This is a genomic window from Micromonospora humi, assembly GCF_900090105.1.
GTDB classification, from domain to species: Bacteria; Actinomycetota; Actinomycetes; order Mycobacteriales; family Micromonosporaceae; genus Micromonospora; species Micromonospora humi.
The window spans coordinates 1-57,289 of the sequence record NZ_FMDM01000019.1; the positions used below are offsets into that span (position 1 = coordinate 1).

Sequence of the window (57,289 nt, forward strand, 5' to 3'; positions counted from 1 at the left end):
GGTGTCGCGCCGGGGGCCGTGGGGGCGTCAGGGCCGGAGGTGTCGCGCCGGGGGCCGTGGGGCGTCAGGTCGTCAGTGGAGGGGGGCGGGATCGCGGCGGGCGGCCGCGGCGGGGTGGGAGGTGGCGAGTTGACGGGCGGTGCGGTCGACCACGCGCTGCGCGTCGGCGAGGGAGCGAACCGGCAGCCGGGCGTCGCGGCTCTCCCGGCGCAGGACGAAGTAGTGCACCGCGGCGCGGACCAACGCCCGGTCGGCGGCGCTGGAGCGCGCGGTGGCGACGACCAGCTCGCGCAGGCGCCGGGCCAGTTCCTCGGCCAACTCCAGCTCCGTGCCGTGCAGACCGGTGCGGAGCGTGGCGAGCCGGCTGTCGACCTTGCGGATGAGCACGTCGGTGCCGAGCCTGAAGCCTCGCTCCTCAACGGTCATCCACGCCTCCAGCCGCGCCGCGTTGCGGGTGAAGTTACTTTATGTTGCACGGTACAAGCAAGCAGTTAAGTAAGACTTAACGGATTAAAGCCTCTATTCGCCATGTCAATTGCTCGGGCAGGACGGAACCGCCACGGCGCCGGGCCGGATGTCACACCGGCGCGGCAGGATTGGTGACGTGGCGGACGAGGTGACCCCGGCGAGCGGGGGGCAGGCGGAATTCGGCGCGGCGACCCGGGAGTGGTTCACCGCGGCGTTCGCCGCGCCCACACCCGCCCAGGAGGGCGCGTGGCGCTCGGTCGTCGCCGGCCGCAACGCCCTGGTGGTCGCCCCGACCGGCTCCGGCAAGACGCTCGCGGCGTTCCTCTGGTCACTCGACCGGCTGGGCAAGGAGGCACCGCCGGCCGACCCCCGACGGCGCTGCCGGGTGCTCTACGTCAGCCCGCTCAAGGCCCTCGCCGTCGACGTGGAGCGCAACCTGCGCACCCCGCTCATCGGCATCCGCCAGGCCGCCACCCGGCTCGGTCTCGTCCCGCCCGACATCACCGTCGGCATGCGCACCGGCGACACCCCGGCCGACGAGCGGCGAGCCTTCGCCCGCACCCCGCCGGACGTCCTCATCACCACGCCCGAGTCGCTGTTCCTGCTGCTCACCTCCGCCGCCCGCGACTCCCTGCGCGGGGTGGACACGGTGATCGTCGACGAGGTGCACGCGGTGGCCGGCACCAAACGCGGCGCGCACCTGGCGCTCTCCCTGGAACGCCTCGACGCGCTGCTCGACCGGCCCGCCCAGCGGATCGGGCTCTCCGCCACGGTGCGCCCGATCGACGTCTGCGCCCGCTTCCTGGGCGGCGCGCGCCCGGTCGACGTGGTGCAGCCCGCGGCCGACAAGACCATCGAGGTCAGCGTCCAGGTCCCGGTGGAGGACATGACCCGCCTCGACGAGCAGGAGCCCCCGGAGGACGAGCTGGGCGGGCTCGGTCCGCGCCGGCCGTCGATCTGGCCGGCCGTCGAGGAACGGGTGCTCGCGCTGATCCGTGCGCACCGGTCCACCATCGTCTTCACCAACTCCCGACGCGGCGCCGAACGCCTCTGCGCGCGCCTCAACGAGCTGGCCGCCGAGGAGGCCGAGGCGACGGCCGCCACGGAGGCCGCCCGCATGGCCCGGGGCGGGGACCCGGTGCGCGTATCCGATCTCCTGCCCGGCCGCGACGGCCCGCCGGCCGGCGACGACGGCCCGGCGACCGACGACGACCCGGCGAACCACGACGGCCCGGCGACCGGCGCCGGCACGACTGACGGCACCAGGTCGGCGACCCGCGACGCGGCGGGCCCGGGCGGGCGGCGCGGCGCGGACGCGTTCGGTGGGCCGGTGGGGCCGGTGCGCGCGCCCCGGCAGCCGGCCGAGGTGATGGCGCAGTCCGGCGCGGCGGCCGGCGCGCCGACGGTGATCGCCCGGGCGCATCACGGCAGCGTCTCCCGGGAGGAGCGCAAGCACATCGAGGAGGCGCTGAAGTCCGGGCAGCTGCCCGCCGTGGTCGCCACCTCCAGCCTGGAGCTGGGCATCGACATGGGCGCGGTCGACCTGGTGGTGCAGATCGAGGCGCCGCCGAGTGTCGCGGCCGGGCTGCAACGGGTGGGCCGGGCCGGGCACCAGGTGGGCGCCGTCTCCCGAGGGGTGGTCTTCCCCAAGCACCGCGGCGACCTGCTCTCCTGCACCGTGGTCGCCGAGCGGATGGGGGTGGGCGCGATCGAGGAGCTGCACTACCCGCGCAACCCGCTCGACGTGCTGGCCCAGCAGATCGTCGCCATGGTGGCGCTGGAGCCGTGGCCGCTCGGCGACCTGGCCGTGCTGGTCCGCCGGGCGGCGCCCTTCGCCGAGCTGCCCGACTCGGCGCTGCACGCGGTGCTCGACATGCTCTCCGGCCGCTACCCGTCCACCGCCTTCGCCGAGCTGCGCCCCCGGCTGGTCTGGGACCGGGCGACCGACGTGCTGACCGGCCGGCCCGGCGCCCAGCGACTCGCCGTCACCAGCGGCGGCACCATCCCCGACCGGGGCCTCTTCGGGGTCTTCCTGGCCGGCGCCGAGCGGGCCGCCCGGGTCGGCGAGCTGGACGAGGAGATGGTCTACGAGTCCCGGGTCGGCGACGTGTTCCTGCTCGGCTCGTCGTCCTGGCGGATCGAGGAGATCACCCCCGACCGGGTGCTGGTCTCCCCCGCTCCCGGCCAGGCCGCGCGGATGCCGTTCTGGAAGGGCGACCAGCTCGGCCGACCGGTCGAACTGGGTCGGGCGATCGGCGCAAGGGTCCGGGCGCTGCTGCGGCAGTCCGACGCCGACGCGGTGGCGGCGTTGCGCGCCGGCGGGCTGGACGACTGGGCGGCCGGCAACCTGATGAACTACCTGCGCGAGCAGAAGGCGGCCACCCGTTCGCTGCCCGACGACCGCACGGTGGTGGTCGAACGGTTCCGCGACGAGCTGGGCGACTGGCGGCTCGCCGTGCACTCGGTGCTCGGCGCGCGGGTCAACGGGCCGTGGGCGCTCGCCATCGGCCGCCGGCTGGCCGAACGCTACGGCGTGGACGCCCAGGTCATGCCCTCCGACGACGGCATCGTGGTCCGGCTGCCGGACACCGCCGACTCCCCACCCGGCGCCGACGTGGTGGTCTTCGAGCCGGACGAGATCGCCCAGCTGGTCGAGGAGTCGGTCGGCACGTCGGCGCTGTTCGCCTCCCGGTTCCGCGAGTGCGCGGCCCGGTCGCTGCTGCTGCCCCGCCGCGACCCGCGCCGCCGGCAGCCGCTGTGGCAGCAGCGCCAGCGCGCCGCGCAACTGCTCGACGTGGCCCGCGAGTACGCCGACTTCCCGGTCACCCTGGAGGCCGCCCGGGAGTGCCTGCAGGACGTCTTCGACCAGCCGGCCCTGGCCGAGCTGATGCGCGACCTCGCCGCCCGCAAGGTGCGCCTGGTCGAGGTCGAGTCGGAACGCCCGTCGCCGTTCGCCCGGTCGCTGCTCTTCGGCTATGTCGGCGCGTTCCTCTACGAGGGCGACGCGCCCCTGGCCGAACGGCGGGCCGCCGCGCTGGCGCTCGACTCCGGGCTGCTCGGCGAGTTGCTCGGCCGGGTCGACCTGCGGGAGCTGCTCGACCCGGCGGTGCTCGCCGAGACCGAACGCCAACTGCGCTGGCGCACCGAGCAGCGGCGGCCCCGCGACGCCGAGGACGTGGTCGAGCTGCTCCGGGTGGTCGGTGACCTGAGCACCGCCGAGCTGGCCGAGCGGGGGGTGCCGGAGGCCTGGACCGAGGAGCTGGCGGCGACCCGCCGCGTGCTGCGGCTCCGGATCGCCGGCGAGGAGCGCTGGGTGATCGTCGAGGACGCGGCCCGGCTGCGTGACGCGCTCGGGGTGGCGCTGCCGGTCGGGGTGGCCGAGGCCTACCTGGCGCCGGTGGCCGATCCGCTCGGCGACCTGGTCGCCCGCTACGCGCGCACCCACGGCCCGTTCGCGGCGGCGACCTGCGCGGCCCGGTTCGGGCTCGGGGTGTTCGTGGTCGAGCAGGCGCTGCGCCGGCTCGCGGCGAACGGGCGGGTGGTCTCCGGCGAGTTCGCGCCGGACAGCGTGGGCACGCAGTGGTGCGACGCCGAGGTGCTGCGCCTGCTGCGCCGCCGTTCCCTGGCGGCGCTGCGCCGGGAGATCGAGCCGGTGCCGCCCCGGGCGCTGGCCGCGTTCCTGCCCCGCTGGCAGCAGGTCGGCTCGTCGGCCCGGGGCGTCGAGGCGGTCGCCGCCACCGTCGAGCAGGTGCAGGGCGTGACCGTGCCGGCGTCCGCGCTGGAGCGGCTGGTGCTGCCGGCCCGGGTCGCCGACTACTCGCCCGCCCAGCTCGACGAGCTGTGCGCGAGCGGCGAGCTGGTCTGGGCCGGCGCGGGGGCGATCTCCGGCGGCGACGGGTGGGTGACGCTGGCGTACGCCGACGTGGCGCCGCTGCTGCTGCCGCCGCCGGACGAGGCGCTGACGCTCACCCCGCCGCACGAGGCGGTGCTCGACGCGCTCGCCGGCGGGCAGGCGCTCTTCTTCCGCGCGCTCTCCGACCGGGTCGGCGCCACCGACGACGCCGCCCTGTCGGCCGTGGTGTGGGATCTGGTCTGGGCCGGGCACCTGACGAACGACACGCTGGCGCCGCTGCGCGCCGCGTTGGGCGCCGGCGGGGCGCACCGGTCCCGGCCGTCGGCCCCGCGGACCCGCTACCGCCGCCCCGGCCGGGTGGCGCTGCCCAGCCGCGGTGGCCCGCCGACGATGGCCGGCCGCTGGTCCCGGTTGCCCGAGCGTGACCTCGACCCGACCCGCCGGGCCGCCGCCCTGGCCGACCTGCTGCTGGAGCGGCACGGCGTGGTGACCCGGGGCGCGGTGATGGCCGAGCAGGTGACCGGCGGTTTCGCCGCGGTCTACCCGGTGCTGTCCGCGCTGGAGGAGCGCGGGGCGGCCCGGCGCGGCTACTTCGTCGAGGGCCTGGGCGCGGCCCAGTTCGCGGTGCCCGGTGCGGTCGACCGGATCCGCGCCCTGGCCGACCCGGCCGACGGGGGCCGCGGCGGCGGCGGGCCGACCGTGGTGCTGGCCGCCACCGACCCGGCGAACCCGTACGGCGCCGCGCTGCCCTGGCCGGAGCGGGTGGTCGACTCGGGTGACGGCGCGGCCCCGGCCACCGGTCACCGGGCCGGGCGGAAGGCGGGTGCGTTGGTGGTTCTCGTCGGCGGCGACCTGGTGCTCTACGTCGAGCGGGGCGGGCGGACGATCCTGTCGTTCACCGACGACGTGGACGCGCTGGGCGCGGCGGGCAAGGCGCTGGCCGACGCGGTGCACTCCGGCGCGTTGGGCGCGATCTCGGTGGAGCGCGCCGACGGCGAGGCGGTGCACTCCTCGCCGCTGCGCGACGCGCTCACCGCCGCCGGCTTCCGGCCCACCCCTCGCGGCCTGCGCCTACGCGGCTGACTCACCTCGACCGGCTCGACCGTGAGATCTTGGTCGGTGATGGCCGTTCATACCTGGATCTCGCACCCTGTGGAGGACGGATGGTCGGGATGCACGCACCGCCCTGCGTCTCGCTGACCACGGACTACGGGCTCGCCGACGGGTTCGTGGCGGCCTGTCACGGGGTGCTCGCCCGGCTCGCGCCCGCCGCCCGGGTGATCGACGTGACGCACCTGGTGCCGCCCGCCGACGTCCGCCGGGGCGCGGCGGTGCTGGCGCAGACCGTGGCGTACCTGCCGGTCGGGGTGCACGTCGCGGTGGTCGACCCGGGGGTCGGCACCGAGCGGCGCGGGATCGCGCTGGCCACGCCCGGCGGGCTGCTGGTCGGGCCGGACAACGGGCTGCTCCTGCCGGCCGCCGAGGCGCTCGGCGGGGTGACCCACGCGGTGGCGCTGACCGACCCGGAGTGGTGGCTGGCGCCGACCGTCTCCCGCACCTTCCACGGGCGGGACGTGTTCGCGCCGGTGGCGGCCCGGTTGGCGCTCGGCGCGCCGCTGGCCGGGGCGGGGCCGGTGGTCGACCCGGCGACTCTGGTCCGGCTGCCGGAGCCGGTGGTCCGCGCCGACGCCGCCGGCTTCACCGCCGAGGTGTTGACCGTCGACCACTTCGGCAACGTCCAGCTCGCCGCGCCCGGCGCCCTGCTCGACGGGCTGCCCGCCCGGGTACGGGTGGCTGGCCGCGACGCCGTGCACGGCCACACGTTCGGCGACGCCGCCCCGGGCGGCCTGGTGGTCTACGTCGACTCGGCCGGCCTGGTGGCCGTGGCGGTGCCCACCGGCCGCGCCGTCGACGTCCTCACCGTCTCCCCCGGCGACCTGGTCACCGTCACATCCCCCTGACCCCCCCGATCTTGCAGTTCCTGCCCCGGCGAAAGCCACGAAAGCCGCAACGGACGGGCACGAACTGCAAGATCAACGGAAGGGGTGGAGGGTCAGCAGCGGGGGAGGGTGTCGGCGGAGATCGTGGACAGGTACGCGTGGCTGACGTAGAAGCCGCCCGTCAGCCGGTACCACCGGGTGGTGGTGCGGTACGGGCCGGCGATCCGCTGCCCGGTCACGTGGCACTCGATCGGCACCTGCGCGTACGTGGCGGCCAGGCCCCGGCTCGGGTAGGACGTGCCGGCCCCGCTGCGCAGGTTCAGCGGCCCGGAGCCGACGACCCCGCGCGGCCCGCCGGCCGTCCAGAGCAGCGTCACGGTGACCCACGCGTTGTCGGTGAGCCGCAGCCCGTCCCAGAACGTGCCGTCGGCCAGGTCGAGGCCGGCCGGGTTGCGCACGGTCCGACCGAACTGGTCCCGCCCGCCGTTGTAGCCGCTCTGGTAGGCGGCCTGCGCCTCGGGCAGCCCCTGCGGCAGGTCCCGCCAGTTCTCCCGGACCGTCGGCGGGTTCCACCAGTCGTCCCGGGTGTTCCACGGGCCGACGTCCCAGACCGGCGCGTACTCGCAGCGACTGCCGCTGGTGGTGCAGACCTTGACCGTGTAGTCGCCGGTCCCGCGCGGGGAGAGGCCACGCCGGGTGGGCAGCGCCGCGAAGTGGTCGCGGACGCCGACGGTGTGCCCGTTGGCGGTGACGCCGCCGACCAGGCCGATCCGGGTCGCGTACACCCGGTAGGTGCGTGCGACGGCCGGCGGGGCCGCGGTGGGGGCGGCCCGGTCGGCGGCGAGGGTCAGCCCGGTCACGGTCGCCTCGGCGGCGGCGTCCGGTGTGGTCAGCACGACCCGGGCCTGCACCCGGGTGACCGGTTGGTCGAAGACCGCCTCGGCGGCGTCGCGCCACTCGGTCCAGCGGCCGGACCGCCAGCCGCGCACCTGCGCCGTCGCCGTGCCGCCGTCGCGGGCACGGGCGGCGAGCCGGGCGCGTACCCGGGTGGCGGGTCGGTCCAGCAGGCGCGGCGCGGTGAGCAGGATGCCCTCGGCGACCGGGCCGGCCGCGGCGGCCGGGCGGGTACGGGCGGTGGGGCGGGTGTCGGCCAGCCGCAGGCGACCGGATCGCCAGGTGACGTTGACGTCGTCGCCGCCGGCGACGGCGAGGGCGGCGGACCAGCGCTCGGCGTCGGGCGCGGCGGCGCCCGACGGTGCGCCGGCGGCCGGTGGCGCGGCCGACGCGGGGGTGCCGGGCACGCCGGCGGTCAGGGTGAGCAGGGCGGTCAGAGCGATCAGGGTACGGCGGACACGGGCCATGGGATTCTCCTCAGAACCCCCTGATCCTTGCGGTCAACCGGATGAATGGGAACATAGGTCCAAATAGCGAAACATGCGAATTTCGTTCGGTCGGGGAGAATGGTGGCGTGCCCGAAGGTGACACCGTCTGGAACACCGCCCGCGTCCTGCACCGCGCGCTGGCCGGCGCCCGGCTCACCGGGTCGGACTTCCGCGTGCCGCAGCTCGCCACCACCGACCTGACCGGCTGGACCGTCCGCGAGTCGGCCAGCCGGGGCAAACACCTGCTGCTGCGCCTCGACGGCCCGGCCGGCGAGGAGCGGACGCTGCACTCGCATCTGCGGATGGACGGCGCCTGGCGGGCGTACGCGCCGGGCGAACGGTGGACGGCCCGGCCGGCCCACCTGATCCGGGTGGTGCTCCGCTCGGCCGGCGCGGTGGCGGTCGGCTACCACCTGCACGAGTTGGCGCTGATCCCGACCGCCGAGGAGAGTTCACTGGTCGGGCACCTCGGCCCGGACCTGCTCGGCCCGGACTGGGATCCGGACGAGGCGGTCCGCCGGCTGGCCGCGCACCCGGAGCAGAGCATCGGCGAGGCGCTGCTCGACCAACGCAACCTGGCCGGGGTGGGCAACCTGTACAAGTGCGAGGTGCTCTTCCTGCGCGGGGTGTCGCCGTGGACGCCGGTGCGGGCGGTGCCCGACCTGGCCGGCACCGTCACGCTGGCCCAGCGGCTGCTGGCGGCCAACCGGGGCCGCTGGACGCAGAGCACCACCGGGGTGTTGCGCCGGGGCGGGACGAGCTACGTCTACGGCCGGCGGGCGCAGCCGTGCCGGCGCTGCGGGACCGCGATCCGCAAGGAGGAGCTGGGCGAGCGGGTCACCTACTGGTGCCCGGTCTGCCAGCCGGAACGCGACTGACGTGGAACTTCCACGAACCATCTAAGATCACCTGAGATACGGACGATTGGGTAATTCCCTCCCACGCCCTCGGTGTCGCATGCTGCGGTGGACCGCTCACCGATCGTCAGCAGCGCGTACGCCCGCCACGCCGGGGTGACGGCCGCCGCGCCCCGATCCCGGGGAGAGCCATGGTGCTGTTCCGCAGACTCCGGCCGGGCCGGCCGGACCGGGCCGCCACGGTCGCCGAGGAGACCGCGCCCACCGTTCCCACCGCCCGCGCCGCCGACCAGGAGCCGACGACGCCCGCCGCGCCGGTGATGCCGGCCGAGTCGGGCGGGCCCGCGGCGCCGGCCGAGCCGGCCAGCCTGGACCCGGCCGCCGTACCGCGCCTGTTCGGGCCGGTGCCGAACACCGCCGGGAGTCCGCTGCCCACGCTCGACCCGGACGGCCGGCCGGTGCCCGGCACCGGCATCCGCAAGTTCGTCGACCCGCTGCCGCTGCCCGGCCGGCCGCCCACCGCCGGGCTCGGCGCCCGGCTGCCGGTCGCGGTGCCGGACACCATCACCTGGCCGGGCTGCGACTACTACGAGATCGGCCTCCAGGAGTACGCGCAGCGCCTGCACCGGGACCTGCCGGCCACCCGCCTGCGCGGCTACCGCCAGCTCAACCTCGGCACCGACGCGGCCGGCCACAACACGGTGAGCCCGCCCGACCGGCCCTGGCACCTCGGCCCGATGATCGTGGCCAGGCGGGGTCGACCGGTGCGGGTCAAGTTCATCAACCAGCTCCCCACCGGCCGGGCCGGCGAGCTGTTCCTGCCGGTCGACGAGACGGTCGACGGGGCCGGCGCCGGACCGCTGGACGGGCCGGCACCGTACCCCCAGAACCGGGCGGTGCCACACCTGGCCGGCGCGCGGACCGGATGGATCAGCGCCGGCAACCCGTGGCAGTGGGTGACCCCGGCCGGCGAGATCACCCCGTACCCGATCGGGGTGGGCGTGACGCCGGTGCCGGACATGCCGGCCCCCGGCGCGGGCGCCACCACGCTCTACTTCCCGAACGACCAGAGCGGCCGGCTGATGTGGCTGCACGACAACACGCTCGGCCTGTCCCGGCTCACCGTCTATTCCGGACAACTCGCCCTCTACCTGCTCACCGACCCGGCCGAGGAGCGGCTCGTCGACGACGGCGTGCTGCCCGCCGACCAGCTCCCGCTGGTGATCGAGGACAAGACGTTCGTACCCGACGACGCCCAACTCGCCGCCCAGGACCCGACCTGGGACCGGGAGCGCTGGGGCGCCAAGGGCAGCCTCTGGCACCCGCACGTCTACCAGCCCCGGCAGAACCCGTACCGGCTCAGCGGCACCAACCCGACCGGTCGCTGGGACTACGGGCCGTGGGCGCACGACCCGGACGGCGGGGCGAGCCCCTGGGTGGCCCCGGTGCCCAACCCGCACCACGACCCGGTCACCGACCCGGACGAGCCGCCGCTGGTGCCGGGCGTGCCGCACCCGTCGGCGGTCCCCGAGGCGTACGGGGACACCCCGCTGGTCAACGGCGTGGCCTACCCCTACCTGGAGGTCGCCCCGCGGGCGTACCGGTTCCGGATCCTGAACGCCTGCCCGGACCGGGCGCTCAACCTCCAGCTCTACCGGGCCGCCTCGGACGCGCCGATGTGGGCGCCGGACGGCGGCCCGGGTGACCCGCGCGCCGGTGAGGTGCCGATGGTCGAGGCGGTCCGGACGGCCGGACGGCCGGCGTACTGGCCGGTCGACGGGCGCGACGGCGGCGTGCCCGACCCGGCCGCGGCCGGGCCGGAGCTGATCCAGATCGGCAACGAGGGCGGCCTGCTGCCGGCCCCGGTGGTGCTGGCCAACCGGCCGGTCGACTACCGGTACGACAGGCAGGACGCGACGGTGCTCAACGTGGACGGACACGCGCTGCTGCTCGCCCCCGGCGAGCGCGCCGACGTGCTGGTGGACTTCTCGACCGTGCCGCCGGGCACCACGCTGATCCTCTACAACGACTGCCCGGCCCCGCTGCCCCGGTTCGACCCGCGCCACGACCACCACACCGGCGCACCGGACCGCACCGCCTCGGGCGGCCTGCCGCCGGCGCGCCCCGGCTACGGCCCGAACACCCGGACGCTGCTCCAGATCCGGGTCACCGGCACCCCGGCGGCCCGGTACGACCTGCGGCGGCTCGCCGCCCACCTGCCCGGCGCGTACGCGCGGAGCCAGCCGCCGCCGATCGTGCCGCAACCGGCGTACGACCCGGCGTTCGGCACCCGCACCGCCGCCCCGACCCTCGTCCCGGCGCGGGCCACCTCGGTCACGTTCACCCCGGCCGGCGGGTCCGCCCCGGTGACGCTGCCGCTGGCGGTGAAGGCGGTCGGGCAGGTGTTCGAGCCCCGGCACGGCCGGGCGGTGGGGCGGCTCGGCGTCGCCCACCCGGTCGGCGGTCCGCTCGCCCCGGCCGTCCTGCCGCTCGGCCCGACCGAGCCGGCCACCGAGGTGCTGTTCGTGACCGACCCGGCCGTGCCGGTGGGCGCGCCGGCGGACGGCACCCAGCTGTGGCGGATCGTCGGCGACGCGGACCGCACCCACCCGGTGCACGTCGAGGGCTGCGACGTGCAACTGGTCAACCGGGTCGGCCGGGACGGCACGCTCCGGCCGCCGGATCCGGGCGAGCTGGGGTGGAAGGACACCGTCCGGGTCAACCCCCGGGAGGACGTGATCGTGGCGCTGCGCCCCGTCCCGCCCAGCCTGCCGTTCACGATCGGCGACAGCGTACGGCTGCTCGACCCGAGCCGGCCGGCCGGCGCCCGCCTGGATGCCGGCGGCGTCAGCCCGGTCGACGGCCGGCCCACGGTGGTGGTCAACCAGGTGGTCAACCTGGGCTGGGAGTACCGCTGGCAGACCCGCTCGGCGGGGCTGCGCGACCAGGGCATGAGCCGACCGCTGGTGCTGCGGGTGACGCCCCGGGCGCCGACCGGGCTGACCGCCACCCCGGCCCCGGGCTCGGCCACCGCGCTGCCCGCCATCGCGTTGACCTGGACCGGCAACGGCAGCCGCCCGCCGGCCACCAGCCACCGGCTGCAACGCGCCACGGACAGCACCTTCACCACCGGCCTCACCGAGATCACCGTGGCCGCCACCGCCACCCGCTACACGGACGCGACGGTGACACCCGGCGTCACCTACCACTACCGGATCCGGGCCGAGAACGCGGTGAGCTGCTCGGCCTGGTCGAACAGCGCGCCGGCCTCGGTGCGGCTGACCGCGCCGGCCCGGTTGACCGCGTCGGTGCCGCCGGCCGCGCCCGCGCGGGTGGCGTTGCGCTGGGTGAACCACTCCTTCGCCACCGGCGTGGACGTGCAGCGGGCCACCAACCCGACGTTCACCAGCGGGCCGGGCACCACGGCGATCGCGGTCGGCGAGAACCACCTGGACCCGGCCGTCGCCCCGGACACCACGTACTACTACCGGGTACGCACGACGTACCTGGGTGCGGCGTCACCCTGGTCGACGGTGGCCACGGTGACCATTCCGCCCCGGCCGGCCGCGCCCGCCGGGGTGTCCGCCACCGCCGGCACGCCGTCGACGGACACGGCCACGGTGACGCTGAGCTGGTCGGCGGAGACCCCCGCCGGGCCGGGCGCCGGGTTCGTGGTGCAGCGCGCCGCCGACGCGAGCTTCACCCGGGAGCCGGCCGTCTTCCGGGTGACCGGCCGCGGCTTCACCAACACCGGCCTGGCCCGCGGCACGACCTACCACTACCGGGTACGCGCGACGAACGTCGTCGGCACCTCGCCCTGGACTCCCCCGATCCCGGTCACCACGCCGGACTGACCGGGCGGGCGCGGGTGGTCAGGGGGCGCGGAGCGGGGTGCGGAGTTCGGCCAGGGCGGCGGCCACGCCGTGCAGCAGGTCGGTCGCCTCGGTGAGCTGCGCGGCAGCCGGGTGCGCGGTGTTCGGGCGGGCGTCCTCGGCCACGTAGCCGGCGGCGGCGACCACCAGCCGCTCGTAGGCGGCCACGCCGTCCTCCAACTGGGCGACGAGCGTCGCGTGCACCTCGGCGAGCGGCCCCCGCGGGGCCAGCTTCACCGCGCCCTCCACGCTCGCCACCCGGGTGGCCAGCTCACGCAGGGAACGGTCGGCCTCGGCGGCCTCCCGGACCGCCGGCTCGGCCAGCCCGGTCAGCCGCCCGGCCAGGCCGGCCAGGGTGAGCGCGGCCCGGTCGAGGCGAGCCCACGGCTCGGCCGCGGCGGTGCCGCGCAGCGCGAGGCGGGACCGGACCCGGCGGACCTCGGCGAGGACGCCGGGACCGACGGGCAGCCGCTCGACGGCGGCGACCAGCCGGGCGCGGGAGCGGGCGGCGGCCACCGCCGGGTCGAGCGCCGGGGGGGCCGGCACGGCGGCGAGTGCGCGGTGGTCGGCCCAGCGCCAGACGGCGACCGCGATCGCGCTGCCCGCGGCGCCGGCCCAGGCCGCGTCCGGCAGACCCAGCCCGGCGTACGGGGTGAGCACCGCGGCGGCACCGCCGAGCCCACCGGCCAGCACGCTCCACCGCCGCGCCGAGCGCCGCAGCTTGCCGAGCCGCCGGAAGTGTCGCGCCCGCTCGTCCACCATGGGTCTCCCCCGTCCGTCAGCCGGTGGTGCTCTCCCCGGTGCCACGATCCCGGCTCATGCTGGCCCGGATCTCGTCCAGCCGGGCCGACGCCGCCGGGTCGGTCGCCTGCGGCCCCACCGCCGGGCGCTCCTGCCGGCCGCCGAGCTGGTCGCCGGCCATGCTCGACCGGATCTGATCCAGTCGGGCCGACCCGGCCGAGTCGAGCGACGCCTTCTGGATCTCCAGCATCCGGCCCTCGACGGAGTTGCCGGCCAGCTCGGCCCGGCCCATCGCGGTGGCGTAGCGGCTCTCGATCCGGTCGCGCACCTCGTTCAGCGACGGAGTGCTGGCCGGCGCGGTGAGCGACGACATCGACTCCAGCGAGCGGGCCACGCTCTCCTGCATCTTGGCCTGCTCCAGCTGGCTGAGCAGCTTGGTGCGCTCGGCGAGCTTCTGCTGGAGGATCATCGAGTTGTTCTCGACCGCCTTGCGGGCCTGCGCGGCCGCGTTGAGCGCCTGGTCGTGCAGCGTCTTCAGGTCCTCCAGCGCCTGCTCGCCGGAGACCAACTGGGTGGCGAGCATCTGCGCGGACTGCTCGTAGCGCCCGGCCTCGGTCTCGTCGCCCTTCGCCCGGGCCTGGTCGGCCAGCGTGAGCGCCTGCCGCGCGTTGCCCTGGAGCTGCTCCACCTCGGTGATCTGCCGGGACAGCTTCATCTCCAGCTGGCGCTGGTTGCCGATCACCGCAGCCGCCTGCTGGACCAGGGCCTGGTGCTGCCGCTGCGCCTCCTCGACCGCCTGCTGGATCTGCACCTTCGGATCGGCGTGCTCGTCGATCTTCGCGCCGAAGGCCGCCATCAGGTACTTCCAACCCTTGACGAACGGGTTAGCCATCTCCGCCTCGTCCCCTCAGTAGCGTCGCGCCTACATCGTCCCAGTCGGACGCCACTCCGGCACCCGTACGTCCCTGATCAACATTACGACGTGAGCGCCAGTGGCGACCATGCGCGATCGGCCGGGATCAGGCGGCGCAGACCACGTCGCGCTCGGCGGGGCGAACCCGGGTGGTGCGCAGCGTCGCCTTGAGCGGCGAGTCCTGCCGGACCTGGACGGCCACCGCGCCGTCGGAGGTGACCTGCCGAACCCCCCGGTTGGTCGCCTTGCGCACGGCGGCCGCGGCCACCGGCGTCGACTCGACCGGCTCGTCGGCCACCGGCACCAGCACGCCCGGCATCTGCTCGGCCAGGGCGACCGTGTCGCTCACCTCGCGGAGCAGCTCGGACAGGCGGGCGCCGAGCGCGTCGCAGATCGCGGCCAACAGCTCGCTGGAGGGCTCCTTCTGGCCGCGTTCGATCTCGGAGAGGTAACCGAGGCTGACGTTGGCGGCGGACGAGACCTCGCGGAGGGTGCGGTGCTGCCCCTGCCGGCGCGCCCGCAGTGCGTCACCGATCACCCGGCGTAGCAGGACCATCGCACCTCCCCCTGAAATCGGGTCACCATGCCCGACCGACAGCGCCGGAGCCTTCCCGCAACCGTACCCGTTGACCGCCACGACGACATCCCACCCCGCCTGTCCAATCCCACCGGCCCGGCCGGTGCCGCGCGCCCGCGGTCGGGCGTGCCGGCGCCGGGACGGGGATCATCGCCGGCCGGCGCCCGCCGGGTCGGCCTCGGCGTCGCGGGCCACCTGGATCCGCTCGGCGAGCAGCCGCAACGCCTCGATCACCGCGGCGGTGCGGACGTGGTCGCGGCCGCCGTCGAGGTCGAGGCGGCGCACCTCGGAGCCGGCCGGGCCGGCCACCGCCACGTAGACCAGGCCCACCGGCTTGCCGTCCTGCGGTTCCGGACCGGCCACGCCGGTGGTCGCCAGCCCCCAGTCCGCGCCGCAGCGCTGCCGCCCGCCCTCGGCCAGCGCGAGGGCCACGTCCGGGTCCACCGGCCCGCGCGACGCCAGCAGGTCCTCGGGTACGCCGGCAAGCGTCGCCTTCAGCTCGGTGGCGTAGACCACCAGCCCGCCCCGGTAGATCGAACTGACTCCGGCGATCTCCACGATCGCGGCGGCGAGCAGGCCGCCGGTCAGGGACTCGACCGTGGCCAGCGTCTCGCCGCAGTCGTGCAGGCGGTGCACGACGGACGCCGCCGGACTGCCGGCGGGTCGCTGGTGTCTCGCGTCGGTGTCCTCCATGACCGCCCCTTCTTCCCGCGTCGCGCCGGCTTACTCGCCGGCTGCCCGGATCAACGCGCGGGACGACGCAGCCGCAGCGCCTGGGCCACGTAGTCGAAGCCGGTGGCGACGGTGACCAGCACCGCCGCGCCCATGATCCAGGGGCCGACCGGGGCCAGCGCAGCCGGCATCGGCCAGAGGTACCAGGTGATCGCCAGGATCTGGAGCGCTGTCTTGATCTTGCCGCCGCGGCTGGCCGCGATCACCCCGTGCCGGATCACCCAGAAGCGCATCGCGGTGATGCCCAGCTCCCGGACCAGGATCACCACGGTCACCCACCAGGGCAGCCGGTCGTACCAGGAGAGCAGCACCAGCGCGGCGCCGGTGAGCGCCTTGTCGGCGATCGGGTCGGCGACCTTGCCCAGCGAGGTGACCAGCGCGAACCGGCGGGCGATCCACCCGTCGACCAGATCCGTCGCGGACGCCACCACGAAGATCAGGCAGGCCGCCATCCGCCAGCCGGCATGGCTCATCCCGGACGCCACCACGGTCACCGCGAACACCGGCACCAGCACCAGCCGCGCCGCGGTCAGCAGGTTCGCGGCGTTGAGCAGCGGCACGGGGGCCGCCACCGTCGACTCCGCCCCGGTCATGTCCGGCATCGCCCCACGTGGCTTCCCCGCTCCGTCCGGGCCCGCCGTCACCGTGCCGCGCCGGGCGCCGCCGAGATCATCTCATCCGGCACGGCCACCAGGTCGACGCCCTCGGTCGCGGTCACCCGGGCCCGGACCAGGTCGCCCGGGCGCAGCGCGGCCAGGTCGACCCCGCCGCCGTCCGGCGCGACGAGCGTGGTCGAGCCGTCGACCTCGGGCGCCTGGTGGGCGGCCCGACCCTCGACCACCCCGTCGGCGACGGAGTCCACCAGCACCTCCACGGTCGAGCCGAGCCGCTCCTCGGCCCGCTGCGAGCACAGCTCGTCGGCGAGCGCGCTGAGCCGGTCGTAGCGCCGCTTGACCGTGCCGGCGGAGACCTTGCCGGGCAGCCCGGCGGCCTCGGTGCCGTCCTCGTCGCTGTAGTCGAACATGCCGATCGCGTCGAGCCGCGCCTCGGTCAGGAACCGGACCAGCTCGGCGACGTCCTGCTTCGTCTCGCCGGGGAAGCCGACGATGAAGTTGCTCCGGGCGCCCGCCTCCGGCGCCAGCGCGCGGGCCGAGGCCAGCAGCTCCAGGAACCGGTCGGTGGAGCCGAACCGGCGCATCCGGCGCAGCACCGGCTCGCTGGAGTGCTGGAACGACAGGTCGTAGTAGGCGGCCACGCCGGGCGTGGTGGCGATCACCTCGACCAGGCCGGGCCGGGTCTCGGCGGGCTGGAGGTAGCTGGCCCGTACCCGCACGATCCCGTCGATCGCGGCGAGCTGCGGCAGCAGCTTCTCCAGCGCGCGCGGATCGCCCAGGTCCTTGCCGTAGGAGGTGGAGTTCTCGCTGACCAGCACCAGCTCGCGGACGCCGGTCTTGGCCAGCCACTCGGCCTCGGCGAGCAGCTCGTCCGGGGTACGCGAGACGAACGCGCCGCGGAACGCCGGGATGGCGCAGAACGCGCACCGCCGGTCGCAGCCGCTGGCCAGCTTCAGCGAGGCCACCGGGCCGGTGTCGAGCCGGTGCCGCAGCACCTGCCGCAGGTGCGCCGGGGTGTGCGCGTCGGTCTCCGGCGCGACCCGGGTCGGGGTGCCGTGGCCGGGCAGCGACACCGCCGCCTCGCGCCGCTTCACCGGGGTCAGCGGGAGCAGCTCACGCCGGTCGCGCGGGGTGTGCGCGTCGATCGCCTCGCCGGCCACCACCGCGTCCAGCCGGGCCGCGATGTCCGGGTAGTCGTCGAAGCTCAGGACCGCCTGCGCCTCGGGAAGGCTGTCGGCCAACTCCCGCCCGTACCGCTCGGCCATGCAGCCGGCGGCGACCACCTTGGCGCCGGTGTCGGCGGCGGCCAGCAGCGTCTGGATCGAGTCCTGCTTGGCCTTCTCGACGAAGCCGCAGGTGTTCACCACCACCACGTCGGCGCCCTCGCCGTCGGTGGTCACCTGCCAGCCGTCGGCGTGCAGCCGGGCGGCCAACTCCTCCGAGTCGACCTCGTTGCGGGCGCAGCCCAGGGTCAGCAGGGCGACCCGGCGCCCGTCGGATGCGGAGGAGGAGGTATCAGACACCATCCGAGGGTACAGGTGCAAGGAAGGGCCCCTTCTTAACGCCTGCGGTAGAGAAGGGCTCCCCTCTCACCGCGCCGGAGCCGCCACGCGGGACAGGCGGTCCAGCAGGAAGACCTCGGTGCCGGCCAGACCGGTCGAGCAGAACACCGAGATCTGGTCCGCGCCGGTCCGGCCGGGGACCGCCCCGGCCAGCACCGCGCCCAGGTCACGCAGCCGCCCGGCGTACGGCTCGACGGCGGCGAGCATCGGCGGCGCGTACGCGGCGGCCTGCCCCGGCGAGTCGGTGACCAACACGTCGGCGGCGTCGAGCAGGTCGGCGCCGAACTCGTGCCTGTCGACCTGCTTGAAGCCGACGGTGTTGACGTGCGTGCCCGGGGCCAGCTCGGCGGCGGCCAGCACCGGGGCGGTGCTGGTGGTGGCGAGCACGACGAGATCCCGGTCACGCACCGCGGCGGCGGCGGACCCGACGGCGCGGGCCGGCACGCCCAGCTCGGCCCGGACCCGGGCGGCGAACGCCTCCCGCCGGGCGGCCGAACGGCTGTGCACGGTCACCTCGCGCAGCGGCCGGACCGCCGCCGCGGCCCAGACCTGGGTCCACGCCTGGCGGCCGGAACCCACCACGCCGAGCGTGGCGGCGTCCGACCGGGCCAGCGCGTCCACGGCCACGCCGCCCAGTCCCCCGGTACGCCGCGAGCCCAACTCCTCGCCGACGGCGATGGCGCGAACCGCGCCGGTGGTGGCGTCGTGCAGCACGACCAGTTGCCCGCTCTCCGGGTGCCCGAACGTGTCGTACGAGCGGAAGCCGTACCACTCGCCGGTGAGGTGGCCGGCGGTGAGCACCATCCGCCCGCCACCGAGCGGGGCGGACGCCCGGGGCGGGGCGATCAGCCGCCCGTCGTGCGCGGCGAGCAGCGCGTCCCGCATGGCGGCGACGGTGAGCGGGGCGTCCACGGCCGCCGCGACGTCCTCGTCGGAGAAGAGCACGGTCATGGGCCCATCGTGCAACCTGAAGTTCGCGTCAACTCCAGCCATGGTGGGCTTTCTCACCCCGCCCCCGGTCCCGCCCGGCCGGTGCTAGCGTCGGCCACGACGGTCCTCGGGCCGTCCCGGACGAGTGGTGGGCGTACCCGGTCAGGCACGACGCCCCGCGGAAACGACCACCGCCCGGTGCGACGGACCGGGCCCGCCCGTCAGAGGTGACACTCATGGCCTGGATCGTGCTGGTGCTCTCCGGACTGCTGGAGACCGCGTGGGCGATCGCCCTGGACCGCAGCGCCGGCTTCACCCGCCCCCTCCCCTCCGCCGTCTTCGCGGTCACCCTGGTCGGCAGCATGGCCGGCCTGGCGTACGCGCTGCGCGACATCCCGGTCGGCACCGGCTACGCGGTCTGGGTCGGGATCGGCGCGGTGGGCACCGCGCTCGTCGGCATGCTCGCCCTGGGCGAGCCGGCGAACCTGCCCCGGATCGCCAGCCTGCTGCTGGTGGTCGCCGGCGTGGTCGGGCTGAAACTCTTCCACTGATCGATGCGCGATCCGGTTTGGACGGCCGCGCGGTCGGGGTAGGTGATCCGCAGCTCACCGAGAGATCACCCCACGGAGGAACCCATGGCCGACGTCCACGCCACCGCCCGTCCGCGCAGCAGCGCCGCCCGGATCTGCACCATCATCGCGTTCGTCTTCGCGGCCATCGCGATCTTCATCCTGCCGCCGCTGTTCGGCCTGGTCGGCCTCGTGCTGGGCATCGTCGGCGCGGTGCTCGGCGACAAGCCGCTCGGCTGGTACGCCGCCGCCGCCAGCGTGGCCGGCGCCGTGCTCGGCATGATCATCGGCTACGCGATCCTCAACTCCTGAGGCCACCCGTCACACGGGCCCGCCGGTCGTCCGGCGGGCCCGTGTCGCGTCCGGGGTCAGTCCTCGCCGCCACGCAGGCCGGCCAGGACCTCCTCCAACTCGTCCGGCTTGACCAGCACGTCCCGGGCCTTGGAGCCCTCGGACGGGCCGACCACGCCCCGGGTCTCCATCAGGTCCATCAGCCGGCCCGCCTTGGCGAAGCCGACCCGCAGCTTGCGCTGGAGCATCGAGGTCGAGCCGAACTGCGAGGTCACCACCAGCTCGACCGCCTGCACCAGCAGGTCCAGGTCGTCGCCGATGTCCTCGTCGATCTTCTTCTTGCTGTCCTGCGCCGGGGCGAGCACGTCCGGCCGGAACTCCGGCTCGCGCTGGTCCTTGCAGAACTTCACCACGTCGGCGATCTCGCGCTCGGTCACCCAGGCGCCCTGGATCCGCACCGGCTTCGACGCGCCCATCGGCAGGAACAGACCGTCACCGCGGCCGAGCAGCTTCTCCGCGCCCGGCTGGTCGAGGATGACCCGGGAGTCGGCGAGCGACGAGGTGGCGAACGCCAGCCGGGACGGCACGTTCGCCTTGATCAGGCCGGTGACCACGTCCACCGACGGGCGCTGGGTGGCCAGCACCAGGTGGATGCCGGCGGCGCGGGCGAGCTGGGTGATCCGGACGACCGAGTCCTCCACGTCGCGCGGCGCGACCATCATCAGGTCGGCCAACTCGTCCACGATCACCAGCAGGTAGGGGTAGGGGCGCATCTCCCGCTCGCTGCCGGGCGGGGCCTTGATCTCGCCGTTGCGCACCTTGCGGTTGAAGTCGTCGATGTGCCGGACCCCGTTGGCGGCGAGGTCGTCGTAGCGCATGTCCATCTCGCGCACGACCCACTCCAGCGAGTCGGCCGCCTTCTTCGGGTTGGTCACGATCGGCGTGACCAGGTGCGGAACTCCCTCATAACTGGTCAGTTCCACCCGCTTCGGATCCACCAGAAGAAGTCGCACTTCATCGGGAGTCGCTCGGGTGAGGATCGACACCAGGAGTGAGTTGAGCAAGCTGGAATTGTGAGTCGGGATCAGAGTCCTACCGGCCAGGAACAGATGACTGGGGCTGTCCACCTCGATGCAGCGCACCGCCACGGATGGCACCGGCCGTACGTCGACGATGTATCGCCTCACCGTGCTGGAACGAATCTGCGTGACCTGCCGGCTGGCCTTCCGGGTGAGCCGGAACACTTTGTCCGGCGGCGTGAAGTGGATCCGGTAACAGGTCGAGGTCGCCAGGGATCGGCCCTTTACCTGCTTGGTGGTCATGGTCGCTTGGTATCCCAGGCCCAGAATCAACTCGAGCGCGTCTTGCGCGAGCCGTTCGGATGTGAGGGCCAGCTCCACCCCACCGCGCTTTGACACCGTGCCATCCGTGTCCAGGAGCCCGGCGAGCAGAGCTCGCCTCTGGGTCTCAGACCCACGCTGATAGGCGAGGGGGATGTGCTTGTCGCCGATCTCCCGGAACATGGCCCGCATCGTGCGGTACGGCATGACAGGCGCCGAGCGCTCCGGACCGGGCGGAGCTGCATCGCAGCACAACCCTGCCTTGCGGGCAAGGTAGACCGCCGTGTTGGAGACCCCGGCCTGACGAGCAGCCTTCGGCCCGCTCATGCCCTGCTCCACCAGCCGCAGAGCCGCCAGGATGCGATGCGCGCGTTCCTGCCGGTTGGAGATGGTGTAGAGAAGCTCGCTGGCAGGTTGCTTGAGGACCTCATAGCCCTCCGACCTGATCCCGTCGAGGATCTCCTCGTCCGCGCTCGTGATGCTGGCGGCTCCGGTAGTCCCGTCCCCTAACCAGCAGCCCAGCGTGTATGGCGCGATAGGCAGCTCCGCCTCGGGGTAGACCAACGGCTGGGCAACGTCAATGGCATGGTTCGTCCACTCACCACGAGGACCGACGCGCAGGCTCTCGGCAATCTGTCGGGTCGTCACCGGTGCCGCGTCGTGGACTTGACGGCTGGTAGAACGACCGGGAGCGAGAACCTGCTGGGACAGCGACCCGTACATGCGGTGGCGAGAGTAGGTCTTCACCCAGCGAGTGAGCTGGCGGCCACCGCGCTCATACGGGCGACGGGCCAAGCGCGCTTCGGTCGGTATCGATCGCAGCGCCTGATAGAGGACGTTACGGAACTGCGCGCCGAGGTCCGAGACCACCTCGCCGCTGGACGTCGGCCGGTCCGGTTCGCCCAGTACTTCCTCAACCCGACGGGCCACTAGGTCGCGGTCGTCCTCCGCCCAGTAGCTGCCGTTCTTCCACCGATGCTTGCGCTGAGTACGGCCGGCCCGTGTCGTCGTACGCCACTGGTGCTCCGCGTCCGCCACTATGACGGTTCCGTCGGAGAACTCCACCTCGTAGCACGGCCGTCCGTGCATGACCGGCGTCGCCGCGACCACGTTGCAGGGCCGGCCCAGCTCGTCGAACACCTGGTCGCCCACGCGCAGGTCCGCCATCGTCGACCAGCCCGTGGGCGTGACGATCGGAGTGTCGAGGGCCAGGGCCTTGCCGGCCCCGGTTGCGCCCGCCACCAGGATGTGCGGCATCTTCGCCAGGTTGGCCACCACGTAGCCGCCCTCGATGTCCTTGCCGAGCGCCACCACCATCGGGTGGTGGTCGCTGGTCGCGGCCCGCGAGCGCAGCACGTCGCCGAGCGACACGTTCTCCGGGTCGGTGTTCGGGATCTCCACGCCGACCGCGCTCTTGCCCGGGATCGGGCTGAGGATCCGCACGTCCGGCGACTTCACCGCGTACGCGATGTTGCGGGACAGCTGGGTGATCCGCTCGACCTTGACGCCCGGTCCCAGCTCGACCTCGTAGCGGGTGACGGTCGGGCCGCGGGTGAACCCGGTGACCGCGGCGTCCACGTCGAACTGCTCGAAGACACCGGTCAGCGCCGCGATCACCTCGTCGTTGGCCTTGCTCCGGGTCTTCGCCGCGGCCCCGGCGCCCAGCAGGTTGGCCGGCGGCAGCGTGTAGTCGCCGGCCAGGCCGGTGAGCGCGAGCTGCTCGGCGCGGGTGGGCAGCGGCGAGTGCTCCGGCGGCTCGGCCGGCTTGCGGTTCGCCGGCACCTTGGGCATCTTGCGCGGCAGCACGATGGTTTCCTGCATGTCGACGCCGGCCAGCTCGTCGTCCGGGTCCAGCTCCGCCGGGTCGAGCGGCGGCGGGAGCCGCTTCGCCGGCCGCCGGCGCGCCGGCTTCGGCGGCGCCTCGACCTCGTCGGTCTCGTCGACGGCCTCGGGGGCGTCCGGATCGGCGCGCAGGCCGAGCCGCTCCGGGATCCGGTTGATCGGGGTCGCGGTCACCACCAGCAGGCCGAACACCAGCAGCAGGAGCAGCAGCGGCATGGCCACCCAGGCGGTCACCGCCGACTTCAGCAGGTCGCCCACACCGGCACCGACCAGGCCGCCCGCGTAGTCGCGCTGGACCTCGTCGACCGGATTCTGCCCGATGTGCAGCATCGCGGCGGTGGCCAGCAGCATCGAACCCCAACCCACCAGGCCGCGACCGCGGTGCTCCGGGTCGACCGGGGTGCGCATCAGCCGCCACGCGCCGACCATCAACAGCACCGGCAGCACGATCGAGATCGCCCCGACGAAGAGGCGCACGGTGTCGGCCAGGTGCCGGCCCACCGGGCCGGCGCCGCCGCCCCAGATGCCCACCGCGGCGAGGATGGCCAGCCCGAACAGCAACAGGCCGGCGCCGTCGCGGCGGTGCTCCGGGTCAAGTTCCCGGGTGGACGCGGCCTGCCGGCCGGCGGCCCGGAACGCCCACCCGACCGAGTGCGCCAGCCCCATCCACAGGGCGTTGACCGCGCCGCCGACGAACGCCGCCGGACTCGGCCCGCGGGTCGGTCGCCGCCGGGCGGGCTTGCGCGCCGCCTTCTTCGCCGGTTGTCGGGCACGGTTGTTCGTGGAGCCACGTGGCGACGCGCCGCGCCGCCGGCTCGCCTGAGAGGTACGGCCCGCCATAGAGTCACGGTAACGGCGGCACCCGGCGGAACGCCGCTTTTCCGGGTCGTGTCCGCGTGTCACAGCACGGATCGGACCGTCGTTTGTGTTATTCGCCTCAGAAGGGATGCCCGATGGCGTCGCCGGAGATCGAGGACGGTCCGGACGGTCCGCTGGCCGGGCATCCGCAGGCGCTGCGGCCGCTGACCGGTGAGCTGATCGCCGCCGTGCTGACCCACCGGGGGTACGCGGTGGTCGAGGAACCCGACGGTGCCCTGGTCGGCCGCTGGGAGCGGAGCCTGGTCTGGTTCCACCGTCGCGGCGCGGCCGGCGAACAGTTCCAGGTACGCACCGTCACCGCGCCCCGGTTCGGCATCGAACGCGTGCCCGAGCTGCACGCGTTCTGCAACACCTGGAACCACGACCGGCTCTGGCCCAAGGCGTACGTGCACGTCGCCGACGACGGTGTCGCCCAGGTCTGCGGCGAGGTCACCACCGACCTGGAACGCGGGGTGACCCCGCACCAGCTCGACCGGCTGGTCGACTGTGGCGTCACCACCGGCTGCCAGCTCGCCGACGCCGTCGCCGACCTGCCCGGCGGGTCGGTCCGATGACGACGGCCCGCGACCGGGGGCTGGCCGCCGCGCTCGCCGACGCCCGGGACCGCCCCGACGGCGAGGAACGCTGCGCCGAGCTGGAGCGGATCGCCGCCCGCGCCGACGCCACCGGCGACCCACGTACCGCCCTCTCCGCGCGGTTCGCGCTGGTCGAGGCGTACCTGCACCTGGGTGAGCGGTGGCGGACCGTGGAGCCGGTCCGCCACCTGCGGGCCACGCTGGCCCGGCACCCCGGGCTGCTCGACGCCCGGCCCGACGAGCTGACCCGGCTGCGCCGGCACCAGCGGCAGGCGGTCGAGGCGCTCTTCGGCACCCCCCGGGTGGGGCTGGATCAGGCCCGGTCCCTGCTCGACACGCTCGCCGAGGAGCTGGGCCCGGACGCCGCGCCGGTCGCCGAGCTGCGCTGCCGGCTCGCCGACCACCTCGGTGACGAGCCGGCCGCCCGGCGCGCGTACGCCGACTGGACGGCCGGCGACCAGGCGGACCCGGTGGGCGGCTGCCCGGGCTGCGCCCCGGCACGGCGGGCCGACCTGCTGGCCGGCTGGGGCGAGCCGGAGGCGGCCCTGGCGGCGCTGGCGTCGACCGACCCGGCGGGTTGCACCGACCAACCCGAACGGTCCCTCGCCGCGGGCCTTCTCCCGTGGCTGCGCACCGGGGCGGTGACCCAGGCGGCACGGGCCCACGTGTGCGCGTACCGCCGGCATCGGCGGGAGCGCACCGCGTTCCCGCTGCTCGCCGCGCACCTGCGGTTCTGCGCGCTGGGCGGCTACCTGCACCGCGGGCTGGAGCTGCTGACCGAGCAGCTGCCCCGACTGGACCACCCGGCCGACGACCTGTCCGCGATGGAGTTCGCCGCGGCGGGCGCGCTGCTCTGCGGGCTGGCCGCGGAGGCCGGTCTCGGCGGGCGGCGGATCCACCGCACCGGGCACGGTTCCCGGCCGGCGGCCGAGGTGGACGTGGCCACGCTCGGCGCGCAGCTCCAGGCGCTGGCCACCGCGCTGGCCGGCAGCTTCGACGCCCGCAACGGCACCGGTCACCAGTCCGGGCGGATCGCCTCCTGGCTGGCCGAGCGGCCGCTCGCCGGGCCGGTGTCGCTGGCCGCCGAGAGCGAGTTCGACGACGAGCCGGCGGTCGGCCCGGCCGACCCCGGCCCGCCCGACCCGGAGGAGCCGGCCCCGCTCGACGGGGCGCTGCTCGCCGCCGTGCTGGACGGCCGGGGCGAGGCGTACACGGTGGAGCCGGACGGCACGCTGGTCGGGCGGTGGGGCGAGGCGACGATCCAGTTCCGGCGGCTCGGCCGGCACGGCGACGTGCTGCACACCCGGGTGGTGGCGACCCGCCGACTGCCGGCCGCCCGCCGCGCCGAGGCGTACGCGTTCTGCAACGTCTGGAACCACGACCGGCTGCTACCCGCCGCCTACGTGCACGAGCCCGACGACCAGACGCTGGTGCTGGCCGCCGGCATCACCACCGACCTGTCCTGCGGCGTCGCCCCGGCTCAGCTCGCCGTGCTGGTGGCCGCCGCGATCCGCACCGGAACGGCCTACGCCGACGCGGTCGCCGCGCTGCCCTGACCGGGAGCCGTCGGTCGGCGGAAGGATCCGCCCACGACCGGTCACGTCCCCTGGCGCGCGTGCGGGTTGCGGTCGGAGGTCGGCCGGGTGCGAGAGCGGCGGCAACCTGCGGTCGCGGATCCGTCGCCCGCGCCGGGAACGGCGCGAGCTATCCGTGCCCGCGCAGCCAGTCGGTCAACTCCGCGTCCAGGTCCGCCACCGCGCGCAGTCTCGCCCCGTCCACCCGCGCGGTGAAGACGCGCCGGGTGCCCGGCAGGTCCGGGTCGGACGACGCCTCGGTGGCGGTGAAGGCGACCTTCCGCCCGTTCGGGGCGAACACCGGCGCGAAGACGCCGCTCAGCGCATTGGGCCAGATGCCGGCGTGCGTCGACGGCCCCCCGGCTGCCGGGACGGTGAGGAACTCCGACTGGCCGGCGTAGACGATCGTCCGGCCGTCGGGCGACCAGTCCGGCGGGGAGAACTGGGCGAGCCCGTCGGTGGTCACCGCGCGGGACTCCCGCGTCTCCAGGTCGATCACGGCCACGTCGCCGTCCTTGACGTACGCGATGGAGCGCCCGTCGGGCGAGAACGTGCCCGGCCCGCCGACCTGGACCAACTGGTCGTTGCCGGTGCCGTCGACGTTGACGATGTTGAGCCCGCGCTCGCCGGGCGTGCCCCAGTAGTAGGTGATCCACCGACCGTCGGGTGACCAGTCGGGCCAGGACACCCCGCCCTGCGCGTTGGTGTTGTGCACCAGGACCCGCTCCCGCGTGCCGTCGCGCGCGGTGACCAGTAGGTCGTTCGCGCCGAAGCACCCCTCGACGTCCGGGTGACAGGGGTCGACGTCCCGGACGTAGGCGAGGCGGCCGGAACGGCTGACCGTGGCGTCCTGACCGGCGCCGACCACCCCGAGCGCCTGGCCGGTGACCGGATCCAGGCGCTGCGTCGTGTCGTAGCCGGACGCCAGCAGGCCCCCGCTCGCCTCGGCGGCGCCCGCCGGGGCGCCCCCGAGCAGCACCTGCCCCAGGACCACCATCGCACCGACCGTCGCCGCCATCGCGCGCTTCGCCATGCCCACCCCCGTTGATGTCCACACAGGAGACTAGAGGCCGGCCGCCCGCCGCGCTGCCCCGCCACGGCGCCGCCGACGCGGCGCGACCCCCGACCACCGGGCGGTGGGAGTGCCCGAAGGACCTGCGCCGCCGACGCGGCGCGGCCCCCGACCACCGGGCGGTGGGAGTCGGGGGCCGCGGTCCGTGGGGCCGCCGGGCGGCGGTCAGCGGGCGGAGAACGCCAGCGTGTACTCGCCGGAGCCGGCCAGGCCGACGACCCGGTAGCGGTAGGCGCCGGCCGGGGTGTCGGCGGTCAGCTTCGCCATGCCGTCGGCGTTGTCGGCGCGGGCCACGGTGCGGAACGTGCCGCCGGTGAAGCGCTGCAGCTCCAGCACCACCCGGGCGCCCTCCGGCGCGGCGACGCAGGCCTCCTGCCCGCCGCCGGCCGCCCGGAAGAACCGGCCGTCCGGCTGCACCTGGACGCGGCCGGCGGCGATCCGGCCGGTCCGGCTCACCTGGCCGGCGCACTCGGTGTCGGCGGCCGGCGGGGCGGGCGGCGTGCTGGCCGGCGGGGCGGTCTCGCCACCACCGGCCGGCGGCTCCGCGGGCGCCTGCTGGCCGCCGGCGGTGACCAGCGTCAGGTTGTTGCGCTGGAGGATCTCGTTGACCGGCTGGAAGAACGTGACGCCGCCCCGGGTGCAGTCGCCGGAGCCGCCGGAGGTGACGCCCTGCGCCTGGTCGCCGGAGAGCCACGCGCCACCCGAGTCGCCCGGCTCGGCGCAGACGTCGGTGCGGGTCAGCCCGGTGACCGTGCCCTCCGGGTAGTTGACCGTGGCGTTCTTGGCCTGCACCACGCCGCAGCGGGTGCCGGTGGTGGAGCCGGAGCGGCAGATCGAGGCGCCGACCGGGGCCTCGGTGGAGCCGTTGACCGGCACCGTGCCGCCGTTGAAGTCGTTCACCACGCCCTGCGGCGTCCAGTCGCCGTTGACCTGGACCACGCCCCAGTCGTCACCGGGGAACGAGGAGGCCGAGAACGTGCCCTGGGCGACCCGGTTCGACCCGGCGGTGCGGTCCCCCGGCCGGCCGCAGTGCCCGGCGGTGACGAAGCCGCCGACGACCGAGAAGCCGACCGAGCAGCGGCCGGCGTTGTTGATGAAGTAGGCGTCGCCGCCCCGCACGTCGAACAGCGGGCGGGGGGCCTCGTCGGCGGTGCGTACCCGGACCGGTCCGGCGCCCGTACCGCCGGCGGCGGCGAACCGGCGGCCGGCGGCCTCCGCGCCGGGCCGGGCGACCACCACCACGGAGTTGCTGGCCACGTCGACGTACCAGCCGGCGATGTCCGGGCTGGCGTCGGCGCCGGCGGCGTCCAGCCGGCTCTTCACCGCGTCCAGTTCGGCCACCGGGCGCGCGACCCGCTTGGGCACCGCGCCGGCCGCCTCCACCCGCTTCGCCTGGGCCGGGTCGGCCACCGCCACGTTGAGCGTGGCGCCGTCGTCGCTGAGCCAGCTGCCGCCGTAGTCGGCACCGAGTTCGGTGCGCAGCTTGGTGACCGTGCCGGCCGCCCAGCGTTCCGTGCGCAGTCGGCGTACCGCCTGGTCGCGGGTGAGCGACAGGTCGCGGCCGAGCGCGTCCAGGACCTCCGGGGCGACGCCGTCGGCCGCCGGCGCGGCCCGCCGGGGTTCCTCACCGGCGAACGACGGCAGGGTCACCGCCGCGGTCAGTCCGGCCGCCGCCACCACGACGCCGATGGCTGTCATCCGTCTGCGGTCCATCCGCCACGCTCCTCCCGACCGGCGCGGGGGCACGCCGGTCGGGAGGGAGTACGGAGACGCGCGCCGACCGGTTGAACGGCGACAGCCGGTTTCGACGCAGCGTGTCGGGGCTTACCCGGAACGCGACGACGCCGGCCCACCGCGAACGGTGGACCGGCGCGCGGACCCGTCGGGTCAGACCTCGACGACGGTCGGGACGATCATGGGGCGACGGCGGTACGCGTCGTTGACCCAGCGGCCGACCGTCCGGCGGACGATCTGCTGGAGCTGGTGCGGGTCGGTGATGCCGTCCGCGGCGGCCCGGTTGAGCGCGTCGGTGACCAGCGGGACCACCGGGTTGAACGCGTCCGGGTCCTCCGAGAAGCCCTTGGCCGAGACGGTCGGGCCGGCGACCACCTTGCCGGTGACCGAGTCGACCACCACGGTGGTGGCGATGAAACCGCCGTCGCCGAGGATCCGCCGCTCGGTGAGCAGCGACTCGCTGACGTCGCCGACGGCCAGGCCGTCGACGTAGACGTAGCGGCTCCGCACGTGCCCCACCAGGCTGGCCCGGCCCTCCACCAGGTCGACCACGTCGCCGTCCTCGCAGAGCACCACCCGGTCCGCCGCGACGCCGGACTCGATGCCGAGCCGGGCGTGCGCGCGCAGGTGCCGCCACTCGCCGTGCACCGGCATCAGGTTGCTCGGTCGCACCACGTTGAGCAGGTAGAGCAGCTCCCCGGCCGGGGCGTGGCCGGAGACGTGCACCTTCGCCACGTCCTTGTGCACCACCACGGCGCCGGCCCGGGCCAGCCGGTTGATCACCCGATAGACCGAGGTCTCGTTGCCCGGCACCAGCGACGAGGCCAGCACCACGGTGTCGCCCGGCGCGATGGTGATGTGCCGGTGGTCGCCGCTGGCCATCCGGCCGAGCGCGCTCATCGGCTCGCCCTGCGAACCGGTGGACATCAGCACGATCTGCTCGGGCGGCAGGTTGGTGGCCTCCTCGATGTTGACCACCAGGCCGGCCGGGATGTTGAGCAGGCCCAGGTCGCGGGCGATGCCCATGTTGCGGACCATGGACCGACCGATCAGCGCCACCTTGCGGCCGTGCTCGATCGCCGAGTCGAAGACCTGCTGCACCCGGTGCACGTGCGAGGCGAACGAGGCGACGATGATCCGCCCCTTGGCCTTCGCGAAGATCGAGTCGAGCACCGGGCCGATCTCCCGCTCCGGCGTGACGAAGCCGGGGATCTCCGCGTTGGTGGAGTCGGACAGCAGCAGGTCGACGCCCTCGGCGCCGAGCCGGGCGAAGCCGGCCAGGTCGGTGATCCGGCCGTCCAGCGGGAGCTGGTCCATCTTGAAGTCGCCGGTGTGCAGCACCAGGCCGGCCGGGGTACGGATGGCCACCGCCAGCGCGTCCGGGATCGAGTGGTTCACCGCGAAGAACTCGCACTCGAACGGGCCGAGCCGTTCCCGGCCGCCCTCCCGCACGGTCAGCGTGTAGGGCTGGATCCGCCGCTCGGCCAGCTTCGCCTCGACCAGCGCCAGGGTGAACTGGGAACCGACCAGCGGGATGTCCGGCTTGTGGGCGAGCAGGTACGGCACCGCGCCGATGTGGTCCTCGTGGCCATGGGTGAGCACGATCGCCTGCACGTCGGCCAGTCGGTCCAGGATCGGACCGAAGTCGGGCAGGATCAGATCCACACCCGGCTGCTCGACGTCGGGGAAGAGCACCCCGCAGTCGACGACGAGCAGCTTGCCGTCGTACTCGAAGACGGTCATGTTCCGGCCGATGGCGCCGAGTCCGCCGAGCGGCATGATCCGCAGACCGCCCTCCGGCAGCGGCGGGGGCAGCTCACCCTCGATGTGCGCCTCGGTCACGCGTCACCTCATTCTGCGACGCCGCCGCGCGGCGTCCGTCGTGTCGTCGGGTCATTCGGGCAGGGGCAGGCCCGCCGCGGCGCAGTCCGCGCGCAGCTGGGCCAGTTCGTCGCCGGTGGCGTCCACCAGCGGCGGTCGCACCGGGCCGGCCGGCAGGCCCTGGGCGGCGAGCCCGGCCTTGACCAGGATCGTGCCCTGGGTGCGGAAGATTCCGGTGTAGAGCGGCAGCAGCCGACGGTGCAGGGCGAGCGCGCCGGCGAGGTCGCCCGCCGCGAACGCCTCGATCATCTGCTTCGTCGCCGCGCCGGTGAAGTGGGTGGACGTGCCGACCACGCCGACCGCGCCGATCGACAGGAACGGCAGGGTCAGCGCGTCCTCGCCGCTGTAGAACGCGAGGTCGCTGCGGGCCAGCACCTCCGAGGTGGCGATCAGGTCGCCCTTGGCGTCCTTCACCGCCACGATCCGCCCGTGCTCGGCGAGCTTCACCAGCGTCTCGGTGGCGATCGCCACGCCGGAGCGGTGCGGGATGTCGTAGAGCATGACCGGCAGCCCGGTGGCGTCCGCGACGGTGGTGAAGTGACGCAGCAGCCCGGCCTGCGGCGGCTTGTTGTAGTAGGGCGTGACCACCAGCAGACCGTGCGCGCCGGCCTTCTCGGCCTGCGCGGCCAGCTCGACGGTGTGCCGGGTGTCGTTGGTGCCCACCCCGGCGACGATCCGGGCCCGGTCGCCGACCGCCTCGACCACGGCGCGGATCAGGTTCTCCTTCTCCGCGTCGGTGGTGGTCGGCGACTCGCCGGTGGTGCCGTTGAGCACCAGCGCGTCGTTGGCCTGCTCGTCGACGAGGTGGCGGGCCAGCCGGGCCGCGCCGTCGAGGTCGAGCGCGCCGTCGGGGGTGAACGGCGTCACCATGGCCGTGATCACCCGCCCGAACGGGCGCGACGGGCCACGGTCCGAGGTGGCGGAGTGGTCGTGCGTCATGCTCACAACCTAGCGGACGACCACCGGTGCCCCGGCGGCGAAGGGCGACGGTTCACTCGGCGTGCGGCGAGGCCGCCACCTCGGTGCCGTCCGGCAGCGTGGAGATCACGAAGTCGGCGAACACGTTCGGCGCCACGCCCTGGAGCTGACGCAGGCACTCCACGGCCAGCTCGCGGATCTCCACGTCGGCGTGCTCGGTGGCGCGCATCTTCACGAAGTGCCGCCAGGCCCGGTAGTTGCCGGTCACCACGATCCGCGTCTCGGTCGCGTTCGGCAGCACGGCCCGGGCCGCCTGCCGGGCCTGCTTGCGGCGCAGCGTCGGGTTGGGCTCGTCGACGAAGCGGGCCTCCAACCCCTCCAGCAGATCGGTGTACGCCCGCACCGCCGCCTCGGACGCCTCGACGAACCGCTTGTGCAGCTCCGGGTCCTCGGCGATCACCGCCGGCTCCACCATCGCCGCGTCCCGCTCCGGCACGTAGCGCTGGGAGAGCTGCGAGTAGGAGAAGTGCCGGTGCCGGATCAGCTCGTGCGTGAACGACCGGGAGACGCCGCTGAAGTAGAAGCTCACCGAGCCGTGCTCCAGCACGGAGAGGTGGCCGACGTCGAGGATGTGCGCCAGGTAACCGGCGTTGGTCGCGGTGGCCGGGTTCGGCTTCTTCCAGCTCTGGTAGCAGGCCCGACCGGCGAACTCGGCGAGCGCCTGCCCACCGTCGGCGTCGGTCGACCAGGGCACCTCGTCCGGTGCCTGGAACTGCGTCCACGCGATCAGCTTGACCTGGGGCTGCACCATCTCCGGCATGCCGAGGACTGTAGTTGCCCGTCGTCCGGCGTGGAAATCGGGCACGCGGCCGACCAACACCTGGGGCCGGCCCCGTGGCCGACGTCTCGCCGAGCCGGGAGTCCCAGGCTTCTCGGCGTGTCGGAGCCCGCAGGGCACAAGCCCAGAAAGCGATATACCTGAGAGTCATAATTATGACTGATAGGTATACCGCGCAAAAGCAGAGGGTGGTTGCACGGCCGTCACACAGTGTGGTCACCGCGCTCGGTCGCGGAGCAGCGCCGAACCCGAGCAGCGCCGACCCGCAGCGGTCAGACGTAGAGCGAGGGGAACGGCGCCCACGGCAGGTTGCGGGCCACCGAGAAGACCGCCCAGGCGGCCAGGAACACGCCGATCACCTTCGGGCTGAGCTGCAACTCGGGCAGCCGCCAGCCGAACGCCCGGTTGCCGGCCCAGGCGACGAAGAGCCAGGCCAGGAACGGCAGCGCGAAGACGAACAGGAAGTGGTGCCGGGCGGCCGCCGGCAGGTCGCCGTGCAGCACGTACCAGAGGGCGCGGGTGCCGCCGCAGCCCGGGCAGTCCAGCCCGGTGGTGAGCTTGAGCAGGCAGGTCGGCCGGGCGTCCGGGTCGCTCTGGGTGGGATCGCTGATCAGCGCGTAGGTCATGCCGAGGCCGACGCAGCCGAGCGCGGCCAGCGGCACCGCCCAGCGCGGGGCGCGGGCGTGCAGGCGCAGCACCGCCCGGGTGAACCGGTCGGGCTCGACCGGCTGGTAGGCCACCCCGGCCGGCCACGGCCCCCCGGCAGGCCCGGTCGCCTCGGCGTGCGGGTCGGGCGCGGTGGCAGGCCGGTCAACGCTCGTCACGCGCTCACCGTACACCCGCCACGCCCACCAACGCGGCGGCCAGCGGAGCGGCCAGATCGCCGGCGGCGGGCGGGGCGACCGCGTCCAGGCCGAGCCAGCCGGCGAGCCGGTAGAGCTCGGCGGCGAGCGCCATCGCGGTCTCCCCCTTCTCGACGCCCGGCTCGGCCCAGGCGGCGGGCACCAGCAGCACGCCGGCCTTCCGGTCGGCCTTCAGGTCCACCCGGGCGGTGAAGCGCTCGCCCTGCCGGAACGGCAGCACGTAGTAGCCGTGGACCCGCTGGGGCGCCGGCACGTAGATCTCGATCCGGTAGGTGAAGCCGAAGAGCCGCTCGGCGCGGGCCCGCTCCCAGACCAGCGGGTCGAACGGGCTGACCAGCGTGTTGCCGCGCACCCAGCGCGGCAGCCGGGCCTCGGCGTGCAGGTAGGCCGGCTGCCGCCAGCCCTGCACCGTGACCGGGGTCAGCTCGCCCGCCTCGACCAGCTCGGCGAGCGCCCGCCGGGCCCCGGCCACCGGCAGCCGGAAGTAGTCGCGCAGCTCCGGCTCGGCGGCGACGCCGAGCGACCGGGCGGCGATCGCGACAAGCGTGCGGTGCGCCTGCGCGTCGGTGGGGGTGGGCGCGTCCAGCGCCGCCGCCGGCAGCACTCGCTCGGGCAGGTCGTAGCGGCGGGCGAACGAGCTGGTGCGGTCGGCGGCGGTGACCTCGCCGGACCAGAACAGGAACTCCAGCGCCCGCTTGACGGTCGACCAGTTCCAGCCCCAGTTGCCGGTCTCCCGGGGCGCGTCGTGCTCGATCTCGGCCGCGGTGAGCGGACCACGGGCGGCCACCTCGTCGCGCACCCACGCCACCAGCTCGGGTTGCTCCTGGGCGATCCGGCGCATGCCGCCCCAGGCCTCGTCGCGCGCCTTGGCCATCCGCCAGCGCAACGCCGGGTGCAGCCCGACCGGGACCAGCGACGCCTCGTGCGCCCAGTATTCGAACAGCTCGCGGGGACGGCGGTAGGCGGCGGTGTCGAGCAGGGCGGTCGGGTAGGGCCCGAGCCGGCTGTAGAGCGGCAGGTAGTGCGCGCGCTGGAGCACGTTCACCGAATCCATCTGGATCAACCCGACCCGGTCGAGCACCCGGCGCAGGTGCCGGCGGGTGGGCACGCCGGTGGGCGCCGGGTCGGCGAAGCCCTGGGCGGCCAGGGCGACCCGGCGGGCCTGGGCGAGCGAGAGCGATTCCGGTGCGGCCATCGTCGGGACCCTAATCCACACCTACGACGTCGCCGGTGCGGCGGCTGGACCCCTCGCCCGTCGGGGCATACAACGGACAGGTGCTCACCATCCGCCGGGAGGAGCCGGACGACGCCGAGGCGATCGCCCGGGTGCACATCCACGGCTGGCAGGCCGGCTACGCCGGGATCATGCCGGACGAGGTGCTGCGCCGGCTCAACCCGCGCGCCTGGGCGCAGCGCCGCCGCGACCTCGGCACCGCCGACCCGGAACACCCGTTCACCACGCTGGTCGCCGAGGCCGACGGCGTGCTGGCCGGCTTCACCACGTTCGGGCCGTACCGGAACAACCAGGACCGCGGCGACCTCGACCCGGCGCACGGCGAGCTGCTGGCCATCTACCTGGAGCCGGCGCACTGGGGTTCCGGCGCCGGCTCGGCACTGCTCACGGCGGCCCGGGCCGGTCTGGCCGAGCGCGGATGGACCGAGTACCGGCTCTGGGTGCTCGCCGACAACGCCCGGGCCCGCCGCTTCTACGAACGGGCCGGGCACTCACCGGACGGGGAGGAGTCCACCTACCCGGTGCCGCTGCACGGCGGTCGCGACCCGGTCGTCCTCCGCGAGCTGCGCTACACCGCCCGTATCGACGGCTGATCCCGCCGGATCGGCAGGCCGAGCAGCAGCGCCAGGCTGATCCAGACGTACGTGTTGCTGCCCAGGAAGCCGTCCACGCCGGTGAAGTCCTTCTCCCAGGCCCAGACGATCCGGCTGCACAGCAGCGCGTACCCGATCAGCGCGGCGGCCAGCAGCACGCGGCGCCGGCGCCCCCGGGCGGGCGCCGCCGTGCCGTTGTCGACCAGCAGGATCAGGCCGGGCAGCAGCCAGACCAGGTGGTGCACCCAGGTCACCGGGCTGACCAGGCACATCACCGCGCCGGTCAGGGCCAGGCCGGCGGCCTCGTCGCCGGCGGCCACCGCGGCCCGGCACCGCCAACCCCAGACCACCAGCGTGACCAGTACGAGCAGCAGCCAGGCCAGCGTGCTCGGGTGCTCCGGGTCGAGCCGGGCGACCACCCCGCGCAGCGACTGGTTGGAGACGAACGCCAGCTCACCGACCCGGTCGGTGTTCCACAGCGCCTCGGTCCAGAACTCCCGGGAGGCGTCCGGGAAGAGGCCGGCGGCGACCAGCGTGGCGACGGCGGCCGCGCCCACCGCGGTCGCGGCGGCCCGCCAGCGGCCGGTGACCAGCAGGTAGACGACGAAGATGCCCGGGGTCAGCTTGATCGCGGTGGCCAGCCCGATGCCCACGCCGGCCCAGCGGTTGCCCGCCGGCAGCAGCCGGAGCAGGTCCACCGCCACCAGGAACAGCAGCAGCATGTTGACCTGGCCGAAGTTGACCGTCTCGCGCATCGGCTCGTACGCGGCGGCCAGGCAGAGCGCGACCGCGAGGGTGAACCACCGGGTCCAGCCGCAGCGGCGGGCCACCGGGTCCAGCAGCCACCAGACCACCACGGCGCTGACCACCACGGTCGCCGCGACGCTGACCACGATCGCGGCGTTCCACGGCAGGTACGCCATCGGCAGCATGACCAGCGCCGCGAACGGCGGGTAGGTGAAGCCGTACTGGGTGCCGGCCTTGAGGAAGTCGTAGATCTCCCCGCCGTCACGCACCCAGTAGGTCAGCGCGCCGTAGTAGACCCGCAGGTCGAAGAAGCCGTGTCGCACCGCCGCCACGGACAGGAACACGGTGACCGCCGCGGCGAGCGCCACCACGGCGACGACCTGCGCGGTCGTCCGCCCGGCACCCTGCGCCACCGTCCCCCTCCTCGCCCTGCGTAGGCTCACGTGCCATGGCTGAAGGCTACGTCCGCCCCGCGCGTCCCGAGGACGTCGCCGAGATCGCACGTATCCAGCTCGCGACCTGGCGGGTCGCGTACCGCCGGATCCTGCCCCGGCACGTGCTCGACAACCTGGACGAGGCATACCTCGCGCGGCGGTGGGGCGCGGCGGTGCAGGAGCCGCCCTCGGGCGCGCACCGGGTGCTGGTCGCCGTCGAACAGGCCGCGCAATCCTATCTGGTGGGGTTCGCCGCCTCCGGTCCGGCCGACGCCGAGGCGCTCGCACCGGGCGAGCCGGCCGACGCGCTCGCGTCGGGCGTGGTGGCGGTGACCGACCTGCTGGTCGAGCCGCGCTGGGGCCGGCGCGGGCACGGCAGCCGGCTGCTCGCCGCCGCGGTCGAGCACTGGCGCGCGGACGGCTTCGACCGCGCGGTCGCGTGGACGTTCGACGCGGACGCGGCGACCCGCGCGTTCCTCGGCTCGACCGGCTGGGAGCCGGACGGCGCGACCCGGGCGCTGGACGTGGACGACATGCTGGTCCCCCAGCTCAGGCTGCACGTGGCCGTCCCGGAGGAAAAAGTGCCCGCGCAGCGATGAGTTCGTGCCCGGCCGCCGGTCTGACCCCTGACGGGAGACACCGGCGGTCCCGGCACGGGGCGGGACCGCCGGCCGCCGTTCACCCCTTGTCCGCGCCCTCGTTGGCGCCCCGGACGAAGTAGCGCTGGAAGACCACGAAGAGCACCGCCACCGGGATGGTGGCCAGCAGCGCCGCACCGAGCTTCAGCGGATACTGGGTGCCCTTGCCGAGCGAGCCGCTGACCAGGTCGGCGAGCCCGCGGGGCAGGGTGAACAGGTCCGGGTCCTGCACCGAGACGAGGCTGTGCGGGAACTCGTTCCAGGAGCCCTGGAACGACAGGATGGTCAGCGTGATCAGAGCCGGCCGGGCCATCGGCAGCACCACCGACCAGAACGTGCGGAACACGCTGGCACCGTCGATCCGGGCCGCCTCCTCCACGCTGACCGGGACCGACTCGAAGAACTGCTTCATGATGAAGACGCCGGCCGCGTCGGCCAGCAGCGGCACGATCAGGCCGGCGTAGCTGTCGTAGAGGCCGATCTGTTTGAGCACCAGGAACTTCGGGATCAGCAGCACCACGCCGGGCACCGCCATCACCGCGATGACGGCGGCGAACAGCCCGGCCCGCCCCCGGAACCGCAGCCGGGCCAGCGCGTAACCGGCGAGCGAGTCGAGGAACACCCGGCCGAGCGTCACCAGCACGGTGACCAGCAGCGAGTTGCCGAGCCAGAGCGGAAAGGCGGTGCCCGCGAAGATCCGCTCGAAGCCGGCCAGGGTGAGCGGGTCGGGCAGCGGCGACAACGGGTTGGCCGCCGCGTCCGGCTCGGTCTTGAGCGAGTTGGCGAGCTGGATCACGAACGGGTAGAGGAAGACCAACCCGAAGAAGATCAGGACGCCGTACCCGAGGAAGCGGTTGAGCCGGGCGCGCGGCCCGCGGTCGGCGCGGCGCGCGACGGGCGCCGGCCGGTCGGTCAGCACGGCCATGTCAGGACCCCTCCGGTACGCGTCGCCGCCACCACCGGCCCCGCCGGGGACCGTCCCGGTCGGCCATCAGCCGGCGCTGGAACAGGGTGAACGCGATGATGATCAGGAACAGCACGAACGAGATGGCCGCGCCGCCGCCGTAGTCGAAGTCCCGGAACGCGGTCCGGTACGACAGGTACGCCGGGGTCAGCGTGGTCTTGGCCGGATCACCCTGGCTCATCACGTACACCTGGTCGAAGACCTGCCAGGAGCCGATCAGTCCCAGCGTGACCACCAGGAACGTGGTGGGCTTGAGCAGCGGGAGGGTGACGTACCGGAAGCGCTGCCAGCGGCTCGCGCCGTCGAGCATGCCCGCCTCGTCGAGCGCCACCGGGACGTTCTGCAACGCGGCCAGGTACATCAGCATGAACGTGCCCGAGGTGGTCCAGATGACCAGGCAGATGATCGACGTCATCGCGACGCTCGGCCCGGAGAGCCAGTCCCACCAGGTCAGCCCGAACGGGCCGCCGGAGGTCAGCGCGGCCGGCGGGCTGTCCACGCCGAACGCGCCGAGCAGCAGGTGCAGCACGCCGCGGCCGTCGGCGAACCACTCCGGCCCGTCGAGGCCGAGCAGGGCGAGCAGCCGGTTGACCGCGCCGGAGTTGGCGAACAGGAAGAGGAACACCACGCTGATCGCCACCGAGCTGGTGACCGAGGGGAAGTAGAACGCGCTGCGGAAGAAGCCCTTCCCCTTGAGCAGCCGGTTGTTGACCACCAGGGCGAGACCGAGCGCCAGCACGGTCTGCACCGGCACCACGATCCCGACGTAGTAGATGTTGTTGCGGATGGCGGTCATGAAGTCGCGCCGGGCGAGCCCGTCCTCGGTGAACAGCCGGCTGTAGTTGTCGCCGCCCACGAATGGCACGTCGCCGGTGAACGGGCTGCCCTGGCCGTTCCACCCGGTGAGGCTCACCCAGAGCGCCATCAGGATCGGCAGCAGCATGAAGAGGCCGAGGATCAGGATCACCGGCGCGACGAAGAGCCAGCCGGCCAGGTTCTCGTTGCTGCGGATGCCGCCCGGACGGCGGCGCGGTGGGCCGGCCGGCGCGGTGCCCGGCGCGGCGAGCGTGTCCGTTGCCATTCCCTCCTCCTTCGCTCGGGGGAGGTGTAAGGAGGGGCCCCTTGTTAACAACCGTCTGTTAATAAGGGGCCCCGCCTAACACCTCAGCCGCCGAGCGCCGCCTTGGCGTTCTTGTCGAAGTTGGTCAGGAGGGTCTTCGGATCGCCGGTGGCCAGGCCCTGCAGGCCGGCCTCCAGGTCACGCAGCACGCTGTCCATCTTCGGGGCGTTGACCGGGCCCTGGGCGTACTCGACGCCGTCGATGAACGGCTTGTCCGCCGGGAAGGCGCTGGTGTACTGGTCGCGCACCGACTGGCGGGACGGCATCACGCCGAACGCCTTGGCGAAGCCGATCTGCTGCTCGCCGGCGGTCATCGCCTCGACGAACTTGATCGCCTGCTCCTTGTACTTGGACTTGGCGGCGATGCCCCAGCACTGGGTGAAGGAGAGCGTGCCCGGCCCCTTCGGACCGGCCGGCAGCGGCACGACCTTGTACTTGGTCTTCGGGAAGTCGTTCTGCAGGGCGCCCTTGATCCAGTTGCCCTCGATCGTCATCACGGCCTTGCCCTTGCCGAACGCCTCCCCGGACCAGCCGGAGTCGAGCTGCTTCGGGAACTTCGCGTAGCCGTTGGTGAGCAGCGACTTGACGTACTGCAGTGCCTGGAGGTTCTCCGGGGTGTCCGCGGTCGGCTGCTTCCCGTCCTTGCTCATCAGCCAGCCACCGTTCTGCACCATGAACGCGCCGATGCGGTCCCGGGTGTCGCCGAGCGCGATCGCCACCTGGCCCTTCGCCTTGATCTTCTGGCTGACGGCGGTGAGCTGGTCCCAGGTGGTCGGTACGTCGGCGTCGGTCAGGCCGGCCTTGGTCCACAGGTCGGTGTTGATCTGCAGGGCCAGGGTGGAGAAGTCCTTCGGCGCGCAGTAGAGCTTGCCGTCGTAGGTGAACGCGGTGCGCAGGCTCTCGTAGAAGTCGTCGGGCTTGCTGACCTTGTCGCCGTACGGCTCCAGCGCGCCGACGCTGGCGTAGTCGGCGAAGCGGGCCGCGTCGACGTAGAACACGTCCGGCGGGGTGCCGCCGGCCAGCGCCTGGCCGAGCTGCTGGGTGAGGTCCTGCGCCGGGGTGACGGTGGCGCTGTTGCCGGAGGAGCCGGCCCACGCGGCGGCGGCGTCCTTGACGGCCTTGGTCTCGGCGTCGCCGGACGAGCCGATCAGGATCTGCAGGTTGGCCGGGCCGCTGGACTGCTTCGCGTCGTCGGCCGAGTCGTCGAAGCCGCTGCCGCAGGCGGCGGAGCCGAGCAGGGCGACGGCGGCGACGCCGGCCACCGCGGCCCGGGTGAGGATCCGAGTTTTCATCTGTCTCTCCTGGTGGGGGATGGGATCACGCCGAGTGCCGGAGCACCAGCGCGGGATGGAGCAGGAGCTGGGGGTCTCGTGGCTGGCCGTCGAGCACGCCGGTGAGCAGCTCGACGCAGCGGGCGGCGGCCTCACCGAGCGGTTGGCTGACGCTGCTCAGCCCGACCGCGGCGGCCACCGGGGTGTCGTCGAAGCCGACGACCGCGAGGTCGGTACCGGTGTCCCGGGCGGCCTGCCAGGCGCCGAGGGCCAGCGAGTCGCTGGCGCAGACCACTGCGGTCGGCGGTGCGTCGAGGGCGAGCAGCGCGCGCGCCTCGCGCTCCCCCTCGGCGATGCCGTCCTCGGTGGCGCGGTCCGGTGCGGCGCCGTCCAGGCCGACCTCCGCCATCGTGGTACGCCAGCCGGCGCGCCGGTCGTCGCCGACGCCCGAGCCGGCGGGCCAGCCGAGGAAGGCGATCCGGCGGTGCCCGGCGGCGAGCAGGTGCCGGGTGGCCTGGGCGGTGCCGGTGGCGCCGTCGACGTCGACCCAGGGGTGGGCCTCCGGGGTGTCCCAGGGCCGGCCGAACGTCACGAACGGCACCTCCCGTTCGGCCAGCCACGCGGTGCGCGGGTCGCCGTGCTTGGTGCCGGTGAGCACGAACGCGTCCAGGTCGTACGCGCCGAGCAGGTCGTCGTAGGTGGCGATCTCCTGGTCGTCACCGACGGCGGTGTAGAGGAGCACCCGGTAGCCGGCGGCGTCGGCGGTCTCGGTGAGACCGTGCAGGAAGCGGTCGAGGACCGAGCCGTTGATGCCGTCGCGGGTGGGTTCGATGCGGACGGCGATCAGCCGGGACCGCCCGGTCCGCATCTGCCGGGCGGCCTGGTTGGCCCGGTAGCCGAGCGCGACGATCGCCTCGCGCACCCGGCGTCGGGTGTCCTCGCGGACGATGTGCGGCGTGTTGAGCACGTTGGAGACGGTCTGCCGGCTGACCTGGGCATGCCGGGCCACCGTTGCGATGGTTACCTTTTCTCCCACGAAATCCCTCTCGCCTACCTTGAACGATCCAATGCCGATGGGGCAGGATTAGATCGTTCAAAGTTTCTGGAATGTTTCGCACTGTGCACCCGGCCACGGCCATCTGTCAAGACGTCCGTCGCCACCGATCAGCACCAGGAGTTCCCCCGTGACCGAACGCCACCTCCAACCGCTGCTGCACGACCTGGTCGGCGTGGCGCACGCCCCCACCAGCGCGCTGGGCGACGCGGCCGGTCAACTCCGCCCGCACGGCGTCCAGGGTGTCTTCCACGCCGACGCCCGGGTGCTGTCCCGGGCCGAGCTGCGCCTCGACGAGCGGGAGCCGGAGACGATCGGGCACGGCGCCGCCGGCCCGCACGGCGCCCGCTTCGTCGGCCTGGCCCGCTGGCTCGGCGACCCCACCCCCGACCCGACCGTCCGGGTCGAGCGCACCCGGCAGGCCGGCCCGGGTGGTCTCACCGAGGACATCGTCGTGTCCTCCACCGCCGCCGACCCGGTGCACACCACCGTCACCGTCGACCTGGCCTGCGACCTCGCCCCGATCGAGCACGTCAAGATCGGCCGCTCGGTCACGCCGCTGACGGCGGAGTTCGGTGAGCCGGACCGGGTGCGGTGGGCCGCCGACGGGCTGACCGTCACCGTGACCGGCGAGGGCGCCACCGTGGACGCCGCCGGGGACCGGGCCGTCACACCGCGCCTGAGCTGGCCGGTGACCGTCATGCCCGGCGCCGCGGTCACGCTGCGCTGGCGGCTCACCGTCACCGACCCGCGCGCGGTGGTGACCGCAGCGCCGGCCGACGCCGGTTGGGCCGAGCCGCGGGTCGACGCCGACGACCGCCGGCTGCTTCGGCTACTCGACCGTTCCCTCGCCGACCTGCACGGGCTGCGGCTGGCCGAACCGGCTCACCCGGAGGACGTCTTCCTCGGTGCCGGCGTCCCCTGGTTCCTCACCCTCTTCGGCCGGGACAGCCTCTGGGCCGCCCGGATGATGCTGCCGCTCGGCACCGACCTGGCCGCCGGCACGCTGCGGGTGCTGGCCCGCCGGCAGGGCGTCCGCGTCGACCCGGCCACCGGCGAGCAGCCCGGCAAGATCCTGCACGAGCTGCGCCGGCACGAGTTCGCCCCGAACCAGGGGCTCCGGCTGCCGCCGGCCTACTACGGCACCGTCGACGCCACCATGCTCTGGGTCAACCTGCTGCACGACGCCTGGCGCTGGGGTCTGCCCGCCGACCAGGTCGAGCCGCTGCTGCCGCACCTGGAGGCGGCGCTGCGCTGGCTCGGCGAGCACGCCGACGCCGACGGCGACGGCTTCGTCGAGTACGTCGACACCACCGGCCACGGCCTGGCCAACCAGGGCTGGAAGGACTCCGGCGACGCGGTGCGCTTCCGCGACGGCCGGCTGGCCGCGCCGCCGATCGTGCTGGCCGAGGTGCAGGGGTACGCGTACCGGGCGGCGACGGACGGGGCGGAGCTGCTGGACGCGTTCGGCCGCCCGGGCGCCGACCGCTGGCGCGACCACGCCGACCGGCTCGCCGAACGGTTCCGGGCCACGTTCTGGGTCGACGGCCGGCACGGCCCGCAGCCCGCGCTGGCGCTGGACCGGGACAAGCGACCGGTGGACTCACTGACCAGCAACATCGGCCACCTGCTCGGCACCGGGCTGCTGTCGGACGCCGAGTCGGCCCAGGTCGCGGCGCTGCTCTCCACCGAGGCGATGGCCGGCGGCTTCGGGTTGCGCACCATGTCCACCGACGACGCCGGCTTCAGCGCGCTGTCGTACCACTGCGGTTCGATCTGGGCGCACGACACCGCGATCGTGCTCGCCGGGCTGGCCCGCGACGGGCACCGGGCGGCGGCGCTCCGGCTCGCCGACGGCCTGCTCGCCGCCGCCGAGGCGTTCGACTACCGCCTGCCAGAGCTGTACGGCGGCGACGACCGGGCGACGCTCGGCCGGCCGGTGCCCTACCCGGCCGCCTGCCGCCCGCAGGCCTGGTCCGCCGCGGCGTCCGTGCTGCTGCTCCAGGCCGGCCTGGGCGTCTACCCCGACGTGCCGAACGGCCGGGTCGACCTGCGCCCGCTGGCCGGCCCCGAGCTGGGCGCGCTGAGCGCGTCGAACCTGCGCATCGCCGGCACCCCGGTCACCGCGTCCGTCGACCACACCGGCCACCCCACCCTGACCGACCTCCCGCCCTCTCTCAACCCAGCCCACATCCCCACCCCCCGCACCCCCCACTCCCCCCTCTCCCCCCGCACCCCCGCGCCCGCGCCCGTGCGTCGATCATGAAGTTGGCGGCCTTGTGGATCTCCCCCACTGCCGCCAACTTCATGATCGACGGCCCGGACCCAGGCGGGGGCGGGTCAGGACGGGGGGAGTTCGGCTACCAGTTCGTCGTCCTCCATGGCACCCGTGGGGTGGAAGCCGAGGGAGGTGTAGAGGGCTGCCGCCGCGGTGTTGTCGGGGTGGTAGCTGAGGCGGATCGGGTGGCCGGCCTCGGCGAGCCAGCCGGTGAGCGTGCGCACCGTGGCGCGACCCAGGCCCCGGCCCTGCTCGGCGGCGTCGATCACCATGCCCCCGATCCAGCGGGAGCCGTCGTCGTCCACGCCCCACATGACGTGCCCCACCACGGTCTCGTCGGCGTAGACGGCCAGCGATGTCCAGACGTCCGAGTGCGCGGTCAGCAGCAGGTAGCGGGCGGCCAGCGCCGCCACGAACGCGCGCTGGTCGTCGCGCGGCGCCACGTCGGCCACCGGCCGCCAGTTGTCGTCGCCCACCGGGCGCAGGGTCACCCGGCGGCCGGAGCGGTCATGCTCTCCAGAGTCGATCATGACCGCCAGCCTAGGAGCCGGTCCCCCGGCCGACCATCCATTTCGCCGAGCCGCCGCAGCCGGCGTGGTTAGGAGGGGCCCCCTGTTATGCAGAATGCGTTAACAGGGGGCCCTCCTTACGCGCCGGCGGCGTGGTCGAGGTACGGCCGGGGGTCGCCGGCGCCAAGGTCGGTGACACCGGCGCTGCGCAGGGCACCGATCGCCAGGGTCCGGCGTACCGCGGCGAAGGTGATCACGTGGCCGATGGTCCCGCCCAGCGTGTGGGTGGTCGGTGGCGTGCAGGTGGTGTCGACGAAGGTGTCCGCCAGGGTGCCGTCGGCGAGCGTCCGCGCCACGAACGCCCGCCAGTCGCGCCCGGCGACCGCGTGCCGGGCGGCCAGGCCGCGCACCGACCGGTCGCTCTCGTCGGGCCAGTCGCCGCCGCGCAGCGCCGACAGCCAGTGTTCCTCCTGCGTGACCATCGCGTTGATCAGCGAACGGAGCGTCGGCTCGTCGTCGATCGTCTCCACGGACACCGTGACCGGCCGGTCGAGCACCTGCTCGTCGAGGCCGCCGGCCCGGTCGATGATCGCGGTGAGGGTCTCGACGTGGTGGTCGACCAGGTTTTGGAGCACGTTCATCGGGGTCTCCTGACGGGCGGCCGGCAGCCGCAGGCCACCGGGCGGTTGGAAGTGGACGCCGCTCGGGCAGGGCAGCTCCAGATCGCGGAAGACCAGCGGCGGGCGCCGCCGGACCGCGGTCGGGGCGACGCCGTACGACCGGTGGAAGGCACGGGTGAACGCCTCGTGCGAGCCGTACCCGGCCTCGACCGCGACGTCGAGGACGGTCCGGTCGCTGGTGACGAGCCGGTACGCCGCCCGTTCCAGGAGCAGGCGCCGGCGCAGCGCGCCCGGCGGTTCGCCGGTGGCCGCGGCGACCAGCCGGTCGAAGTGGAACCGGGACAGGTGAGCCCGGGCGGCCAGCCCCGCCGGGCCCGCCGACGGGTCGTCGAGCGCCGCCTGGAGGACGTCGAGGAGGCCGGTGAGCCCGTCGTTCCGGTTCATGCGCCCAGCCTGCACCCGTCCCGGGCGCTCCCGCTTGATCGCCGTTGCGCACCTGCGGGAAACGGGGCCTAGTCGAGCAGGGCGTCCAGGCCGACGGTGAGACCGGGCCGGCGGACGACCTCGCGCACCGCCAGCAGCACGCCGGGCATGAACGAGGCCCGGTCGTACGAGTCGTGCCGGATGGTCAGCGTCTCGCCGGTGGTGCCGAACAGCACCTCCTGGTGGGCGACCAGGCCGGTGGCGCGCACCGCGTGCACGCGTACCCCGTCGATGTCGGCGCCGCGGGCGCCGGCCACCTCGTCGCGGGTGGCGTCCGGCGCGGGGCCGAGACCGGCCTCGGCGCGGGCCGCGGCGATCAGCCGGGCGGTGTGGGTGGCGGTGCCGCTCGGCGCGTCCAGCTTGCGCGGGTGGTGCTGCTCGACGATCTCGACCGACTCGAAGTGCCGCGCCGCGCGGGCCGCGAACTGCATCATCAGCACCGCGCCGATGCCGAAGTTGGGGGCGATCACCACACCCACCCCGGGCCGGTCGGCCAGCCAACCGCGCACCTGGTCCAGCCGCTGCTCGGTGAAGCCGGTGGTGCCCACCACGGCGTGGACGCCCCGCTCCACGCACCAGCGCAGGTTGTCCATGACGGCGTCCGGGGTGGTGAAGTCGACGACCACGCCGGCCCCGGCATCGGCGACCTCGGTCAGGTCGTCGCCCTGGTCGACGGCCGCGACCAGCTCCAGGTCCGGTGCGCCGTCGACCGCCTTGCAGACCTCCATGCCCATCCGGCCCCGGGCACCCAGCACGCCGACCCGGGCCGCCTCGGCCGGGCCCTTCTCCCGCACGTCAGTCACGGGGCACAACCTATCCCAATCGGGACGCGCCGTACCCGCCGGTCCGGGACACCGGACGGCCGGTCAGCGACCGACGGTGAAGGCGCCGGAGTCGAACGGGCCGACCACGGCCAGCGACATCGGCCGGCCGAGCAGCTCGGCCGCCAGGCCGTTCACGTCGGCCAGCGTCACCGCGTCCACCCGGGCCAGCAGCTCGTCGACGGGCATCAGGTTGCCGTAGAGCAGCTCACCCTTGGCCAGCCGGCTCATCCGCGACCCGGTGTCCTCCAGCCCCAGCACGAAGGAGCCCTTGCTCATCCCCTTGCCCCGGGCCAGTTCGACCTCGGTGACGCCCTCGGCCGCCACCCGGGCCAGCTCGGCGCGGGTCAGGTCCAGCACCTCGTCGACCTTGCCGGGCGCGCAGCCGGCGTAGACGGCGAACACGCCGCTGTCGGCGTACTGGCTGGCGTAGGAGTAGACCGAGTAGGCGAGCCCGCGCTGCTCCCGGATCTCCTGGAACAGCCGGCTGGACATGCCGCCGCCGAGCACGTTGTTGAGCACGCCCAGGGCGAAGCGCCGGTCGTCGGTGCGGTCGATGGCCGGGCAGCCGAGCAGGACGTGCGCCTGCTCGGTCTCCTTCGGCTCGACCAGGGTGGTGGCCGGCTTCGTGCGTACCGCCGGGGTGGTCGCCCGGTGCGGCGCCGGCGCGGCCGGGTCGGTGTCCAGCGGGGTGCCCCGCAGCGCCTGCCGGACCAGCTTGACCACTGCGGCGTGGTCGAGGTTGCCGGCGGCGGCGATGACGATCTGCGGCGCGGTGTAGCGGCTGCGGTAGAAGCCCTGGATCTGCCGCCGGGTCATCGGCGTGACCGTCTCCTCGGTGCCGGAGATCAGCCGGCCCAGCGGGTGGTCGCCGTAGATCGCGCGGGCGAAGAGGTCGTGCACCTCGTCGCCGGGCTCGTCGTCGTGCATGGCGATCTCTTCGAGGATGACCCCGCGCTCGGTCTCCACGTCGGCGGCGGCCAGCACCGAGTCGGCGACCGCGTCGCACATCACGTCGATGGCCAGCGGCAGGTCCTCGTCGAGCACCCGCGCGTAGTAGCAGGTGTATTCCTTCGTGGTGAACGCGTTGGTCTCGCCGCCCACCGCCTCGATCTCGGCCGAGATCTCCAGCGCGCTGCGCTTCTTGGTGCCCTTGAAGAGCAGGTGCTCCAGGAAGTGCGCGGCGCCGGCCTGCGGCCCGGTCTCGTCGCGGGAGCCGACCGCCACCCAGATGCCGAACGAGACGCTGCGCATCGCCGGGATCGCCTCGGTGAGCACCCGCAGCCCGCTGGGCAGCACGGTGCGGCGGACGGTGCCGCCGAGCGGGTCGTCGCTGAGGGTGCGGGTGACCGCCCGTGCCGGGGAGGACGAACTCACGACAGACCTGCTCTCCGTGCCACGAAGGGGGGTGGGACGAACGACGGCTCCAGCCCGCCGCGCGACCTGGAGCCGTGGGCCGGCCCGGGTGACGCGTACGTCACCCGGGCCGGTCGGTGATCAGCTGTGCCGGGTGCGGCGACGCGGACGGTCGCCGCCCTCGCCACCCTCCGAGCGGCGCTCGCCGCCCCGGTCACCACCGCGGTCGCCACCACGGTCACCGCCGCGGTCGCCACCCCGGTCACCGCGCGGGCCGCGGTCGCCGCCGCGGTCCCGGCCGGCCGGACGCTCGCCGCCGGCGGCCTCACCGGCGGCCGGCGCCTCGGCGCCCTCCGGACGGATCTTGTCCAGGTAGATCTTGCCGCGGGCGTCGATGTCCGCGATCTCGACCTCGACCTTGTCGCCGACGTTGAGGAAGTCCTCGACCTTCTCGACCCGCTTGCCGTCGCCCACCTTGGAGATGTGCAGCAGGCCGTCGCGGCCGGGCAGGAGCGAGATGAAGGCGCCGAACGCGGCGGTCTTCACCACGGTGCCGAGGAACCGCTCCCCCACCTTCGGCAGGGTCGGGTTGGCGATGCCGTTGATCCGGTCCACCGCGGCCTGGGCCGACGGGCCGTTGGTCGCGCCGACGTAGATGGTGCCGTCGTCCTCGATGGAGATCTCGGCGCCGGTCTCGTCCTGGATGGCGTTGATGGTCTGGCCCTTCGGGCCGATCACCATGCCGATCTTGTCGACCGGGATCTTGACGGTGGTGACCCGCGGCGCGTAGTCCGACATCTCGGCCGGGGCCTCGATGGCCCGCTGCATCACGTCGAGGATCGTCTGCCGGGCCTCGTGCGCCTGCTGGAGCGCGGCGGCCAGCACGTCCGACGGGATGCCGTCGAGCTTGGTGTCGAGCTGGAGCGCGGTGACGAAGTCACGGGTGCCGGCGACCTTGAAGTCCATGTCGCCGAACGCGTCCTCGGCACCGAGGATGTCGGTGAGCGTCACGTACTGGGTCTTGCCGTCGACCTCGTCGGAGATGAGGCCCATGGCGATGCCGGCGACCGGCGCCTTCAGCGGCACACCGGCCGAGAGCAGGCCCAGCGTCGAGGCGCAGACCGAACCCATCGAGGTGGAGCCGTTGGAGCCGAGCGCCTCGGAGACCTGCCGGATCGCGTAGGGGAACTCCTCGCGCGACGGCAGCACCGGGATCAGCGCCCGCTCGGCCAGCGCGCCGTGACCGATCTCGCGCCGCTTCGGCGAGCCGACCCGGCCGGTCTCACCGGTCGAGTAGGGCGGGAAGTTGTAGTTGTGCATGTAGCGCTTGCGGTTCTCCGGGGACAGCGTGTCCACCATCTGCTCCATGCGCAGCATGTTCAGCGTGGTGACGCCCAGGATCTGGGTCTCGCCGCGCTCGAACAGCGCCGAGCCGTGCACCCGCGGCAGCACGCCGACCTCGGCGGTCAGCGGCCGGATGTCGCGCGGGCCGCGGCCGTCCATCCGGACCTGCTCGCGCAGCACCCGGTTGCGGACCTCGGACTTGCTCAGCGAACGGAAGGCGGCGGAGAGCTCCTTCTCGCGGCCCTCGAAGCGGCCGCCCAGCTCGTCGGCGACCTTGGCCTTGATCCGGTCCAGGGCCTCCTCGCGGTCGGCCTTGCCGGCGATCTTCAGCGCCTCGGTGACCTCGGCGCGGGCCACGTCGGCCACCGCGTCGTACACGTCGTCCTGGTAGTCCAGGAAGATCGGGAACTCGGCGACCGGCTTGGCGGCCACCTCGGCCAGCTCGCTCTGCGCCCGGCACAGCTCACGGATGGCCGGCTTGGCGGCCTCCAGGCCGCTGGCCACGATCTCCTCGGTCGGCGCGGTCGCGCCGTCGGAGATCAGGGCCACCGCGTTCGGGGTGGCCTCGGCCTCGACCATCATGATCGCGACCTCGCCGTCGGCCAGGGTGCGACCGGCCACGACCATGTCGAAGGTGGCCCGGGCCAGCTCCTCCAGGGTCGGGAAGGCGACCCACTGGCCGTCCACGTGCGCGACCCGGGTGGCCCCGATCGGGCCGGAGAACGGCAGGCCGGAGAGCTTGGTCGACATCGAGGCGGCGTTGATGGCCACCACGTCGTACGGGTGCTGCGGGTCGAGCGCGAGGATGGTCTCGACGACCTGGACCTCGTTGCGCAGGCCCTTGACGAAGGACGGGCGCAGCGGCCTGTCGATCAGCCGGCAGGTGAGGATGGCGTCCTCGCTGGGCCGGCCCTCGCGGCGGAAGAACGAGCCGGGGATCCGGCCCGCGGCGTACATCCGCTCCTCGACGTCGACGGTCAGCGGGAAGAAGTCGAACGACTCGCGCGGCTGCTTGCCGGCGGTGGTGGCGGAGAGGACGACCGTCTCGCCGAGCTGGGCGACGACGGAGCCGGCGGCCTGCCGGGCCAGCCGGCCGGTGGAGAAGGTGATCTCACGGGTGCCGAAGGACCCGTTGTCGATCACGGCGGTGCGGGATTCGGTGCCGAGGTTGGTCTCGGTCATGTGCTGTGGTGCTCCTTCGCGTCGTCGGCCGACGACACGGGAACTGCTCAGGCGGCCGGTCTTCGATCGAAGCGCCCGGGTGGGCCGGCATGTTGCCGGGATTCCCGGGGGCCACTACCGGAGACCGGTGCTGACCGGCTCCCTCTCGGGTCGTCGCGCGGCCGGGGTTCTTTCTGGTGGTACCGGAACGGGGGAGCGGCCGAGCGGCCACTCCCCCGTCAGGTCATCGGCGCAGGCCGAGCCGCTCGATGAGCGACCGGTAGCGGTTGATGTCCTTCTTCTGGACGTAGTTGAGCAGCCGACGGCGCCGGCCGACCAGCAGCAGCAGCCCACGGCGGCTGTGGTGGTCGTGCTTGTGCACCTTCAGGTGCTCGGTCAGCTCCGCGATCCGCTTGGTCAGGACCGCGACCTGCACCTCCGGCGAACCGGTGTCGCCCTCGGCGGTCGCGTACTCCTGGCGGATCTTGGCCTTGGCTTCCTGGTCGAGCGCCATGTTCTCCCTGTTTCGTGGGTGGTTCGATGAGGTCCGTCGGAGCGGTCGTGTGACCGGTGCGACGGACCGGTTCCTCGCACCCGCGGCGTCGTGCAGGCACGCGAGGCCCCCGTCGGTCAGCCGACGTCTCCCCCACCCTACCAGCCCCAGCCCGGGGCGCGGTCAGGACACCACCCGGCGGGTGCGCTCCACGTCCTCGGCGATCTGGGCGACCAGCGGCTCGATCGCGTCGTACGTCCGTTGCTCGCGCAGGTGCGCCACGAAGTCCAGGGCCAGCCGCTCGCCGTACAGGTCGCCGCTGAAGTCCAGCGCGTACGCCTCCACCCGGCGCTCCCGGCCGGAGAACGTCGGGTTGGTGCCGATCGAGACCGCCGCCGCCAGCGGCTCGCCGCCGCGGCGCACCAGCCGGGCCGCGTACACCCCGTCGGCGGGCACCGCCGCGTACCGGTGGGTCAGCAGGTTGGCGGTGGGGTAACCCAGCTCACGTCCGCGCTGGTCGCCGCGGACCACCACACCCTCGACCCGGTGCGGTCGGCCGAGCGCCGCCGCCGCCGCGCGCACGTCGCCCGCGTCGACGCAGGACCGGATGTACGTGGAGGAGAAGACCGTGCCCGCCTCGGCGACCAGCGGCGCGCCCTCCACCCCGAAGCCGAAGGTGCGGCCGAGCCGCTCCAGCAGCGCCACGTCGCCCGCCGCCCGGTGCCCGAACCGGAAGTTGTCGCCGACCACCACCAGCGCGGCGTGCAGGTGCTCGACCAGGATGTCGTGCACGAACGCCTCGGCCGGCAGCCGGGAGAACTCGACGGTGAACGGCACCACGCAGAGCACGTCCACGCCGAGCGCCTCGATCAGCTCCGCCTTGCGGGCCGGTTCGGTGAGCACCGCCGGGTGCGAGCCGGGGCGCACCACCTCGGCCGGGTGCGGGTCGAACGTCACCACCACCGACTTGACGCCCAGCTCGCGGGCGCGCGCCACGGCGTGACCGATGGTGGCCTGATGCCCCTGGTGCACCCCGTCGAAGACGCCGATGGTGACCACCGAGCGCCCCCAGCCGCCGGGCGCCGCCTCGTACCCCCGCCACCGCTGCATGCCGATCCTCTCCCCTGTCCGCCCGCGCGCCGTCAGGCCGGGGCCAGGACGATCTCCGCGCGGGCCCGCCCGTCCCGCTCGCTGACGATAGCGATCAACCCGCCCGCCGGGTCGAAGACCGCGTACGGGCCGGCGATCCCGGCCGGGTCCAGCGGCCCGCCGTGCGACAGCGTCCGCGCCTCCGCCCCGGTCGCGTCCCGGCGCGGGAAGAACCGCGCGGCGGCGGCGTCCAGCGGCAGGTTGACCACCTCCGGCGCGCGCTCTTCGAGCTGCGCCAGGGTGGCCGCCTCGGCCAGGTCGAAGCCGCCGACCGCGGTGCGGCGCAGCGCGGTGAGGTGGCCGCCGACCCCGAGCGCCAGGCCCGTGTCCCGGGCGAGGGCCCGGATGTACGTCCCGGACGAGCAGGTCACGTCCACGTCCACGTCGACCACGTCCGGGGTGTCCCGCCGGATCTCCCGCACCTCCAGCCGGGACACGGTGACCCGCCGGGCCGGCAGCTCGACCGCCTCCCCGTCGCGGACCCGCTTGTACGCCCGCTCACCGTTGATCTTGATGGCGCTGACCGCGCTGGGCACCTGGTCGATCTCGCCGGTCAACGCCGCCAGCGCGGCCCGCACCGCGTCGTCGGTGACCGCGCCGGCCGGGGTGCTCGCGATCACGTCGCCCTCGGCGTCGTCGGTGACCGTGGACTGGCCCAGCCGGATCGTGGCGGCGTAGCTCTTGCCGGCGCCGATCACGTAGGTGAGCAGCCGGGTCGCCCGCCCGACGCCGATCACCAGGACGCCGGTGGCCATCGGGTCCAGCGTGCCGCCGTGCCCCACCCGGCGGGTCCGGGCCAGCCGGCGGATCCGGGCCACCACGTCGTGCGACGTCATGCCGCCGGGCTTGTCGACCACGATCAGACCGTCTGTGCTCACGACCGCCAAGCCTGCCAGACGGCGGTGATCGGCCCTGCGGGGGATACCGCCGCCGGTCAGCGGACCGCGCCGACCACCACCCAGGCGCCGGAGCGCAGCCGCAGCAGCAACGCGACCAGCCGCAGCACCACGAACAGCGTCAACCCGGCCCAGATCCCGCCGAGCCCGAGGTCGAGGCCGTAGGCCAGCCAGATCGCCGGCAGGAACCCGCCGAACGCGGCCACGATGGTGAGGTTGCGCAGGTAGCGCACGTCGCCGGCGCCGATCAGCACCCCGTCGAGGGCGAACACCACGCCACCGATCGGCTGGAGCGCCACCAGCCAGGGCCAGGCCACCATGGCCTGTTCGCGTACCTGCGGATCGGAGCTGAACAACGACGGCACCAGACCGGCGCCGGCGGCGATCAGCACCGCGAACGCCACGCCGCACAGGCCGCCGAGCAACGCGACGCGGCGCGCGAGGAACCGCGCGCCGGCCGCGTCGCCGGCGCCGAGCGCGGCGCCGACCAGCGCCTGCGCGGCGATCGCGAGGGCGTCCAGCACCAACGCGGTGAAGAACCAGAGTTGTACGGCGATCTGGTGCGCCCCCACGGCGGCGGCGCCGAAGCGGGCCGCGACCGCGGTGGCGGACAGGAAGCTCGCCTGGAACGCGACGCCGCGGACCAGCAGGTCCCGGCCGAGCACCAGCTGCTGCCCGATCACCCGTGGTCGGGGTCGCAGCGCGATCCGCTCCCGCACCAGCGCGGCCGCGAAGAGGCCACCGGAGAGTGTCTGCGCGACCGCGTTGGCCACGGCGGAACCGACCAGGCCGAGGCCCGCCGGATAGACGAGCAGCGGGCAGAGCAGCGCGGAGAGCAGGTTGGGGGCGAGCACGAACAGCAGCGGCCGGCGGGTGTCCTGGATGCCCCGCAGCCAGCCGTTGCCGGCGGCCGCGAGCAGCAGGCCGGGCGCGCCGAGCGCCGCGATCCGCAGCCATCCGGCGGCGGCGTCGGCCACCTCGCCGGGACCGCCGGCGAGGGTACGCGCCAGCGCGCCCCCGCCGAACGCGATGGCGACCGCCACCAGCAGCCCGGCGGTCAGCGCCAGCCAGGACGCCTGAACGCCCTCGGCCACCGCGGCGGCCCGGTCGCCGGCGCCGAACCGGCGGGCCGACCGCCCGGTGGTGCCGTACGCCACGACGGTGCCGATCCACGCGGTGAGCGTCATGACCGTGCCGCCGACGGCGAGCGCGGCGAGCGGCACCCGGCCCAGGTGACCGACCACCGCGGTGTCGACGAGGACGTAGAGCGGCTCCGCGGCCAGCACCACCAGGGCGGGGAGCGCGAGCGCGGCGATCCGCCGGGGCGACACGGCGGTGGCGGGTGCGACGGTGCTGCTCATCGCCGCCGATCGTGGCACGCGCCGAGTAAGGGCCGCAACCCCTAGGGCTGCTTACCCCACCCCGCCAGGAAGCGGGCCACGTCCCGCCGGTCGCGCAACCGGCGCACCGGTAGGCCCGGGGCGTAGGCGGCGACGGCTCCCAGCACCCGGGGACGGGAGTGACGCGGGTAGCGCCAGACGTAGCGCAGGAGGCCGACGTCGACGCGCTCCGGGCAGCCCTCGGGAAGGTCGGGCCGGGGCGCGACGCGGCGGGCCCAGCGGCGACGCAGCACCCGCACCAGGCACCGCAGCCGGTGCGGCTCGCAGAGCACCAGCAGGTCGGCGCGGGGCAGCCGGAGGTCGAGCGTGCCGGCATAGTTGCCGTCCATCACCCAGGCCGGGCGGGCGGCCAGCGCGGCCACCTCGGCGCGGAACTCGTCGCCGGTCGGTGCGACCCAGCCGGGCCGCCAGTAGTGGCGATCGAGGTGGATCAGCGGCAGGTCGAGTCGCCGGGCCAGCTCCCCGGCGAGGGTGCTCTTGCCGGCACCGGAGCTGCCGACGACGAGGATGCGGCGCATCGGGTGACGGTAGCGCCACCGCTCCCGGGACGTGGCGGCCCGACGCGCGGGCTCCGGCCCGGCGGACACGGCTCCCACCGGCGGGCTCGGCCTCCCGCTCACGGAAGCCAGCTCTGCACCGGCAGGCTCCCGCTCCCGCTCACGGAAACCGACTCCGAACCGGCGGGCTCGGCTCCGCGGTCAGGGGGCCGGGCTCAGGTCGGCGGGATGCGATTCGGGCCGAGATGGTCGCCGGCTTTCGGCGACCGGTGCGGCGGTGACGCCGGCGAGGGGCCGATCACGGTGCCGCGATGCCCCGGCCGGCCGGCGTCACCGCCGGACGGCCTGCGTCACTGGCGGGTGTCCATCGAGGTCTGCAGCGCGCGACGCATCTGCTCGCGCGCCTCGTCGGTGGTGGTCTCGGTCTGCGGCTTGCGCTTGCTCGGCATGGAGTGTCCTTCCAGGGTGCGGACCACCGAGACACGGCGGCCCTGCGGGCGTCCGGCGCCCCGTCGTCGACGGCGCGACAACCGTCACGCCGCGACCGGAGTCGTCGGTCTGCTGCGCGCCCGGCCAGCGGTCCGGGATCACCGGAGCGGCTCGCCTGGCAGCGTGAGCCCGGGTCGGTCTGACCCTGGAGAGAGGCGGCGCCGGGTGTGGCACCACCGCCCGTGACCAGCGCCGCGAAGCGCCGATCCCTCACCCAAATTAACGTTCACTTTCCAGATAGTGCCCACTGTTCCCGCGATGCGGACAGGGCAACCCCTTTTCCGGCGGCGTCTCAGCGGGCGAGAAAGTGCCAGCCCAGCCACCACCAGAAGCCGAACAGACCGATCCGGCCCACCGGCACCGGCCCCACCTCGTAGCGCATGACGAAGGCGCAGACGTCGGCGAGGGACGGGATGCGCGACCCCTCGCGGCGTGCGGCCCACTCCACGGCCGCGAACAGCAGCACTGCGGTCAGGAAGCCGCCGATGGCCAGCGCGCGCATCATCGGCGCACCAGTCCCCAGAACGCCGCCAGCCAGGCGAACCAGGCCGCCGAGCGGGCCAGGTGGTCCTCGAGCAGCGGGTCGGCCAGCCGGGAGAACGTGGGAAACTCGTCGCCCACGGACAGCACGAAGGTGGCCCCCTCGAAGACCCCGAAGACGGTGACCGGCAGCAGCCACCACAGCGCGGCCGAGGACAGCCGACGTGGCGCCGGACGCCGGGGAACCCGGTTGCTCAGGCCGACCCAGATCAGCCCCCCGCCGGTGCCGAGGATGTAGAGGTTCGCCGCGGTCGAGAACGACGGCAGTTGACCACCGACCAGCGAAAGGCAGATCAGCACCGGTACGGAGACGACCGGCCGGTCCCAGACCCGGGGCGCCTCGGCGGTGAGCTCGGGGGGATGATCCATCACCCGATTGTCCCCAGCGTGACGTAAGGCGGGAAGGCCGGCACGCCTCGTGATTGCCGCGAAACGCAGAAGGCCGGCACCCGTCGTTCGGGTGCCGGCCTTCACGTGTGTGCTTACTTGGTCCAGTGCTGGTTGACGAGGTCGGTGGCCTGCTTCTCCCACTGGGCGTAGGCGTCCGGGTAGGCCGAGACCTGCACGGTCTGGGCGGCCTTGGTCAGCGGCATGTCCTGCCAGCCGTCGACCTGCTTCAGCCCCTTGAGGAACGCCAGGGTGGAGTACTCGGGGTCGGTGATCTGCTCCGGGCTGCCCCAACCGCTGGAGGGGCGCTGCTGGAACAGGCCCAGCGAGTCGTGGTCATTGCGGTCGCCGAGGTGGCCCAGGTTCTCCAGCTTCGACTCCTGCAGGGCGGTGGCGATCGAGACGACCGCGGCGCGCTCGGGCAGGCCGGCCTTCTTCGTCGCGGCGATGATCGCCTTGACGTTGGCGGTCTGCTCGTCATTCAGCGCGATGGTGGACTGCTCACCCTGCACACTCGCCACCGCGACCGGCGTGGTGCCGGCGTGGGCGGGCTCGGCGTGCGCGGCGATCGGACCGGCGAACACACCACCGGTAAAGGCCAGACCGGCAACACCCAGGATGCTCTTACGCAGGATCGTGTTCATGGTGGGGGCTCCATTCGGGGGTCGACGCACCCCGTCGGGGGGACGGGGGTGCGGGGGCACCGTCAGGCGCTCAGAAGACTGGGGGATCCGGCATGCTCGCGGGGCAGGACGCTGCCTCGTCGCGGGTGCCGGGAGTGTGTGTAACGACCGGGCGGCCACCGTCATTCCCTCGGGGGCGGGGCCGGCGGCGCGCCGGGGCGCGCCCACCTTCCTCGGCCGGTCACGGGGATACAACGCCGGGCCCCCGCCGGCCATTCCGCCGCCAGGGTGCCACCGACCACCGCCGAACCGGACATCCCGCCCACCCGGCACGCCGGGGTGCGACACCACAGCCGTCCGGACGCCCGACCGCTCGGCCCTGACCGGAGCATCCCGACGCCGCAGACACCCATCACGTTCCACCCGCCGGCCGCAGACCTCGCGGGTGGAACGGCATGGGTGCCTCAAGTGCAACCAGACACCCGTAGCGTTCCACCCGCCGACCACAGACCTCGCGGGTGGAACGGCATGGGTGCCTCAAGTGCAACCAGACACCCGTAGCGTTCCACCCGCCGGCCCGGCGCAGCCTCGGGCCTCGCCAGAGCCGGGGACAGGAACGCATGGACTCCTGCGCCTCGGCCGGCAGGCGACGACTGAAGCGCCACCTTCACTGCTACCGCTGGACTCGACTACGCCCGGGGCAGCGCCCGACCGGCGCGAGTTCAGGCGCGGGGAATCAGCACGGCGGTGGGGAGGGCGGCGCGGATGCCTGCCACCACGGCGTCGATCGGGCCGCGACCGGTGAAGCCGGCCGCGAACCGGTGCCCGCCGCCGCCGAGCCCCACGGCCACCCGGCTCACGTCGACCGCGCCCTTGCTGCGCAGCGAGACCGCCCACTCGGCCTCCCCGGACTGCTTGACCACACAGCTCACATCGGCCTCCGCGGTGCAGCGAACGGAGTCGATCAGCGCCTCCAGCACGTACGCCGGTTGGTCGTGGCGGGCCAGGTCGTCGTGGGTCGCGTACGTCCAGACCAGGCCGTGCCCGGCGGCGGCCGCCGGTTCGAGCGTGGCCCGGCCGAGCACCTCGCCGAAGAGCCGGACGGCGCCGAACGGGCGGGTGTCGAACACCTGCCGGGAGATGTCGCCCGGCCGGATGCCGGTGGCCAGCAGACGCGCGGCCATCTCGTGCACGGCGGGGGTGGTCGCCTCGAAGCGGAACGAGCCGGTGTCGGTGGTCAGCGCCACGTAGAGGCCGGTCGCCGTCGGAGCGTCCACCGTCACCCCGAGCCGGTCCAGCAGCCCCAGGGCCACCACGGAGGTGGCCGCCGCGTGCGGGTCGACCAGGTTGACGGTGCCGAAGCCGGTGTTC

General features: G+C 74.2%; 47 protein-coding genes, 1 pseudogene and 1 riboswitch (1 of these 49 cut by a window edge). Of the genes and pseudogenes, 11 read left to right on the plus strand and 37 right to left on the minus strand.

Annotated features, from left to right (window positions below; all coding sequences use genetic code 11):
- Positions 1–72: 72 nt before the first annotated feature.
- The gene (locus GA0070213_RS27495; RefSeq protein WP_091070958.1) at positions 73–426 is read right to left on the minus strand and encodes a hypothetical protein; all 354 of its coding nucleotides are present in this window, start codon (positions 424–426) and stop codon (positions 73–75) included.
- 178 nt (positions 427–604) lie between these two features.
- On the opposite strand from GA0070213_RS27495, the gene GA0070213_RS27500 reads away from it, so the two are divergent.
- Positions 605–5,404, plus strand: a complete 4,800-nt coding sequence (locus tag GA0070213_RS27500) for an Lhr family helicase (RefSeq protein WP_091070961.1) — start codon at positions 605–607, stop codon at positions 5,402–5,404.
- Positions 5,405–5,493: 89 nt separating this feature from the next.
- Positions 5,494–6,282, plus strand: coding sequence for an SAM hydrolase/SAM-dependent halogenase family protein (locus GA0070213_RS27505; RefSeq protein WP_139128737.1), 789 nt, complete (start codon positions 5,494–5,496; stop codon positions 6,280–6,282).
- Positions 6,283–6,374: 92 nt separating this feature from the next.
- Here the strand turns inward: GA0070213_RS27505 and GA0070213_RS27510 are convergent, their stop codons facing one another.
- On the minus strand, positions 6,375–7,622 hold the full coding sequence (locus tag GA0070213_RS27510) for a hypothetical protein (protein ID WP_091070966.1): 1,248 nt from the start codon (positions 7,620–7,622) through the stop codon (positions 6,375–6,377).
- 107 nt (positions 7,623–7,729) lie between these two features.
- On the opposite strand from GA0070213_RS27510, the gene GA0070213_RS27515 reads away from it, so the two are divergent.
- On the plus strand, positions 7,730–8,521 hold the full coding sequence (locus tag GA0070213_RS27515; protein WP_139128738.1) for a DNA-formamidopyrimidine glycosylase family protein: 792 nt from the start codon (positions 7,730–7,732) through the stop codon (positions 8,519–8,521).
- 170 nt (positions 8,522–8,691) lie between these two features.
- Positions 8,692–12,354 (plus strand): fibronectin type III domain-containing protein, encoded by a 3,663-nt coding sequence (locus GA0070213_RS27520; protein ID WP_091070968.1) that lies wholly within the window; start codon positions 8,692–8,694, stop codon positions 12,352–12,354.
- 18 nt (positions 12,355–12,372) lie between these two features.
- Here GA0070213_RS27520 and pspM read toward each other — a convergent pair whose 3' ends face one another.
- From pspM to GA0070213_RS27555, 7 genes are all read right to left on the minus strand, one after another.
- Entirely contained in the window at positions 12,373–13,134 is a 762-nt protein-coding gene (pspM, locus tag GA0070213_RS27525; RefSeq protein WP_091070970.1) for a phage shock envelope stress response protein PspM, read from the minus strand.
- A 16-nt stretch (positions 13,135–13,150) separates the two neighbouring features.
- Positions 13,151–14,005 (minus strand): PspA/IM30 family protein, encoded by an 855-nt coding sequence (locus tag GA0070213_RS27530; protein WP_091070973.1) that lies wholly within the window; start codon positions 14,003–14,005, stop codon positions 13,151–13,153.
- A gap of 127 nt (positions 14,006–14,132) precedes the next feature.
- A complete protein-coding gene (locus GA0070213_RS27535; RefSeq protein ID WP_091070975.1) occupies positions 14,133–14,582 on the minus strand; it encodes a helix-turn-helix domain-containing protein in 450 nt (149 codons plus the stop codon).
- Positions 14,583–14,750: 168 nt separating this feature from the next.
- A complete protein-coding gene (locus tag GA0070213_RS27540) occupies positions 14,751–15,296 on the minus strand; it encodes a CinA family protein (RefSeq protein ID WP_091070977.1) in 546 nt (181 codons plus the stop codon).
- Positions 15,297–15,346: 50 nt separating this feature from the next.
- Positions 15,347–15,928, minus strand: a complete 582-nt coding sequence (gene pgsA / locus GA0070213_RS27545) for a CDP-diacylglycerol--glycerol-3-phosphate 3-phosphatidyltransferase (RefSeq protein ID WP_175441531.1) — start codon at positions 15,926–15,928, stop codon at positions 15,347–15,349.
- Positions 15,929–15,975: 47 nt separating this feature from the next.
- Positions 15,976–17,475 (minus strand): 30S ribosomal protein S12 methylthiotransferase RimO, encoded by a 1,500-nt coding sequence (gene rimO / locus GA0070213_RS27550; protein ID WP_091070982.1) that lies wholly within the window; start codon positions 17,473–17,475, stop codon positions 15,976–15,978.
- Positions 17,476–17,538: 63 nt separating this feature from the next.
- Positions 17,539–18,462: an ornithine cyclodeaminase family protein gene (locus tag GA0070213_RS27555; RefSeq protein ID WP_091070985.1), complete on the minus strand. Its 924-nt coding sequence runs from the start codon at positions 18,460–18,462 to the stop codon at positions 17,539–17,541.
- A 95-nt stretch (positions 18,463–18,557) separates the two neighbouring features.
- Positions 18,558–18,622, plus strand: a riboswitch (guanidine-III (ykkC-III) riboswitch).
- 55 nt (positions 18,623–18,677) lie between these two features.
- Between GA0070213_RS27555 and GA0070213_RS27560 the strand changes: the two genes are divergently transcribed.
- Positions 18,678–18,992 carry a DMT family transporter gene (locus tag GA0070213_RS27560; RefSeq protein WP_091070987.1) on the plus strand — a complete coding sequence of 105 codons (315 nt, stop codon included), beginning with the start codon at positions 18,678–18,680 and terminating at the stop codon, positions 18,990–18,992.
- Between the two features lie 84 nt (positions 18,993–19,076).
- The gene (locus tag GA0070213_RS27565) at positions 19,077–19,322 is read left to right on the plus strand and encodes a hypothetical protein (RefSeq protein ID WP_091070989.1); all 246 of its coding nucleotides are present in this window, start codon (positions 19,077–19,079) and stop codon (positions 19,320–19,322) included.
- A 56-nt stretch (positions 19,323–19,378) separates the two neighbouring features.
- On the opposite strand, the gene GA0070213_RS32705 is transcribed toward GA0070213_RS27565, so the two are convergent.
- Together GA0070213_RS32705 and GA0070213_RS32360 are read right to left on the minus strand one after the other, a co-directional pair.
- Positions 19,379–20,623, minus strand: coding sequence for an FtsK/SpoIIIE domain-containing protein (locus GA0070213_RS32705; protein ID WP_342670524.1), 1,245 nt, complete (start codon positions 20,621–20,623; stop codon positions 19,379–19,381).
- Positions 20,609–23,323, minus strand: a pseudogene (locus GA0070213_RS32360) (DNA translocase FtsK 4TM domain-containing protein); the annotation flags it as partial. The gene GA0070213_RS32705 and the pseudogene GA0070213_RS32360, both read right to left, overlap by 15 nt.
- 113 nt (positions 23,324–23,436) lie before the next feature.
- Between GA0070213_RS32360 and GA0070213_RS27575 the strand changes: the two are divergent.
- On the plus strand, positions 23,437–23,916 hold the full coding sequence (locus GA0070213_RS27575; RefSeq protein ID WP_091070994.1) for a type III secretion system chaperone family protein: 480 nt from the start codon (positions 23,437–23,439) through the stop codon (positions 23,914–23,916).
- Positions 23,913–25,493, plus strand: coding sequence for a type III secretion system chaperone family protein (locus tag GA0070213_RS27580; RefSeq protein ID WP_091070996.1), 1,581 nt, complete (start codon positions 23,913–23,915; stop codon positions 25,491–25,493). The genes GA0070213_RS27575 and GA0070213_RS27580 overlap by 4 nt, the downstream gene beginning before the upstream one ends.
- Positions 25,494–25,641: 148 nt before the next feature.
- Here GA0070213_RS27580 and GA0070213_RS27585 read toward each other — a convergent pair whose 3' ends face one another.
- The 7 genes from GA0070213_RS27585 to GA0070213_RS27615 form a co-directional block, all read right to left on the minus strand.
- Positions 25,642–26,544, minus strand: coding sequence for a TolB family protein (locus GA0070213_RS27585; protein ID WP_091070998.1), 903 nt, complete (start codon positions 26,542–26,544; stop codon positions 25,642–25,644).
- A 204-nt stretch (positions 26,545–26,748) separates the two neighbouring features.
- Complete coding sequence (locus tag GA0070213_RS27590; RefSeq protein ID WP_091071001.1) at positions 26,749–28,296, minus strand: S1 family peptidase; 1,548 nt, start codon at positions 28,294–28,296, stop codon at positions 26,749–26,751.
- A gap of 174 nt (positions 28,297–28,470) precedes the next feature.
- Positions 28,471–30,159 carry a ribonuclease J gene (locus GA0070213_RS27595; protein ID WP_091071004.1) on the minus strand — a complete coding sequence of 563 codons (1,689 nt, stop codon included), beginning with the start codon at positions 30,157–30,159 and terminating at the stop codon, positions 28,471–28,473.
- Between the two features lie 51 nt (positions 30,160–30,210).
- A complete protein-coding gene (gene dapA, locus GA0070213_RS27600) occupies positions 30,211–31,137 on the minus strand; it encodes a 4-hydroxy-tetrahydrodipicolinate synthase (RefSeq protein WP_091071007.1) in 927 nt (308 codons plus the stop codon).
- 52 nt (positions 31,138–31,189) lie between these two features.
- A complete protein-coding gene (gene thyX / locus GA0070213_RS27605) occupies positions 31,190–31,927 on the minus strand; it encodes an FAD-dependent thymidylate synthase (RefSeq protein WP_091071150.1) in 738 nt (245 codons plus the stop codon).
- Positions 31,928–32,226: 299 nt separating this feature from the next.
- A complete protein-coding gene (locus tag GA0070213_RS27610; protein WP_091071008.1) occupies positions 32,227–32,793 on the minus strand; it encodes a DUF2752 domain-containing protein in 567 nt (188 codons plus the stop codon).
- The gene (locus GA0070213_RS27615; RefSeq protein WP_091071010.1) at positions 32,783–34,012 is read right to left on the minus strand and encodes a winged helix-turn-helix domain-containing protein; all 1,230 of its coding nucleotides are present in this window, start codon (positions 34,010–34,012) and stop codon (positions 32,783–32,785) included. The genes GA0070213_RS27610 and GA0070213_RS27615 overlap by 11 nt, the downstream gene beginning before the upstream one ends.
- Before the next feature lie 80 nt (positions 34,013–34,092).
- Here GA0070213_RS27615 and GA0070213_RS27620 point away from each other — a divergent pair, with 80 nt between their 5' ends.
- Positions 34,093–34,644: a GNAT family N-acetyltransferase gene (locus tag GA0070213_RS27620; RefSeq protein ID WP_091071152.1), complete on the plus strand. Its 552-nt coding sequence runs from the start codon at positions 34,093–34,095 to the stop codon at positions 34,642–34,644.
- On the opposite strand, the gene GA0070213_RS27625 is transcribed toward GA0070213_RS27620, so the two are convergent.
- Positions 34,620–35,804: a glycosyltransferase 87 family protein gene (locus GA0070213_RS27625; RefSeq protein ID WP_139128739.1), complete on the minus strand. Its 1,185-nt coding sequence runs from the start codon at positions 35,802–35,804 to the stop codon at positions 34,620–34,622. The two genes, GA0070213_RS27620 and GA0070213_RS27625, sit on opposite strands and share 25 nt — an antisense overlap.
- 35 nt (positions 35,805–35,839) lie before the next feature.
- Here GA0070213_RS27625 and GA0070213_RS27630 point away from each other — a divergent pair, with 35 nt between their 5' ends.
- Positions 35,840–36,424, plus strand: a complete 585-nt coding sequence (locus tag GA0070213_RS27630; protein WP_091071013.1) for a GNAT family N-acetyltransferase — start codon at positions 35,840–35,842, stop codon at positions 36,422–36,424.
- Positions 36,425–36,503: 79 nt separating this feature from the next.
- On the opposite strand, the gene GA0070213_RS27635 is transcribed toward GA0070213_RS27630, so the two are convergent.
- The 4 genes from GA0070213_RS27635 to GA0070213_RS27650 form a co-directional block, all read right to left on the minus strand.
- Positions 36,504–37,388, minus strand: coding sequence for a carbohydrate ABC transporter permease (locus tag GA0070213_RS27635; protein WP_091071015.1), 885 nt, complete (start codon positions 37,386–37,388; stop codon positions 36,504–36,506).
- A 1-nt stretch (position 37,389) separates the two neighbouring features.
- Positions 37,390–38,508 (minus strand): carbohydrate ABC transporter permease, encoded by a 1,119-nt coding sequence (locus GA0070213_RS27640; RefSeq protein WP_091071017.1) that lies wholly within the window; start codon positions 38,506–38,508, stop codon positions 37,390–37,392.
- 83 nt (positions 38,509–38,591) lie between these two features.
- Entirely contained in the window at positions 38,592–39,839 is a 1,248-nt protein-coding gene (locus GA0070213_RS27645; RefSeq protein ID WP_091071020.1) for a sugar ABC transporter substrate-binding protein, read from the minus strand.
- 25 nt (positions 39,840–39,864) lie between these two features.
- The gene (locus tag GA0070213_RS27650) at positions 39,865–40,827 is read right to left on the minus strand and encodes a LacI family DNA-binding transcriptional regulator (protein WP_245716579.1); all 963 of its coding nucleotides are present in this window, start codon (positions 40,825–40,827) and stop codon (positions 39,865–39,867) included.
- A 175-nt stretch (positions 40,828–41,002) separates the two neighbouring features.
- Here GA0070213_RS27650 and GA0070213_RS27655 point away from each other — a divergent pair, with 175 nt between their 5' ends.
- Positions 41,003–43,138, plus strand: a complete 2,136-nt coding sequence (locus tag GA0070213_RS27655) for an amylo-alpha-1,6-glucosidase (protein WP_091071022.1) — start codon at positions 41,003–41,005, stop codon at positions 43,136–43,138.
- 74 nt (positions 43,139–43,212) lie between these two features.
- Here GA0070213_RS27655 and GA0070213_RS27660 read toward each other — a convergent pair whose 3' ends face one another.
- The 14 genes from GA0070213_RS27660 to GA0070213_RS27725 form a co-directional block, all read right to left on the minus strand.
- Positions 43,213–43,680 (minus strand): GNAT family N-acetyltransferase, encoded by a 468-nt coding sequence (locus GA0070213_RS27660; protein WP_091071024.1) that lies wholly within the window; start codon positions 43,678–43,680, stop codon positions 43,213–43,215.
- Positions 43,681–43,796: 116 nt separating this feature from the next.
- The gene (locus GA0070213_RS27665; protein ID WP_091071027.1) at positions 43,797–44,723 is read right to left on the minus strand and encodes a helix-turn-helix domain-containing protein; all 927 of its coding nucleotides are present in this window, start codon (positions 44,721–44,723) and stop codon (positions 43,797–43,799) included.
- Between the two features lie 68 nt (positions 44,724–44,791).
- On the minus strand, positions 44,792–45,565 hold the full coding sequence (gene dapB, locus GA0070213_RS27670) for a 4-hydroxy-tetrahydrodipicolinate reductase (RefSeq protein ID WP_091071029.1): 774 nt from the start codon (positions 45,563–45,565) through the stop codon (positions 44,792–44,794).
- Between the two features lie 63 nt (positions 45,566–45,628).
- Complete coding sequence (locus tag GA0070213_RS27675) at positions 45,629–46,960, minus strand: M16 family metallopeptidase (RefSeq protein ID WP_091071032.1); 1,332 nt, start codon at positions 46,958–46,960, stop codon at positions 45,629–45,631.
- Between the two features lie 120 nt (positions 46,961–47,080).
- Complete coding sequence (locus GA0070213_RS27680; protein WP_091071035.1) at positions 47,081–49,465, minus strand: polyribonucleotide nucleotidyltransferase; 2,385 nt, start codon at positions 49,463–49,465, stop codon at positions 47,081–47,083.
- Positions 49,466–49,688: 223 nt separating this feature from the next.
- On the minus strand, positions 49,689–49,958 hold the full coding sequence (gene rpsO / locus GA0070213_RS27685) for a 30S ribosomal protein S15 (RefSeq protein ID WP_013284678.1): 270 nt from the start codon (positions 49,956–49,958) through the stop codon (positions 49,689–49,691).
- 162 nt (positions 49,959–50,120) lie between these two features.
- On the minus strand, positions 50,121–51,047 hold the full coding sequence (locus GA0070213_RS27690) for a bifunctional riboflavin kinase/FAD synthetase (RefSeq protein ID WP_091071038.1): 927 nt from the start codon (positions 51,045–51,047) through the stop codon (positions 50,121–50,123).
- A 32-nt stretch (positions 51,048–51,079) separates the two neighbouring features.
- Positions 51,080–51,964 carry a tRNA pseudouridine(55) synthase TruB gene (truB, locus tag GA0070213_RS27695; RefSeq protein ID WP_091071039.1) on the minus strand — a complete coding sequence of 295 codons (885 nt, stop codon included), beginning with the start codon at positions 51,962–51,964 and terminating at the stop codon, positions 51,080–51,082.
- Between the two features lie 56 nt (positions 51,965–52,020).
- A complete protein-coding gene (locus tag GA0070213_RS27700; RefSeq protein ID WP_091071041.1) occupies positions 52,021–53,343 on the minus strand; it encodes an MATE family efflux transporter in 1,323 nt (440 codons plus the stop codon).
- A gap of 41 nt (positions 53,344–53,384) precedes the next feature.
- Entirely contained in the window at positions 53,385–53,900 is a 516-nt protein-coding gene (locus GA0070213_RS27705; RefSeq protein ID WP_091071155.1) for a P-loop NTPase family protein, read from the minus strand.
- Between the two features lie 760 nt (positions 53,901–54,660).
- Positions 54,661–54,870: a DUF6186 family protein gene (locus tag GA0070213_RS27710; RefSeq protein WP_175441532.1), complete on the minus strand. Its 210-nt coding sequence runs from the start codon at positions 54,868–54,870 to the stop codon at positions 54,661–54,663.
- On the minus strand, positions 54,870–55,277 hold the full coding sequence (locus GA0070213_RS27715; RefSeq protein ID WP_091071047.1) for a hypothetical protein: 408 nt from the start codon (positions 55,275–55,277) through the stop codon (positions 54,870–54,872). Before GA0070213_RS27715 ends, GA0070213_RS27710 begins: the two co-directional genes overlap by 1 nt.
- Before the next feature lie 113 nt (positions 55,278–55,390).
- Positions 55,391–55,939, minus strand: coding sequence for a hypothetical protein (locus GA0070213_RS27720; RefSeq protein ID WP_091071049.1), 549 nt, complete (start codon positions 55,937–55,939; stop codon positions 55,391–55,393).
- A 701-nt stretch (positions 55,940–56,640) separates the two neighbouring features.
- On the minus strand, positions 56,641–57,289 hold the 3' portion of the coding sequence (locus GA0070213_RS27725; protein WP_091071051.1) for a DHH family phosphoesterase. It continues 437 nt past the right edge of the window; 649 of the gene's 1,086 nt are visible here — the last part of the coding sequence; its start codon lies off the right edge, out of view; the stop codon is at positions 56,641–56,643.

What these genes read in the sequence shown, in the direction of transcription:
- GA0070213_RS27495 (WP_091070958.1), bottom strand. Translation starts at nt 426, where the DNA reads ATGACCGTTGAGGAGCGAGGCTTCAGGCTCGGCACCGACGTGCTCATC.
- GA0070213_RS27505 (WP_139128737.1), top strand. Translation starts at nt 5,494, where the DNA reads ATGCACGCACCGCCCTGCGTCTCGCTGACCACGGACTACGGGCTCGCC.
- GA0070213_RS27510 (WP_091070966.1), bottom strand. Translation starts at nt 7,622, where the DNA reads ATGGCCCGTGTCCGCCGTACCCTGATCGCTCTGACCGCCCTGCTCACC.
- GA0070213_RS27520 (WP_091070968.1), top strand. Translation starts at nt 8,692, where the DNA reads ATGGTGCTGTTCCGCAGACTCCGGCCGGGCCGGCCGGACCGGGCCGCC.
- pspM (WP_091070970.1), bottom strand. Translation starts at nt 13,134, where the DNA reads ATGGTGGACGAGCGGGCGCGACACTTCCGGCGGCTCGGCAAGCTGCGG.
- GA0070213_RS27530 (WP_091070973.1), bottom strand. Translation starts at nt 14,005, where the DNA reads ATGGCTAACCCGTTCGTCAAGGGTTGGAAGTACCTGATGGCGGCCTTC.
- GA0070213_RS27535 (WP_091070975.1), bottom strand. Translation starts at nt 14,582, where the DNA reads ATGGTCCTGCTACGCCGGGTGATCGGTGACGCACTGCGGGCGCGCCGG.
- GA0070213_RS27540 (WP_091070977.1), bottom strand. Translation starts at nt 15,296, where the DNA reads ATGGAGGACACCGACGCGAGACACCAGCGACCCGCCGGCAGTCCGGCG.
- pgsA (WP_175441531.1), bottom strand. Translation starts at nt 15,928, where the DNA reads ATGACCGGGGCGGAGTCGACGGTGGCGGCCCCCGTGCCGCTGCTCAAC.
- rimO (WP_091070982.1), bottom strand. Translation starts at nt 17,475, where the DNA reads ATGGTGTCTGATACCTCCTCCTCCGCATCCGACGGGCGCCGGGTCGCC.
- GA0070213_RS27555 (WP_091070985.1), bottom strand. Translation starts at nt 18,462, where the DNA reads ATGACCGTGCTCTTCTCCGACGAGGACGTCGCGGCGGCCGTGGACGCC.
- GA0070213_RS27560 (WP_091070987.1), top strand. Translation starts at nt 18,678, where the DNA reads ATGGCCTGGATCGTGCTGGTGCTCTCCGGACTGCTGGAGACCGCGTGG.
- GA0070213_RS27565 (WP_091070989.1), top strand. Translation starts at nt 19,077, where the DNA reads ATGGCCGACGTCCACGCCACCGCCCGTCCGCGCAGCAGCGCCGCCCGG.
- GA0070213_RS32705 (WP_342670524.1), bottom strand. Translation starts at nt 20,623, where the DNA reads ATGACCACCAAGCAGGTAAAGGGCCGATCCCTGGCGACCTCGACCTGT.
- GA0070213_RS27575 (WP_091070994.1), top strand. Translation starts at nt 23,437, where the DNA reads ATGGCGTCGCCGGAGATCGAGGACGGTCCGGACGGTCCGCTGGCCGGG.
- GA0070213_RS27580 (WP_091070996.1), top strand. Translation starts at nt 23,913, where the DNA reads ATGACGACGGCCCGCGACCGGGGGCTGGCCGCCGCGCTCGCCGACGCC.
- GA0070213_RS27585 (WP_091070998.1), bottom strand. Translation starts at nt 26,544, where the DNA reads ATGGCGAAGCGCGCGATGGCGGCGACGGTCGGTGCGATGGTGGTCCTG.
- GA0070213_RS27590 (WP_091071001.1), bottom strand. Translation starts at nt 28,296, where the DNA reads ATGGACCGCAGACGGATGACAGCCATCGGCGTCGTGGTGGCGGCGGCC.
- dapA (WP_091071007.1), bottom strand. Translation starts at nt 31,137, where the DNA reads ATGACGCACGACCACTCCGCCACCTCGGACCGTGGCCCGTCGCGCCCG.
- thyX (WP_091071150.1), bottom strand. Translation starts at nt 31,927, where the DNA reads ATGGTGCAGCCCCAGGTCAAGCTGATCGCGTGGACGCAGTTCCAGGCA.
- GA0070213_RS27615 (WP_091071010.1), bottom strand. Translation starts at nt 34,012, where the DNA reads ATGGCCGCACCGGAATCGCTCTCGCTCGCCCAGGCCCGCCGGGTCGCC.
- GA0070213_RS27630 (WP_091071013.1), top strand. Translation starts at nt 35,840, where the DNA reads ATGGCTGAAGGCTACGTCCGCCCCGCGCGTCCCGAGGACGTCGCCGAG.
- GA0070213_RS27635 (WP_091071015.1), bottom strand. Translation starts at nt 37,388, where the DNA reads ATGGCCGTGCTGACCGACCGGCCGGCGCCCGTCGCGCGCCGCGCCGAC.
- GA0070213_RS27640 (WP_091071017.1), bottom strand. Translation starts at nt 38,508, where the DNA reads ATGGCAACGGACACGCTCGCCGCGCCGGGCACCGCGCCGGCCGGCCCA.
- GA0070213_RS27645 (WP_091071020.1), bottom strand. Translation starts at nt 39,839, where the DNA reads ATGAAAACTCGGATCCTCACCCGGGCCGCGGTGGCCGGCGTCGCCGCC.
- GA0070213_RS27660 (WP_091071024.1), bottom strand. Translation starts at nt 43,680, where the DNA reads ATGATCGACTCTGGAGAGCATGACCGCTCCGGCCGCCGGGTGACCCTG.
- GA0070213_RS27665 (WP_091071027.1), bottom strand. Translation starts at nt 44,723, where the DNA reads ATGAACCGGAACGACGGGCTCACCGGCCTCCTCGACGTCCTCCAGGCG.
- GA0070213_RS27680 (WP_091071035.1), bottom strand. Translation starts at nt 49,465, where the DNA reads ATGACCGAGACCAACCTCGGCACCGAATCCCGCACCGCCGTGATCGAC.
- rpsO (WP_013284678.1), bottom strand. Translation starts at nt 49,958, where the DNA reads ATGGCGCTCGACCAGGAAGCCAAGGCCAAGATCCGCCAGGAGTACGCG.
- GA0070213_RS27690 (WP_091071038.1), bottom strand. Translation starts at nt 51,047, where the DNA reads ATGCAGCGGTGGCGGGGGTACGAGGCGGCGCCCGGCGGCTGGGGGCGC.
- GA0070213_RS27700 (WP_091071041.1), bottom strand. Translation starts at nt 53,343, where the DNA reads ATGAGCAGCACCGTCGCACCCGCCACCGCCGTGTCGCCCCGGCGGATC.
- GA0070213_RS27705 (WP_091071155.1), bottom strand. Translation starts at nt 53,900, where the DNA reads ATGCGCCGCATCCTCGTCGTCGGCAGCTCCGGTGCCGGCAAGAGCACC.
- GA0070213_RS27710 (WP_175441532.1), bottom strand. Translation starts at nt 54,870, where the DNA reads ATGCGCGCGCTGGCCATCGGCGGCTTCCTGACCGCAGTGCTGCTGTTC.
- GA0070213_RS27715 (WP_091071047.1), bottom strand. Translation starts at nt 55,277, where the DNA reads ATGGATCATCCCCCCGAGCTCACCGCCGAGGCGCCCCGGGTCTGGGAC.
- GA0070213_RS27720 (WP_091071049.1), bottom strand. Translation starts at nt 55,939, where the DNA reads ATGAACACGATCCTGCGTAAGAGCATCCTGGGTGTTGCCGGTCTGGCC.